General features: G+C 68.2%; 52 protein-coding genes and 1 tRNA gene (1 of these 53 running past the window's edge). 29 read left to right on the top strand and 24 right to left on the bottom strand.

What is annotated here, in order from left to right:
* Nucleotides 1-108 carry the 3' end of a siderophore-interacting protein gene (locus QT381_RS08455; protein WP_289248459.1) on the top strand. Its footprint begins 993 nt before the window's first position, so the window shows 108 of its 1,101 coding nt (coding positions 994-1,101); its start codon lies off the left edge, out of view; its stop codon occupies nt 106-108.
* 110 nt (nt 109-218) lie between these two features.
* On the opposite strand, the gene QT381_RS08450 is transcribed toward QT381_RS08455, so the two are convergent.
* The 6 genes from QT381_RS08450 to QT381_RS08425 all read right to left on the bottom strand — a co-directional run bounded on the left by QT381_RS08450 (nt 219) and on the right by QT381_RS08425 (nt 4,674).
* Complete coding sequence (locus QT381_RS08450) at nt 219-1,232, bottom strand: ABC transporter substrate-binding protein (protein ID WP_289248458.1); 1,014 nt, start codon at nt 1,230-1,232, stop codon at nt 219-221.
* Nucleotides 1,229-2,098: an ABC transporter ATP-binding protein gene (locus QT381_RS08445; protein ID WP_289248457.1), complete on the bottom strand. Its 870-nt coding sequence runs from the start codon at nt 2,096-2,098 to the stop codon at nt 1,229-1,231. Before QT381_RS08445 ends, QT381_RS08450 begins: the two co-directional genes overlap by 4 nt.
* Nucleotides 2,095-3,129: a FecCD family ABC transporter permease gene (locus QT381_RS08440; protein WP_289248456.1), complete on the bottom strand. Its 1,035-nt coding sequence runs from the start codon at nt 3,127-3,129 to the stop codon at nt 2,095-2,097. Before QT381_RS08440 ends, QT381_RS08445 begins: the two co-directional genes overlap by 4 nt.
* Nucleotides 3,126-4,133, bottom strand: coding sequence for a FecCD family ABC transporter permease (locus QT381_RS08435; RefSeq protein ID WP_289248455.1), 1,008 nt, complete (start codon nt 4,131-4,133; stop codon nt 3,126-3,128). The genes QT381_RS08440 and QT381_RS08435 overlap by 4 nt, the downstream gene beginning before the upstream one ends.
* Before the next feature lie 52 nt (nt 4,134-4,185).
* Nucleotides 4,186-4,569: a hypothetical protein gene (locus tag QT381_RS08430; protein WP_353889761.1), complete on the bottom strand. Its 384-nt coding sequence runs from the start codon at nt 4,567-4,569 to the stop codon at nt 4,186-4,188.
* Between the two features lie 32 nt (nt 4,570-4,601).
* Nucleotides 4,602-4,674 (bottom strand) — tRNA-Met (locus QT381_RS08425).
* A gap of 187 nt (nt 4,675-4,861) precedes the next feature.
* Between QT381_RS08425 and QT381_RS08420 the strand changes: the two genes are divergently transcribed.
* The 3 genes from QT381_RS08420 (at nt 4,862) to QT381_RS08410 (ending at nt 6,517) form a co-directional block, all read left to right on the top strand.
* On the top strand, nt 4,862-5,227 hold the full coding sequence (locus QT381_RS08420; protein ID WP_289248454.1) for a hypothetical protein: 366 nt from the start codon (nt 4,862-4,864) through the stop codon (nt 5,225-5,227).
* A 388-nt stretch (nt 5,228-5,615) separates the two neighbouring features.
* On the top strand, nt 5,616-5,915 hold the full coding sequence (locus QT381_RS08415) for a DUF2277 domain-containing protein (RefSeq protein ID WP_289248453.1): 300 nt from the start codon (nt 5,616-5,618) through the stop codon (nt 5,913-5,915).
* 20 nt (nt 5,916-5,935) lie between these two features.
* Nucleotides 5,936-6,517: a dihydrofolate reductase family protein gene (locus tag QT381_RS08410; protein ID WP_289248452.1), complete on the top strand. Its 582-nt coding sequence runs from the start codon at nt 5,936-5,938 to the stop codon at nt 6,515-6,517.
* Nucleotides 6,518-7,018: 501 nt separating this feature from the next.
* Here the strand turns inward: QT381_RS08410 and QT381_RS08405 are convergent.
* On the bottom strand, nt 7,019-7,972 hold the full coding sequence (locus tag QT381_RS08405) for a Dyp-type peroxidase (RefSeq protein ID WP_289248451.1): 954 nt from the start codon (nt 7,970-7,972) through the stop codon (nt 7,019-7,021).
* 39 nt (nt 7,973-8,011) lie between these two features.
* On the opposite strand from QT381_RS08405, the gene QT381_RS08400 reads away from it, so the two are divergent.
* From QT381_RS08400 to QT381_RS08360, 9 genes are all read left to right on the top strand, one after another.
* Nucleotides 8,012-8,692 carry a DUF421 domain-containing protein gene (locus QT381_RS08400; RefSeq protein ID WP_289248450.1) on the top strand — a complete coding sequence of 227 codons (681 nt, stop codon included), beginning with the start codon at nt 8,012-8,014 and terminating at the stop codon, nt 8,690-8,692.
* Nucleotides 8,693-8,996: 304 nt separating this feature from the next.
* Nucleotides 8,997-9,296: a hypothetical protein gene (locus QT381_RS08395; RefSeq protein ID WP_289248449.1), complete on the top strand. Its 300-nt coding sequence runs from the start codon at nt 8,997-8,999 to the stop codon at nt 9,294-9,296.
* Between the two features lie 403 nt (nt 9,297-9,699).
* Nucleotides 9,700-10,176 (top strand): hypothetical protein, encoded by a 477-nt coding sequence (locus tag QT381_RS08390; RefSeq protein ID WP_289248448.1) that lies wholly within the window; start codon nt 9,700-9,702, stop codon nt 10,174-10,176.
* A gap of 811 nt (nt 10,177-10,987) precedes the next feature.
* Entirely contained in the window at nt 10,988-11,308 is a 321-nt protein-coding gene (locus tag QT381_RS08385; RefSeq protein ID WP_289248447.1) for a hypothetical protein, read from the top strand.
* Nucleotides 11,309-11,757: 449 nt separating this feature from the next.
* Entirely contained in the window at nt 11,758-12,153 is a 396-nt protein-coding gene (locus QT381_RS08380) for a hypothetical protein (protein ID WP_289248446.1), read from the top strand.
* A 249-nt stretch (nt 12,154-12,402) separates the two neighbouring features.
* Entirely contained in the window at nt 12,403-12,936 is a 534-nt protein-coding gene (locus tag QT381_RS08375) for a hypothetical protein (protein ID WP_289248445.1), read from the top strand.
* 434 nt (nt 12,937-13,370) lie between these two features.
* Nucleotides 13,371-13,766 carry a hypothetical protein gene (locus QT381_RS08370; protein ID WP_289248444.1) on the top strand — a complete coding sequence of 132 codons (396 nt, stop codon included), beginning with the start codon at nt 13,371-13,373 and terminating at the stop codon, nt 13,764-13,766.
* A gap of 267 nt (nt 13,767-14,033) precedes the next feature.
* Nucleotides 14,034-14,558, top strand: coding sequence for a hypothetical protein (locus QT381_RS08365; RefSeq protein WP_289248443.1), 525 nt, complete (start codon nt 14,034-14,036; stop codon nt 14,556-14,558).
* Entirely contained in the window at nt 14,534-15,397 is an 864-nt protein-coding gene (locus tag QT381_RS08360) for a hypothetical protein (RefSeq protein WP_289248442.1), read from the top strand. Before QT381_RS08365 ends, QT381_RS08360 begins: the two co-directional genes overlap by 25 nt.
* Before the next feature lie 215 nt (nt 15,398-15,612).
* Here QT381_RS08360 and QT381_RS08355 read toward each other — a convergent pair whose 3' ends face one another.
* Nucleotides 15,613-16,557, bottom strand: coding sequence for a LysR family transcriptional regulator (locus QT381_RS08355; RefSeq protein WP_289248441.1), 945 nt, complete (start codon nt 16,555-16,557; stop codon nt 15,613-15,615).
* 126 nt (nt 16,558-16,683) lie between these two features.
* Between QT381_RS08355 and QT381_RS08350 the strand changes: the two genes are divergently transcribed.
* Nucleotides 16,684-17,871, top strand: a complete 1,188-nt coding sequence (locus tag QT381_RS08350; RefSeq protein WP_289248440.1) for an NAD-dependent formate dehydrogenase — start codon at nt 16,684-16,686, stop codon at nt 17,869-17,871.
* Nucleotides 17,872-18,000: 129 nt separating this feature from the next.
* Nucleotides 18,001-18,573: an HPP family protein gene (locus QT381_RS08345; RefSeq protein WP_289248439.1), complete on the top strand. Its 573-nt coding sequence runs from the start codon at nt 18,001-18,003 to the stop codon at nt 18,571-18,573.
* A gap of 16 nt (nt 18,574-18,589) precedes the next feature.
* Here the strand turns inward: QT381_RS08345 and QT381_RS08340 are convergent, their stop codons facing one another.
* The 11 genes from QT381_RS08340 to QT381_RS08290 form a co-directional block, all read right to left on the bottom strand.
* On the bottom strand, nt 18,590-19,174 hold the full coding sequence (locus QT381_RS08340; RefSeq protein WP_289248438.1) for a fumarylacetoacetate hydrolase family protein: 585 nt from the start codon (nt 19,172-19,174) through the stop codon (nt 18,590-18,592).
* Nucleotides 19,175-19,402: 228 nt separating this feature from the next.
* Nucleotides 19,403-20,455, bottom strand: a complete 1,053-nt coding sequence (locus QT381_RS08335) for a D-2-hydroxyacid dehydrogenase (RefSeq protein ID WP_289248437.1) — start codon at nt 20,453-20,455, stop codon at nt 19,403-19,405.
* 89 nt (nt 20,456-20,544) lie between these two features.
* Nucleotides 20,545-21,699 (bottom strand): substrate-binding domain-containing protein, encoded by a 1,155-nt coding sequence (locus tag QT381_RS08330; protein WP_289248436.1) that lies wholly within the window; start codon nt 21,697-21,699, stop codon nt 20,545-20,547.
* A gap of 122 nt (nt 21,700-21,821) precedes the next feature.
* Nucleotides 21,822-23,015 carry an ABC transporter permease gene (locus QT381_RS08325; protein WP_289248435.1) on the bottom strand — a complete coding sequence of 398 codons (1,194 nt, stop codon included), beginning with the start codon at nt 23,013-23,015 and terminating at the stop codon, nt 21,822-21,824.
* The gene (locus QT381_RS08320) at nt 23,012-24,643 is read right to left on the bottom strand and encodes a sugar ABC transporter ATP-binding protein (RefSeq protein ID WP_289248434.1); all 1,632 of its coding nucleotides are present in this window, start codon (nt 24,641-24,643) and stop codon (nt 23,012-23,014) included. Before QT381_RS08320 ends, QT381_RS08325 begins: the two co-directional genes overlap by 4 nt.
* A complete protein-coding gene (locus QT381_RS08315) occupies nt 24,636-25,415 on the bottom strand; it encodes an IclR family transcriptional regulator (RefSeq protein ID WP_289248433.1) in 780 nt (259 codons plus the stop codon). Before QT381_RS08315 ends, QT381_RS08320 begins: the two co-directional genes overlap by 8 nt.
* Nucleotides 25,412-26,356 (bottom strand): SMP-30/gluconolactonase/LRE family protein, encoded by a 945-nt coding sequence (locus QT381_RS08310; protein ID WP_289248432.1) that lies wholly within the window; start codon nt 26,354-26,356, stop codon nt 25,412-25,414. Before QT381_RS08310 ends, QT381_RS08315 begins: the two co-directional genes overlap by 4 nt.
* 94 nt (nt 26,357-26,450) lie before the next feature.
* Nucleotides 26,451-27,305 carry a class II fructose-bisphosphate aldolase gene (locus tag QT381_RS08305; protein ID WP_289248431.1) on the bottom strand — a complete coding sequence of 285 codons (855 nt, stop codon included), beginning with the start codon at nt 27,303-27,305 and terminating at the stop codon, nt 26,451-26,453.
* Complete coding sequence (locus QT381_RS08300) at nt 27,302-28,768, bottom strand: four-carbon acid sugar kinase family protein (RefSeq protein WP_289248430.1); 1,467 nt, start codon at nt 28,766-28,768, stop codon at nt 27,302-27,304. The genes QT381_RS08305 and QT381_RS08300 overlap by 4 nt, the downstream gene beginning before the upstream one ends.
* A gap of 106 nt (nt 28,769-28,874) precedes the next feature.
* Nucleotides 28,875-29,621 (bottom strand): FadR/GntR family transcriptional regulator, encoded by a 747-nt coding sequence (locus QT381_RS08295; RefSeq protein ID WP_289248429.1) that lies wholly within the window; start codon nt 29,619-29,621, stop codon nt 28,875-28,877.
* An 83-nt stretch (nt 29,622-29,704) separates the two neighbouring features.
* On the bottom strand, nt 29,705-30,286 hold the full coding sequence (locus tag QT381_RS08290; RefSeq protein ID WP_289248428.1) for a TetR/AcrR family transcriptional regulator: 582 nt from the start codon (nt 30,284-30,286) through the stop codon (nt 29,705-29,707).
* A gap of 70 nt (nt 30,287-30,356) precedes the next feature.
* Between QT381_RS08290 and QT381_RS08285 the strand changes: the two genes are divergently transcribed.
* A complete protein-coding gene (locus tag QT381_RS08285; protein ID WP_289248427.1) occupies nt 30,357-31,181 on the top strand; it encodes an alpha/beta fold hydrolase in 825 nt (274 codons plus the stop codon).
* Between the two features lie 131 nt (nt 31,182-31,312).
* Entirely contained in the window at nt 31,313-31,897 is a 585-nt protein-coding gene (locus QT381_RS08280) for a dihydrofolate reductase family protein (protein WP_289248426.1), read from the top strand.
* A gap of 122 nt (nt 31,898-32,019) precedes the next feature.
* Here the strand turns inward: QT381_RS08280 and QT381_RS08275 are convergent, their stop codons facing one another.
* The gene (locus tag QT381_RS08275) at nt 32,020-32,877 is read right to left on the bottom strand and encodes an SMP-30/gluconolactonase/LRE family protein (RefSeq protein ID WP_289248425.1); all 858 of its coding nucleotides are present in this window, start codon (nt 32,875-32,877) and stop codon (nt 32,020-32,022) included.
* Nucleotides 32,878-33,072: 195 nt separating this feature from the next.
* Between QT381_RS08275 and QT381_RS08270 the strand changes: the two genes are divergently transcribed.
* The 10 genes from QT381_RS08270 to QT381_RS08225 all read left to right on the top strand — a co-directional run bounded on the left by QT381_RS08270 (nt 33,073) and on the right by QT381_RS08225 (nt 42,309).
* The gene (locus tag QT381_RS08270) at nt 33,073-34,215 is read left to right on the top strand and encodes an ABC transporter substrate-binding protein (RefSeq protein ID WP_289248423.1); all 1,143 of its coding nucleotides are present in this window, start codon (nt 33,073-33,075) and stop codon (nt 34,213-34,215) included.
* A gap of 92 nt (nt 34,216-34,307) precedes the next feature.
* On the top strand, nt 34,308-35,459 hold the full coding sequence (locus tag QT381_RS08265; protein WP_289248421.1) for an ABC transporter ATP-binding protein: 1,152 nt from the start codon (nt 34,308-34,310) through the stop codon (nt 35,457-35,459).
* Nucleotides 35,446-36,381 (top strand): ABC transporter permease, encoded by a 936-nt coding sequence (locus QT381_RS08260; RefSeq protein WP_289248420.1) that lies wholly within the window; start codon nt 35,446-35,448, stop codon nt 36,379-36,381. Before QT381_RS08265 ends, QT381_RS08260 begins: the two co-directional genes overlap by 14 nt.
* Nucleotides 36,378-37,196, top strand: coding sequence for an ABC transporter permease (locus tag QT381_RS08255; RefSeq protein WP_289248419.1), 819 nt, complete (start codon nt 36,378-36,380; stop codon nt 37,194-37,196). The genes QT381_RS08260 and QT381_RS08255 overlap by 4 nt, the downstream gene beginning before the upstream one ends.
* Before the next feature lie 40 nt (nt 37,197-37,236).
* Nucleotides 37,237-38,343, top strand: a complete 1,107-nt coding sequence (locus QT381_RS08250; protein WP_289248418.1) for an isocitrate/isopropylmalate dehydrogenase family protein — start codon at nt 37,237-37,239, stop codon at nt 38,341-38,343.
* A 6-nt stretch (nt 38,344-38,349) separates the two neighbouring features.
* Nucleotides 38,350-38,538, top strand: a complete 189-nt coding sequence (locus tag QT381_RS08245; protein ID WP_289248417.1) for a tautomerase family protein — start codon at nt 38,350-38,352, stop codon at nt 38,536-38,538.
* A gap of 28 nt (nt 38,539-38,566) precedes the next feature.
* Complete coding sequence (locus QT381_RS08240) at nt 38,567-39,325, top strand: SDR family NAD(P)-dependent oxidoreductase (protein WP_289248416.1); 759 nt, start codon at nt 38,567-38,569, stop codon at nt 39,323-39,325.
* Entirely contained in the window at nt 39,322-40,488 is a 1,167-nt protein-coding gene (locus tag QT381_RS08235; RefSeq protein ID WP_502877481.1) for a mannitol dehydrogenase family protein, read from the top strand. Before QT381_RS08240 ends, QT381_RS08235 begins: the two co-directional genes overlap by 4 nt.
* On the top strand, nt 40,485-41,471 hold the full coding sequence (locus QT381_RS08230; RefSeq protein ID WP_289248414.1) for a sugar kinase: 987 nt from the start codon (nt 40,485-40,487) through the stop codon (nt 41,469-41,471). The genes QT381_RS08235 and QT381_RS08230 overlap by 4 nt, the downstream gene beginning before the upstream one ends.
* Nucleotides 41,472-41,481: 10 nt before the next feature.
* Nucleotides 41,482-42,309 carry a FadR/GntR family transcriptional regulator gene (locus QT381_RS08225; protein WP_289248412.1) on the top strand — a complete coding sequence of 276 codons (828 nt, stop codon included), beginning with the start codon at nt 41,482-41,484 and terminating at the stop codon, nt 42,307-42,309.
* Between the two features lie 46 nt (nt 42,310-42,355).
* Here the strand turns inward: QT381_RS08225 and QT381_RS08220 are convergent, their stop codons facing one another.
* On the bottom strand, nt 42,356-42,964 hold the full coding sequence (locus QT381_RS08220; RefSeq protein ID WP_289248411.1) for a TetR/AcrR family transcriptional regulator: 609 nt from the start codon (nt 42,962-42,964) through the stop codon (nt 42,356-42,358).
* A gap of 70 nt (nt 42,965-43,034) precedes the next feature.
* Between QT381_RS08220 and QT381_RS08215 the strand changes: the two genes are divergently transcribed.
* Nucleotides 43,035-45,674 carry a DHA2 family efflux MFS transporter permease subunit gene (locus tag QT381_RS08215; protein ID WP_289248409.1) on the top strand — a complete coding sequence of 880 codons (2,640 nt, stop codon included), beginning with the start codon at nt 43,035-43,037 and terminating at the stop codon, nt 45,672-45,674.
* Between the two features lie 165 nt (nt 45,675-45,839).
* Here QT381_RS08215 and QT381_RS08210 read toward each other — a convergent pair whose 3' ends face one another.
* From QT381_RS08210 to QT381_RS08200, 3 genes are read right to left on the bottom strand one after another with little or no spacing between them, the layout of a single operon-like run.
* Complete coding sequence (locus QT381_RS08210; protein WP_289248407.1) at nt 45,840-48,101, bottom strand: 3'-5' exonuclease; 2,262 nt, start codon at nt 48,099-48,101, stop codon at nt 45,840-45,842.
* A 2-nt stretch (nt 48,102-48,103) separates the two neighbouring features.
* Complete coding sequence (locus tag QT381_RS08205) at nt 48,104-54,415, bottom strand: DEAD/DEAH box helicase (protein WP_289248405.1); 6,312 nt, start codon at nt 54,413-54,415, stop codon at nt 48,104-48,106.
* Between the two features lie 21 nt (nt 54,416-54,436).
* Nucleotides 54,437-55,288, bottom strand: a complete 852-nt coding sequence (locus tag QT381_RS08200; RefSeq protein WP_289248404.1) for a tyrosine-type recombinase/integrase — start codon at nt 55,286-55,288, stop codon at nt 54,437-54,439.
* Here QT381_RS08200 and QT381_RS08195 point away from each other — a divergent pair.
* Nucleotides 55,275-56,936 (top strand): hypothetical protein, encoded by a 1,662-nt coding sequence (locus QT381_RS08195; protein WP_289248403.1) that lies wholly within the window; start codon nt 55,275-55,277, stop codon nt 56,934-56,936. The genes QT381_RS08200 and QT381_RS08195 overlap by 14 nt on opposite strands.
* Nucleotides 56,937-57,671 lie beyond the last annotated feature (735 nt).

Below are 57,671 nucleotides of genomic sequence, written 5' to 3'. Positions count from 1 at the left end.
GGCGTGGTCACGGCCATCCGCCGACACCTCGTGCGCGACCTCGGCGTCGACCGGGGTCAGGTCGCGTTCATGGGCTACTGGCGCGAGGGCGTCGCGATGCGCGCCTGACCCGCCGCGGCTCCCCTCTTTCCCGTGTGAGGACGTTCTGCGCGTGTGAGGACGGCCCGGGCCGTCCTCACACGCGCAGAACGTCCTCACACGGGAAAGAGGGGTGGCGGCTAGAGAGTCTTCGCCGCCGCGAGCTCGTCCGCGAGCTCCTGGTAGATCGACGCGTACTGCTTGTAGGAGTACGGCGCCGAGGCGTACCAGTTGTAGACCTGGCCGGCCTTCACCGCGGGCAGGTTCGCCCAGGTCGGCACGCCCTTCAGGGCATCGGCGACGGAGTCGTAGTTGCGAGCGTCGACGAGGATGACGTCGGCATCCGCATAGTCGGAGGCGTGCTCCCAGCTCACCTGCTTGAACACCTGGCCGTCGGGGTCGACCGGCGGGAGCACGTCGAGCCCCTGGGCCGTGAGCGTCGCGAACTCGGGCAGCTTCGACGGGTCCGCGACGTACAGGCTGTCGGTCGCGGGCGACACCACGACGACCTTCAGGTGGGATGTCGACGCGACCTTCTTGACCGACGCGAGCGCGTCGTCGTACGCCTTCTTGTCGGCGGCGAGCGCGGCGCTCTTCGTGTCGGCGCCGAGCTTTCCGGCGAGGTCGACGAACGTCTGGATCGCGTCATCCGTGTTCGCGGGCGAGCCGTTGATGCCGATGCCGGGCGCGATCGCGTAGATCTGGTCCGCCTGCTCGGCCGGCACGTACCAGAGCGTCTTGTCGTCGAAGGTGTAGTCGACGATGAGCTGCGGATCGAGCAGCGCGAAGTCCTCGATGTCGAACTCGCCGTAGGTGCTGCCGATGACCTTGAGGTCGTCGACGGGCAGGTCGCCCACCTGGTAGCTGTACTTCCCGTCGGCGCCCTTCGCGAGCTCCCCGTAGGCACCCGCGACGGTGTACCCCGCGTCGTAGAGCGCGGCGGCGACGGTCGCCTGCGCGACGACCGTCGTGGGCACGCTGTCGAGCGTGACCGTCTGGCCGCGCGCGTCGGTGTACGAGAAGCCCCCGGCGGGCGCGGGCGACGTCGCGCCCGGATCCGCCCCGTCGGTCGCGCCGCTGCTGCACGCGGTCAGCGCGACGGCTGCCGCGAAGGCGAGGGTGAGGCCCGCGATGCGGGTGGTTCGACGGTTCACTGTGGGGTGTCTCCTTCTCTCGGGCGGATGCCGTGGTGCGGCGAGCGCCGCGGAACGACGAGCGGGGTGCCGGACTCCGGGTCGGGGATGACCGTGCACGCGAGGCCGAACACCTCCTCGACGAGGTCGGGGGTGATGATCGCGAGCGGGTCGCCCTGGGCGACGATCGCGCCGTCCTTCATGGCGACGAGGTGCGTCGCGTAGCGCGCGGCGAGGTTGAGGTCGTGCAGCACGGCCACGAGCGTGTATCCGCTCTCGAGGCGCAGGCGTGCGCACAGGTCGAGCACGTCGATCTGGTGCGCGATGTCGAGGAACGTGGTCGGCTCATCGAGCAGCAGGATGTCGGTCTGCTGCGCGAGGGACATCGCGAGCCAGACGCGCTGCCGCTGCCCGCCCGAGAGCTCGTCGAACGCGCGATCGGCGAGATCGGCGGTGTCGGTGAGCTCCAGGGCGCGCGCCACGGCAGCGGCATCCGCCGGCGACCACTGGCGCAGGATGCTCTGGTGCGGATAGCGTCCGCGCGCGACGAGGTCGGCGACACCGATGGCATCCGGTGCGGTCTGCGTCTGCGGCAGCAGGCCGAGCCGGCGGGCGACCTCCTTCGAGGCGTAGTCGTGGATGCGCCGGTCGTCGAGCAGCACCTCGCCCGCGGACGGCTCGATCAGTCGCGCGAGCCCGCGCAGCAGCGTCGACTTGCCGCTGCCGTTCGCGCCGACGATGACCGTGAACGATCCGTCGGGCACGGCGAGATCGAGCCGGTCGACGATGGGCGCGTCGCCGTAACCGAGGCTGACGCCCTCCGCGCGCAGGCGCTCCGAGCCGGTGCCTCCGGTGATGCCCACGCCCGTGCCTTCGGTGTCGATCATGCGCGTCCTCTCCGCCACTCGCGCCCGAGCAGCCACGCAAGGTACGCACCGCCGACGAGACCGGTGAGCACGCCGACCGGCAGCTGCCGCGGCTGGAACGCCTCGCGCGCGGCGAGGTCGGTGATGACGAGCAGCACGGCACCGGTGAGCCCCGCGACGACGGCGTTCGGCCCGGTCGCGCCGGTCAGCCGCCGGGCGACCTGGGGGGCGGCGAGCGCGATGAACTGGATGGGCCCGGCGACCGCGACGGCACCGGACGCGAGCAGCACGCCGAGCACGATCGTGCCGAGCCGCACGCGTCCGGGGTGCAGTCCGAGGCTCGCCGACCGGTCGTCGGCGAACTCGCCGAGGGTGAGCGCGGGCCCGAGCACGGCGGCCGCGACGAGCCCGACCGCGACGAGCGGCGCGAGCATCGCGACCTCGGGCCAGCCGCGCCCCGCGAGGTTGCCGACGAGCCACACGGATGCGCTCTGCGCGTCGTAGAGCTGCGCGCGCACGATGAGCGTCGAGTTCACCGCGAGCAGGATGGCGCCGCCGCCGATTCCGACGAGCACGAGCCGCAGCGGCGCGACCCCGCCCCGCGACGACAGGCCGAAGATGATCGCGGCCGTGAGCGCACCGCCGACGACCGCGCCGACGGATGTCGCGAGCACGCCGCCGTGGAGCACGAGCATCGCCACGAGCGCGCCGGTCGACGCGCCGGCGTCGAAGCCGATGACATCCGGGCTGCCGAGCGGGTTGCGCGTGACCGACTGGAACAGCGCCCCCGCGAGTCCGAGCGTCGCACCGACGAGGGCCGCGGTGAGCACGCGCGGCAGGCGCAGCGTGCCGACGAGGAGCTCGTCCACGGCGGAGCCGCGCCCCACGAGCACCGCGAGCACGTCGGAGACGGCGACCGGATGCGCCCCGAGCGAGAGCGAGGCGAGCACCGCCCCGGCGAGCGCGACGACGAGCGCCCCGCCGACGAGCGCGGCCCGGCGGTGCACGCGCACGGACCAGCCGCCGACCGCGAGCACGGAGACGGCGGTCACGCGGCGACCAGCCGGCGTCGGCGCACGATCGCGATGAACACCGGTCCGCCGAGGATCGCGGTCATGATGCCCGCCTCGATCTCCGCGCCGGGCACGACGACGCGACCCACGACATCCGCTAGCACGAGGAACGCCGACGCGATGAGCATCGAGAGCGGCACCACGAGCCGCTGATCGGGCCCGACGATCGCGCGAGCGACGTGCGGCACGGTGAGTCCGACGAACGCGATCGGCCCCGCGACCGCGGTCGACGCACCGCAGAGCAGCGTGACGGCGATCGCGGTGAGCGCGCGCGTGCGGCCGATGCGCAGACCGAGCGCTCGGGAGCTGTCGTCCCCGAGCGCGAGCGCGTTGAGCCCCGGCGCGACGACGAGCGCGAGCACGGCGCCGGCGACGAGGAACGGCAGCGCCGAGACGAGGGTGTCGAGCCCGCGGTTCACGACGGAACCGACCGTCCAGAACCGGAACCGGTCGAAGTTCTCCTGGTTGCTCAGCGCGAGCGCGTTGATGTAGCTGTACAGCACGGCGGTCAGCGCGGCGCCCGCGAGCGCGAGGCGCGCGGGGGTCGCGGCGGCGCGGCCGCCGGAGCCGAGCAGGTAGACGGCGACGGATGCCACGGCCGCCCCCGCGAGCGCGAGCCACATCTGCGCGGTGCTGCTCGTGACGCCGAGGAACGCGAAGCCCGTGACGACCGCGGCGGCCGCCCCGGCGTTGACGCCGAGCAGGCCGGGATCGGCGAGCGGGTTGCGCGTGAGCGCCTGCATGAGGGCGCCCGCGGCGCCGAGCGCGGCGCCGCAGACGAGTGCGACGAGGGTGCGGTCGAGCCGCAGACCGCGCACGATGTCGACCGCGTCGCCGCTGCCGCCGTCGACGAGGGCGCGCACGACGTCGACCGGCGAGAGCGCCCGGCTGCCCACCATGAGGCTGAGCAGCACGGCCACGACGACCGCCGCCGCGGAGAGGATGAACGCGAGGGAGCGCGGTCCGGCGGAACGAGTGAGCATGACCGGGTTAGGTTAGCCTAACCTTTCGGTCGATGTCGAACGCCCCGGCACGTCACGGCCCGAACGGGCGCTCCGCTCCCCCGGACGACGGCGCCCACCGGCGCAACGCGCCGGGCGCGGGGAACCCGATCTCGTGGTCGACCCGCGGCCCGTCGATCGCGCCCCAGTCCTCCTCCTTGAGACGGATGCGGTCGGCCGAGACCTCGGTGATCCGCACCCGCGTCCAGCGCTCGCCGGTCCACAGCTCGTACGGTTCGGCGAGGTAGCCGATGCCGCGCTCCTCGAGCGCCTGCTCGCCGGTCAGCCAGTCGACGGCATCCGTCAGGTCGCGACCCAGCAGATCGATCGCGACGAATCCGTCGCGCTCGGGCCGCAGCCAGCCGATGAGCTCGCGGTCGCCTCGGCGGTGCTCGATCCAGTCGGCGGGCACGCTCACGGCTCCAGGCTAGGCGCGCTCGCGGCGATGAGACGCGACGGGAGGGCTCGAACCTCCGACCTCACGATTATGAGTCGTGCGCTCTACCGACTGAGCTACATCGCGGTGATGCCCCACCATCGCAAACGGATGCCGTGATCGCGACCGTCGCGCAACCTCGCGTAACCCGGCCCCGTGCCCGGCGCGCCCCCGCGGCGACGTGCGCCGCATCGACGCCGCCTCGCCCGCATCCGCGCCCCTTCCGCGGCGTCCACCGTTGCGGCCGGGTCGAACCCGGACCACGCTGGTCGACATGCGCTCCCGATGGTCCGTGCGATCCCGCAACTCGCTGCTGTCGATCGGCTCCACCGAGTCGATCCTGTCGATCGGGTCGGTCGGGTCGGTGCTGTCCATCGGCTCCGCGGCGTCGTTCGCCTCGATCGGCTCGCTCGCCTCGGCGATGTCGGCGCTCTCGGCCGGGTCGTTCCAGTCCACCCGTTCGATGCTGTCCGGTCAGTCGGACGCGTCGGTGCTGTCGTGGCAGCGCCATGGTGCCGTCCTCGGCACGCGCGACGTGCCGCGGGGATTCGGGCCGTGGCTGCGGTCCGGGGCGGTCCTCGGCGCCGCGGCCGCGGTCGCGTTCGGCTGGTGGCGCCTCGGACATCGGGCGAGCGCGTGACGGATGCGGCGACGCCCGTAGCGCGGATCGACTAGCGCGGATCGACTGGCGCGGATCGACGCCGGGCCGCGCCGAATGTCTCGCGCGCTCGGCCGCGGGCGAGCCCGTGCCGGTGCTCGGGTCGGGGTCGGGCTCGGGGCGGTGCTCGGGGCGGTGCTCGGGGTCGGGGTCGGGGCGCGCCCATGCTCGGGGCTCGGGGCTCGGGGCTCGGGGCTCGGGGCTCGGGGCTCGGGCTCGGGGTCGGGCTCGGGGCGGTGCTCGGGGTCGGGGCCGTGCCCGTGCTCGGGTCGTGCCCGCGCCCGTCCCCGTGCCCGCGCTCGGGGCCGCACCGGCCGCGAGAGGCTCGAGAAGCCGTGCGCCGACGGCGGACCGCGCCTATCCTCGCCGCATGTGCCGCAACATCCGCTGCCTTCACAACTTCGAACCGGCGACGACCGACGAGGAGGTGCGCGAGGCTGCGCTGCAGTTCGTGCGCAAGGTGAGCGGGTCGACTCATCCGTCGCGCGCGAACAGCGAGGCGTTCGAGCGCGCGATCGACGAGATCGCCCTCGCCACCCGCCGGCTGCTCGACGGCCTGGTCACGAACGCCCCGCCGAAGGACCGCGAGGCCGAGGCGCTCAAGGGCCGAGCACGCCACGAGAAGCGCATGGAGCGCGAAGTGCGCATCCGCACCGCGCCCGCGTCCTGACCAACACCAAGGAGAACCACATGAGCGCACGCTTCGTGTACTGGATGAATGTCTCGCTCGACCTGTTCATCGAGCGCGACGACGACGAGCAGGGCGGAGGTGACTGGCTGCGCATCACCGATCGGCTGCACGCGGACTTCAACGAGCGCGCCCGGGCGCTCACCGCGATGGTGCAGGGCCGCCGCGTCTACGAGACCATGGAGAACTTCTGGCCGGCCGCGCGCGACGACGAGTCCCTCGAGCCGGTGCTGCGCGAGTACGGCGCGATCTGGACCGACGCGCCGAAGGTGCTCGTCTCCCGCAAGCGCACGGATGCCCCGCACTCGACCCGCGCGATCGGTGCCGATGGCGACGCGATCGAGCAACTGGCACGGATGCGGGCCGAGAGCGACGGGGACATCGGCGTCGGCGGTGCGGACCTGGCCACCCAGCTGCTCGACGCCGGACTGCTCGACGAGCTCGTGCTCTACGTGCACCCGGTCGTGCTCGGCACGGGACGCCCCCTGTTCGACGGCCAGCGCTCCCCCGTGCAGCTCGACCTCGTCGAACTGCGAGCTTTCGACGAGGGCGTCGCCCTGCACCGCTACGCGATCCGGCGCTGACCACCTCGCCCGCGAGCGTCACGCCCCGCCGGGCGCGCGTGACGCCCCGCCGGGCGCGCGCGACGCCTCGCCCATGTGGGTCACGCCTGACCGGGCGCGCGTGACGCCCCGCCGGGCGCGCGTGACGCCTCGTCCACGTGCGTCACGCGTTGACCGGGCGCGCGTTACGCCTCGCGGGCGACGAGCCCCGCGGTCAGCGCTCGGCGCCCTCCCGCGCCGTGCTCCGCCCCTCACCCGAGCGAGTTACTCGAAACGAGCCGGAATTCCGGCCGGCCTCGGGTAACTCGCTCGGGTGAGAGACAGCTCCCGGGAAACACGCTCGGGCAAGAGACCACCCCCGACAAACGCGCTCGGGCAAGAGACCACCCCCGACAAACGCGCTCGGGCAAGAGACCACCCCCAACAAACACGCTCGGGCGAGCGCCTCGTCAAAGCTCGCGACGGGTTCAGCGAGCGCGTCGACGACGAGGGCACCCGGTGCTGCGCGTCTGAGCGCGCGGCTCAGCCGCCGAGTGCGTCGAGCATCCCCGCGGTCGGGGCGAAGAACGTGCACCCGACGACCGGGGTCGAGAAGTCGAGCAGCCGGTCGTGCAGCCCCGGCGGGTCGCCGATGAACATGCGTTCCAGCATCCGCTCGGTCACCCAGAGGTGTCGCGAGTAGCCGATGAAGTAGGTGCCGAACGCGCCGGATCCGGGCGTGCCGAACGGCATGTTGTCGCGCAGGATGTCGTGCTCGCCCTCGTCGTCCTCGATGGTCGAGAGCGTCTTGTGCGACTTCTGTCCCGACACGGCGTCGTCGAGCTCGGTGTTGTCGGCCTTGCGGCGACCGATGATCGCCTCCTGCTGCTCCGTGGTCAGGCTCGCCCAGGCCGCGGTGTCGTGGAGGTACTTCTGCGCGACCACGTAGCTGCCCCCCGCGAACGCCGGATCCTCGTCGCCGACGAGAGTGGAGGCGGGCACGGCGGGTCCGACCGGGTTGGCGGTGCCGTCGACGAAGCCGAGCAGGTCGCGCGTGTCGAAGTAGCGGAAGCCGACGGTCTCGTCGGCGACCGTGACCGAGTCCCCGAGCGTGTCGAGCAGCTGCCGTTCGAACTCGAAGCACAGGTCGTACCGATCGGAACGGATGTGGAACAGCAGGTCGCCGGGGGTCGCGACCGCCGTGTGCACGGCGCCGGCGACGACGCGGAACGGATGCAGCTCCCGCGGCCCCGGCGCGCCCATGATCCGCTCCCAGACCCGGCTCCCGATGCCGACCGTGATCGCGAGCGAGGCGCCGAGGTCGCGGAACGCGACGTTCTTCGTCAGGTCGGAGACCGATCCGAGACCGTCGCGTACGGCCTCCGTCGCGGCATCGCCGTCCGCGACGGACAGGATGAGGAAGATCGACGATCTCGTGAGCGGAGCGTCGACCTTCTGCGGCTCGATCGGAACCCGGCGGCCCGCGTCAGCATCCATGGCATTCTCCTCGCGCGCTCATGACGAGATCATGGTCGCATGTGGGATTCGCTGTTCTCGATGGACGTCTCGGTGTGGGAGAAGGTGCTGCGCACCGTTCTGCTCTACGTGTTCCTTCTCGTGGCCCTGCGGCTGAGCGGCAAACGGCTGATGGCCCAGCTCACGACGTTCGACTTCATCCTGCTGCTGCTCGTCTCGAACACCGTGCAGAACGGACTCATCGGCGACGACAACACCGTCAGCGGCGCGGTCATCGGTGCCGTCGTGCTGTTCGCACTGAACGGGGTGCTCGCGTACGTGCTGTTCCGCAGCCGGCGCGCGCAGAACCTCGTGTCGGGACCGGCGGTCGAGCTGGTGCACGACGGCGAACCCGACCCGGATGCCCTCCGCAGGCAGCGCTTCACGCACGCGGACCTGAAGATCGCGCTCCAGGATGCCGGGGTCACGGACATCTCGACGGTCAAGAACGCGCGGCTCGAGCCGAACGGTCAGGTGCTCGTGCACCTCAGGCCCGAGCACGACCCGTCGACGGCCGACCTGCTCGCCGCGATCGACGCCCTCCGCGACCGCGTCGACGCGCTCACCGCGGCGCTCGGGACGCCCGCGGCTGGCGGATCCGCGGCACCCGGCGCCGCGAGCACTCCGGGCGAACAGCGTGATCCGGGCGCTGCTCCCGGCGCCGCTCCCGGCGCTGCCCCCGGCGAGTCGACGGCTCAGTAGCCGCCCGGATCACCCGCCGCGGATGTGGAAACCGCGGGCGCGAACGGATGCGGTTGCCTGCCTTCGTCGCCATGCGAAGGGGAGCGATCATTCGTGCTCGTTCCGCTCGTCGCCGTGCTTCTTACAGGCTGCACAGGACAATCACACAGGACAATCAGAACCACAGGCTGCTATCTCAGCTTCGCCGCCGAGGGCGCTCCCCATCTCTGGGGAGGACGCCGAGGCACTGTTCGCTGATTACCTCGCCATGAGCGACTCGGTATCCGAAGACGGGGGCGTCCAGGTCGAGCGAGTCGCTCCGTACGTGACCGCACGCTACCTCGACGTCGAACGACGGAGTGCCGGCGCCCTGGAGAAGGCTGGTGTTCACCAGGTGGGCGCCAACTCATTCGATGGATTTCGGGTGCAGCAGGCGACGCCCGAGAGTCTCACTGCGTATGCCTGCCTCGACAGTTCCGCCTCCGACCTCGTTGACGAGAACGGAACGTCCGCTGTGGTGGCAGGAACGCCGGAACGGCAAACGGTGGAAATCAGGTTCGCCGAGACGTCCGACGGGCTGAAGGTCGACGGGATGAAGTTGTGGGACTCGGCATCAACCTGTTAGTCGCACTGTCCATCACGGCAATGCTCCCCTCGTCGGCCTCGTCGGCCTCGTCGGCCTCGTCGGCCTCGGGGGACGACTCCACGTGCACGCCGATCGAGATCGCTTCCGGCGTTTGTCCAGAGGTTGCGGGTGTGACCGACGGCAAGACGGTGGACGTGGCGGCTCGCTCGCGTGTGGCGAGCACGCGCCCGCACTCGCCCGCTCGCGCCGGCGCTCGCCCGCGTCTGAGGACGCTTTGGGCGTTTGAGGACGGTTCAAACCGTCCTCAAACGCCCAAACCGTCCTCAGACGCGACCCGGCGCCGCCGCGACACCACGGATGTGGAAACCGCCGGCGCGAACGGATGCGGTTGCCTACCTTCGTCGCCATGCGCAGGGTGGGGTTGGCCGGCGGAGTCCTGGCGATGGCTCTGCTCTCGGGCTGCGCATCCTCGCCATTGCCCGCGGCTTCCGCGTCGGCGACCGTGAGCGCTTCCGCGATCGACGCGGCGGATGCTGAGCGCGCGTTCGGCGACTACCTGGCGATGGCCGACCAGGTCGCGCAGGAGGGAGGCGCCGATGTCCAGCGCATCGACGGATTGGTATCACCGGCCCATCGCGACGTCGAACACGACATTGCCGGAGCTTTTGCGGCCAACGAGGTGCATCAGGAGGGAGCGAGCGTCTATTCGAGCTTCACGGTGCAGCGGTCATCGCCTGACAGACTGTCGGCTTACCTGTGTCTGGACACGTCGAACCTGCGTCTTCTCACGGCCGACGGGCTGAAGGTGCAGGGCGTGATCACGGCGGCGAAGCGCACCATGGTCGTGGACCTCGTCACGTCTGACGGTCGAATCGTTCTTGATCGGATGGCGCCGTGGTCCGACGGCTCGCTCTGCTAGTGCTGGCCGTGCTCGCGGTGTCCGGCCCCGTGGCCACGCATGCCGACGAGCCACCGCCGATCGATTGCGGCGCGTCCGTGTGTCCGGGCGAGATCGAGGCGACCGTGACCGACTCAACGGTCGATCTCGCGGGAACCATCGCCAATCGAATTGCGGCGCAACGGGCCTCCGAGAGTGGGAGGACGGACGACACGCACACCTCGACCGGACGCGAGACGCAGGGCGGGACCACGAACGCCGCTCCGGCGCTGTTGGGGAATGACTGTGTGTATTCGCGGCCGGTGGATCCGGGGTTGGATGTGTGTGGCGAGCACGTGACGGATGAGGACACGGGTGGGGTGGTGGTGACACTGTCGGATGTGGCCCGGTTCGCGCCCGGCCGTGGGATGGTGTTCCTGGAGCCGGAGGGGTGGGCCCTGGAGGGGTTGCCGATGAACGCGTACGGGGCGCCGGTACCGGCCCCGGGTGCTGAACACACGCCCGCGTACGCCCGCACTTGCCCGCACTCGCCCGCGTCTGAGGACGCGACCCGGCGCCGCCGCGACACCGCGGATGTGGAAACCGCGGGCGCGAACGGATGCGGTTGCCTACCTTCGTCGCCATGCGAGTTGTGCGGATGCCCCTCGCTGTGCTGCTACTTGGACCCCTGCTCATCGCGAGTGGCTGCGCGGCAGATACGCCCCGACGCACTAGCGCGCCGAGCGTTGCCAGCACGCACGGAGCCCCGACCGATCTCCTGAATCGCGGGAAGAATGCACTATCCGAATACATTTCAGCCGCCGATGCCGTCGCTGCCAATGGAGGTGACGGCGTGTATTCGATCCAGGACCTTGTGACCCCCCAATTTTTTACGTCGGAACTGGCGACCGCCGCAACGCTGAAGAGCGGCGCAGTGCATCAGGACGGGTCGACACACTTGCGCAATGTAAGTCTTCAATCATTCGATGAAACAAAGATTGTACTCTACGTTTGCCTCGATAATTCACAAGTTCGACTTCTCGACAAAACAGGCGCGAATGTATTGCCTGATACCGCCATGGTAGCCAAGTCGGTCACTGCTGAGTTTCAGGTGGAAAACGGGCAACTTCTGATGAACGGATTTCGACCGTGGTTGGCTTCGTCTATCTGCTAGTCGCAACGGCTACCTTGGCGATAGGCGCCCCCGCGGTGATAGGCCCGAGCGCGGCGCCAATTCCCGCAGCCGGCTGCGGGAAGTTCGATATAAGTGCCGACGACTGCGCGCAATCTGCTTCGATCATAGACGGGAGCGTGGAGATCCGCGGGAAGCTGAAGAACATCATTGATGGGGCGGAAACCCGCGAGCAGACAATCACGACACGGACGAGCGACGGTAACCCCGCGGATGACGCGGGCACCGACGTGTCGGCGGCTCCGGCGCTGTTGGGGAATGACTGTGTGTATTCGTGGCCGGTGGATCCGGGGTCGGATGTGTGTGGGGAGCACGTGTCGGATGAGGACACGGGTGGGGTGGTGGTGACGCTGTCGGATGTGGCCCGGTTCGCGCCGGGCCGTGGGGTGGTGTTTCTGGAGCCGGAGGGGTGGGCTCTGGTGGGGTTGCCGATGAACGCGTACGGGGCGCCGGCACCGGTGACGGCATCCGGGGTGTTGTTCGGTGCCGCGGTGCAGGTGCGGTTCACGGCCCTGTCGTGGCGGTGGGACTTCGGCGACGGTGTGGTGCTCGACACGGTGACGGCGGGCGGCAGCTGGCACACGCTCGGGCAGGACGAGTTCACCACAACCGACTCGAGCCACGTGTATGCGGGCCGGGGCACGGTGCAGGTGGTCGCGGACGTGATCTACCGTGCCGAGTACCGGTTCGCGGGCGTCCAGGAGTGGACACCGGTCGAGGGCACGTTGACGGTCCGCTCCGGGGAGTGGGACGTGCTCGTGGGCACGGCATCCACCGTGCTCGTGAACGGATCCTGCACACAGAACCCCACCGGCCCCGGCTGCTGAACACACGCCCGCACACGCCCGAGTACGCCCGCACACGCCCGCACACGCCCGCACACGCCCGCACACGCCCGCACACGACTGCGCTCGACTGCGCTCGACTGCGCTCGACTGCGCTCGACTGCGTCTGAGGACGCTTTGGGCGTCTGAGGACGGTTTGATCCGTCCTCAAACGCCCAAACCGTCCTCACACGCGGCCCGGCGCCGCCGCGACACCGCGGATGTGGAAATCGCCGGCGCGAACGGATGCGGTTGCCTACCTTCGTCGCCATGCAAACGCGATCGTGGACGACCCTCGTCGCGGTCGCACTGCTGCTTTCCGGGTGCACGGCAACGGAACCGCCCGAGAATCACCCCACGAGCGACCCACCCGCGCCTGACCAGGCGACCCGTGAGCAAGTGCTGTCAGCGCTCGAGAGCTACATTCGGGTGAGCGACGGCGTCTATCAGGCCGGCGGCTCGTCAGTGGATGAACTGACACCGCTCGTCACTCCCGACCAACTCGAGCGAGAGCGCCGCGTCGCAGCCGCGTTCGCTCAAGCGGAAGTCCACCAGGTCGGCAGCAACCAAATCACTCACGTCTCGTTGCAGGCGCAAGACGCGGGCTCCGTGCACGCATACCTCTGCCTCGACGGGTCGAACAGCGATGTCGTCGACGCACACGGCAACTCGGCTGTCAAGGAAGGCACCCCGGAGAGGCAGTCGTTCGTCGCAAACCTCGAAAAGGGGGATGGGAAGTTGCTGATGGACGGGATGGAGCCATGGTCGGGCAACTCGGTGTGCTGATTGCGGTCGTCAACACGCTGCTCATCGCCTCACCCGCCTCAGCACAGGCGGCAGACTCACCTCGTGGCTGTCCGGCAGCGCTGGCCAACATCGGATTGTGCACCGAGTCGGCATCGGTTGACGGCGCCAACTCGACGGTAGACGTGACCGCGCAAATCGTTGATCAGGTCCGTACATCGACACCGGGCGGCACCACGACCCAAGGTGGTAGCGGGTCGACGAGTTCCTCGACGGGTTCGGCGGCTCCGGCGCTGTTGGGGAATGACTGTGTGTATTCGTGGCCGGTGGATCCGGGGTCGGATGTGTGTGGGGAGCACGTGTCGGATGAGGACACGGGTGGGGTGGTGGTGACGCTGTCGGATGTGGCCCGGTTCGCGCCGGGCCGTGGGGTGGTGTTTCTGGAGCCGGAGGGGTGGGCTCTGGTGGGGTTGCCGATGAACGCGTACGGGGCGCCGGCACCGGTGACGGCATCCGGGGTGTTGTTCGGTGCCGCGGTGCAGGTGCGGTTCACGGCCCTGTCGTGGCGGTGGGACTTCGGCGACGGTGTGGTGCTCGACACGGTGACGGCGGGCGGCAGCTGGCACACGCTCGGGCAGGACGAGTTCACCACGACCGACTCGAGCCACGTGTATGCGGGCCGGGGCACGGTGCAGGTGGTCGCGGACGTGATCTACCGTGCCGAGTACCGGTTCGCGGGCGTCCAGGAGTGGACACCGGTCGAGGGCACGTTGACGGTCCGCTCCGGGGAGTGGGACGTGCTCGTGGGCACGGCATCCACCGTGCTCGTGAACGGATCCTGCACACAGAACCCCGCCGGCCCCGGCTGCTGAACACACGCCCGCACACGCCCGAGTACGCCCGCACACGCCCGCACACGCCCGCGCTCGACTGCGCACGACTGCGCTCGACTGCGCTCGACTGCGCTCGACTGCGCTCGACTGCGCTCGACTGCGTCTGAGGACGCTTTGGGCGTCTGAGGACGGTTTGATCCGTCCTCAAACGCCCAAACCGTCCTCACACGCGGCCCGGCGCCGCCGCGACACCGCGGATGTGGAAATCGCCGGCGCGAACGGATGCGGTTGCCTACCTTCGTCGCCATGCGCGTGCTCCCGTTGGTGCCGGCGACGATTGCAGTCGTCGTCACATGCGGGTGCTCGCCGTCGGCGTCGCCACCCACCCCCACAGCCATAGTGTCGTCTCCGCATGCCAGCGCGCATGTGGTGGGTGCTGCGGAGGCCGAAGCGGTATTCGCGCAGTATCTACAGGTCACAGACCAGATAGCGCAGGACGGTGGAGTCGGCGCTGATCGTCTCGATGATTTCGTCGCGGGCACCCAGCGTGAACTCGAACGTGAGACCGCCCAAGCGATACTGGAAAATTCAGTACACCAGATCGGTTCCAGCTCGTATCGCTCATTCACTGTGCAGCAATCAACTGGCGCGGGGCTCAGTGCGTACGTTTGTCTCGATCGATCCCATGTCGATGTGGTCACTTCGGAAGGGCTCAGTCTCGACGAACAGTCGATCAAATTCAAACGTACGATGCTCGTGAGAGTGAGCGCGAATGACGACGGGCTTCGTGTTGAGTGGATGAGGCCGTGGGCCGGTATGTCAGTCTGCTGATCGTGATCACTGCACTGCTTGTGCCGGCAGCACCGAGTGAGTCCAATGGCATCGAGCAGCCCGCAGACAGTTCGTGCCCAGCGCTCACCTGCGCTGCGAGCAGCTCGGGAATCGATGGAACGATCGAATCCAACTCGCTCACGATTTCCGGATGGATTCGCCAAGAGGTCGAAACTGCCGCTCGAACGCATGAAAATGTGACAGACCTCGAACATCACGGCGACACCGCCGGTGCCGATGAGCAGGAGATCGCTCCGGCGCTGTTGGGGAATGACTGTGTGTATTCGCGGCCGGTGGATCCGGGGTCGGATGTGTGTGGGGAGCACGTGTCGGATGAGGACACGGGTGGGGTGGTGGTGACGCTGTCGGATGTGGCCCGGTTCGCGCCGGGCCGTGGGGTGGTGTTCCTGGAGCCGGAGGGGTGGGCTCTGGTGGGGTTGCCGATGAACGCGTACGGGGCGCCGGCACCGGTGACGGCATCCGGGGTGTTGTTCGGTGCCGCGGTGCAGGTGCGGTTCACGGCCCTGTCGTGGCGGTGGGACTTCGGCGACGGTGTGGTGCTCGACACGGTGACGGCGGGCGGCAGCTGGCGCACGCTCGGGCAGGACGAGTTCACCACAACCGACTCGAGCCACGTGTATGCGGGCCGGGGCACGGTGCAGGTGGTCGCGGACGTGATCTACCGTGCCGAGTACCGGTTCGCGGGCGTCCAGGAGTGGACACCGGTCGAGGGCACGTTGACGGTCCGCTCCGGGGAGTGGGACGTGCTCGTGGGCACGGCATCCACCGTGCTCGTGAACGGATCCTGCACACAGAACCCCACCGGCCCCGGCTGCTGAACACACGCCCGCACACGCCCGCACACGCCCGCGCTCGACTGCGTCTGAGGACGCTTTGGGCGTTTGAGGACGGTTTGATCCGTCCTCAAACGCCCAAACCGTCCTCACACACGCGACCCGGCCCGACGCTACTCGACCCGGCCCGACGCGGCCTGGCGCCGCCGCGCGGCCCGGCGCAGGCGCACGGCCCGGCGCCGCCGCACGGCCGGGCGAGCTCAGCCGATCGGGCGGGTCGGCAGCAGCGCCGGCACCCCCGCGGACGCCGCGCGCAGCAGCTGCCGGGCGCCGTGCGACGCGGGCTCGGCCCCGTGTCGCCAGACCGCGCCGAGCTGGCGCACGAACTCCACCCGGGTGACGCCGACGCGCACGAGTCGACCGTCCCGCACGTACTTCTCGGCCGGCAGCGTGCTGATCACCGCGGGCGCGACGTTCGCGGCCGCGGCCTCGAGCACCGCGGTGTTGCTCGGCAGCTCGAGCGCCGGCTCGGCGAGCTCGGAGCGCTCGACGCCGTGGGCGGTGAGCGCCGCCGCCATCACGGCACGGCATCCGGACCCGGCCTCGCGGGTCACGAGCGGCGCCTTCGCGAGCGTCCACGCGCTCACCCGCTCCCCTCGCGCCCACGGATGCCCGGGCGCCACGTACACCCCGAGCTCGTCCGCGGCGAGTGGTCGGTAGCGCAGCCCGGGCGGCGGCGCCTCGGCCTCGACGAAGCCCAGGTCCGCCTGCGCGTCGGAGACGAGCCGCACGACCTCGCGCGTGTTCGTCGCGACCGACGCGACCCGTCGAGCGTCGTTCCCGCTCGCGGCGTAGGCGGCGATCCAGCGCGGCAGGAAGAACTCCGCGACGGTCAGGCTGCTCGCCACGGTCACCACCGCATCCGTCGTGAACAGCCCGCCGATCCCGGCGTCGAGAGCGGATGCCGCGTGCAGCACCGGGGCGGCGAGCGACAGCAGCGCCGCGCCGTCGGCGGTGAGCTCGGAGGAGCGCGACGAGCGCGTCACGAGCACGCGGCCGAGGCTGTTCTCCAGTCGCCGCAGGCGTCCGGATGCGGCCTGCTGGGTGGTCTGCAGCTCCCCCGCCGCGAGGGTGATCGAGCGGGTGCGGGCGATCGCGGCGAGCAATTCCAGCGCCCGGAGATCGGGCAACCGGCTGCTCAGCACGTCGTCAGTGTAGCCACAACGCCGTGTTGTGCAGGCCCAACGCGGCGTACGGTGTGCCCAGGGCGACGGGTGCCTACCGTGAAGGACGTGGGCGCCGAACGAGCGCCCGTGGCTGATGGAGATGACGTGGCAAAGATTCTGATCGTCCTGTACCCCGACCCGGTGACCGGCTACCCGCCGGACTACGCGCGGGACAGCATCCCCGTGATCAAGGAATACCCGGGAGGCGTCGCACTGCCGTCCCCGAAGGCCATCGACTTCGTGCCGGGTCACCTGCTGGGCTCCGTCTCCGGCAACCTCGGCCTGAAGGACTGGCTCGAGACCGAGGGGCACACCGTCGTCGTGACCGACGACAAGGAGGGTCCCGACTCGGTGTTCGAGCGCGAGCTGCCGGATGCCGACGTCGTGATCTCGCAGCCGTTCTGGCCGGCCTACCTCACCGCCGAGCGGATCGCTCGGGCCGAGAAGCTGCAGCTCGTCATCACGGCCGGCATCGGATCGGACCACACCGACCTCAACGCCGCGAACGCTCGCGGCATCACCGTGGCCGAGGTGACGTACAGCAACAGCATCGGCGTCGCCGAGCACACCGTCATGCAGGTGCTCGTGCTGGTGCGCGACTTCGTCAAGCAGCACCAGATCGCCGTAGACGGCGGCTGGAACATCGCGGATGCCGTCGAGCGCTCGTACGACCTGGAGGGGATGCGCGTCGGCGTCTTCGCCGCCGGCCGGATCGGCCGCGCCGTGATCGAGCGGCTCGCGCCGTTCGGGGTGCGCCTGAGCTACACCGACCGGTTCCGACTGCCCGCGGAGTACGAGGAGAAGTACGGACTCACCTTCCACGAGAGCATCGAGGAGCTCGTGAAGGAGATCGACGTGCTCACCGTGCACGCACCGCTCACCGACGAGACCCGCGGCCTGCTGAACGACGAGCTGCTGGCGACCATGACCCGCGGCGCCTACATCGTCAACCCGGCCCGTGGCGCGATCGCCGACCGCGACGCGATCGTGCGCGCGCTCGAGTCGGGCCGGCTCGCCGGCTACGCGGGCGACGTGTGGGACCCGCAGCCCGCTCCGGCCGACCACCCGTGGCGCACCATGCCCCACAACGCGATGACGACCCACACCTCGGGCACGTCGCTGTCCGGCCAGGCGCGCTACGCGGCCGGCACGCGCGAGATCCTCGAGAACTGGTTCGAGGGCGCGCCGATCCGGCCCGAGTACCTCATCGTCGAGGGCGGCGCGTACCAGGGCACGGGCGCGCACTCCTACGCGAAGCAGCCCGTGCACGCGGACGAGCAGCAAGCGTCGTAAGGCGAACACGCTGCGCGCAGCGCGCGGCGAGGAGCACGTGGGTCCGGCCCACGTGCCCCTCGCCGCTGCCCGCCGCTGCCCCGCCGCCGCTGCCGTCCCACGCCCGCCAGCCGAGTCCCAGGAATCCCGATGAACGAGCCGTCGCCGCCCCCGATGGAGGGCGGAACCCTGCGCGCGCGGGTCTGGCAGCGCATCCGTCCGGCGCAGAGCGCGCTGCCCTGGCACACCGTCGTGGCCGCGTCGGTGTCCGGAGCGATCACGATCGCCATCCTCGGCGCGGCCGGCGACGTCGCCGGCACCCCGATCCTGATCGCCGCCTTCGGCTCCTCGTGCGTGCTCGTGTTCCTGCTCCCCGACGCCCCGCTCTCGAAGCCGATCAACGTCGTCGGCGGGCACCTCATCGCCGCGCTGTGCGGGCTCGCGGTGCACGAGCTGCTCCCCACCACGTGGTGGAGTCTCGGCCTCTCGGTCGGCATCGCGATGGCCGCGATGGCCGCGGCCCGCGTCATCCACCCGCCCGCCGGCGGAACCCCGATCGCGATCCTGCTCGCCCACGAGGGCTGGAGCTACCTCGTCACGCCCGTGCTCGTCGGCGCGCTCGTGCTGAGCGCGTGCGCGCTGACCTACCGCCTCGTGCTCACCCGGTTCCAGAACCGGGCCCGCACGGCGGGCGCCGGCGACGAACCGGGGAGAGCGAGCTGAGTCCGTCGCGCGGCGATCAGGATGCTTCGCCCGTGCGGGGCGCGACGGTGTCGTTGTGCAGCGTGCCGATTCCGCCGAGGGTGATGTCAACCCGCTGCCCGGGCAGCACCGCGACGAATGTGCCCGGGGCACCGGTCAGCACGACATCGCCGGGACCCAGTGTCAGATAGCGCGTCAGATAGACGAGTTGCTCGATCACGCCGTACGCAAGCAATCGGGTGTTCGACGCCGCGCGTTCGACGCCGTCGATCCGCACCACGATGTCGACGCTGGTCGGATCCAGGTCGGTTTCGATCCACGGACCGATCGGAGTGTAGCCATCGCCGTTCTTCACCTGGATGAGCTGGTTGTCGAGCGGGATCTGATCGACCGCCGTGACGTCATTGCCGATCGTGTACCCGAGGATGGCCTCCGGCACGTCCGCGGGACTCAACCGTCGCGCGGTGCGCCCGATCACGACGGCGAGCTCCCCTTCGATGTTCACGGTGCCGAGCGAGGAGTCGATAGGGATCACGTCGCCCGGGTCGGCGAGCGTGCGGGCCGACTTGTGGAAGGCCTGCGGAGGCAGCGCACGGTCCGCTGGTCCGCCATTGTGCGACATCCCGAGGATGATCCGAGGCGTCGCGGGGGCGAGAAACACCGCGGCGGCACCGGGAATTCGCGCTCCGACGCCCGTCGCTCCCTCCAGGGGTGCGGCGCGCGGTCCCGCGAAGAAGGGCGATTCGACCACCCGCCAAGCGCCGTCCGATTCCAGCACGGCGTGACGGGGGCCGCCGTCGGTCGCGAGTCGAGCGATTCGCACTATCGTTCCTCTCTGAAGTGCGTCTGATCAATAGAATTCGACGGTGTTCACTCGGTTGAGCAGCGGGGCGCCGTCGATGTAACGCGTCGCGTTGGCGGCGAACAGCTCGGCGATGAGCCGATCCTCCGTGTCGCTGAGGGCTGCCGTGTGCGGGCTGAGGAGCACGTTCGGCGCGTCCCACAGCGCACTCTCCGGCGACAGCGGCTCTTCGGCGACGACGTCGAGCGCGGCGAATCCGACACGTCCATCCCGAAGCGCCGAGATAAGGGCCGGTTCATCGACGACGGTGCCGCGGCCCACGTTGACGATCGTGACGCCCGGTTTCACCCGCTCGAGCACCTCCGCGCCGATCAGTCGCGCAGTGCTGTCCGTGCCCGGCAGGCTCGTGACGATCGCATCGACGTCGCCGACGACATCCGCCAGGTCGTCCGGTGAGACGATCCGATCGACGCCCGGCAGATCGATCGGGTGCCTACTGACCCCGATGACCGTCGCGCCCAGCGCTGTGAGTTTCGCGACGACGTGTGCCCCGATGCCGCCGAGACCCAGCACGAGGACGGTCTGCTCGCTCACCTGCCGCATCATCCAGCGTTCCGGCCAGCGGTGCGCCACCTGGTCCCGTCGAAGTCGATCGAGCCGCTTCGCCCCCGCGAGCACGCCGAACACCGCGAATTCGGCGAGCGGAGCGCCGTGCACTCCGTTCGAGGTCGTGAACACGATCCGGTCGAGCTGGGTCGGCGTGAGACCAGCGGCTCGCACCTGCCCGCCGCCGCCGGCCGCCATGACGTGCACCCAGCGGAGTTTCGGATTCGCGTTCACCGTGCGATGCAGCGCCCCCGGCTTGACGTCCGGGATGCCGTAGAGCACGTCGGCGCTGTCGACGAGGTCGTCGAAGGCGCGCTGCTCGGTCGGCGAACGAGTGAACCCCGGGTCCCCTTCGAAATCCGCGGGGTGCCGCATCGGCGGCAGCAGAGTCTGGTCGCAGACGAGATCGATCCGCGGCTCGGCCCGCACGATCAGATCGCAGAGCTCGGGCGAGAGCGGCGTCGCGACGACGACGCGCGGTCGACGTTCGGTCATGGTTTCCTCTCGTCGAGGTGGAGCGGGCCCTCGGGACACGAGGGGTGAGTGGCGTGCCGACCGCTCACCCCTCGTGTCCGGTCTAACGGCTACTTGACGCCCCAGACCTTCTTGTACACGTCGCGATAGCCGCTCTTGGGGTCGAAGATCGACGACCCCTCTTGCGGAACGTTCGACTTGTCGACGAGTCCCGGTGCGGCGACGAACCCGGAGTTGGATTCGCCCGATAGGGCCCGGTTGAGCTCGTCGACGATCTGCCAGGACTGCAGCAGCAGCGGCTCGGCGACGGTCACCGCCTGGTAGTCGACGTCGCGGATGCGCTGGAACTCGGCGGCGTCGCCGTCGCCGGCCGCGATCGCCTTCGGCGGGCCCGCGGGGTCCTTGCCCGCGGCGCGAAGGGCCTGTTGGGCGCCGCCGTAGTAGTTGCCGTTGATCGCGAGCAGGTAGTTGAGCTTGTCGCCATACTGCTGAAGCAGGTTGGAGATGACGCCAGGCATGCGCGAGTCGGATTCGGCGATCGGCGAATCGATCTCCTCGAGCACCGAGCAGCCGGAGCACGCACGTACGTACGCCGCCATCGCCTCGGCCTTGCGCACCGCGACGGAGTACTGACTGTCGCGGAAGATCGCGACCCCGGCCTTCCCGTCGGAATCCGCCACCGCGTACGCGGCCGCGAGCTGCGCGACCACGAGCGGGTCGGTCGAGATGTTGTCGAAGAGACCCTTCACCGCCCCGACTTCGTCGGCGGAATGCCAGCCGACGAGCGGGATTCCGGCGTCGCTGGCCTCCTTGACCGACGATGCCTGTTCGGTCGCGTCGACGCCGCCGAGCACAATCGCATCGGGATGCGAGGCGATCGCCTGGTGGATCGCGTCGGTGTGTCCCTGCACGGTGGCCTTGCCGTCGTACACGTTCATCGTCCAGCCGATGGCCTTGATCGGCTCCTTCATGCCCTCGGCCACCGTGTTGATTCCACCGTTCGTGAGATCGGCGCCCACGAACGCGATGGTCTTGCCCTTCTGCGCCGTGGGACCGGTCGAGAGCGGGGTGAATCCGTCGCTCGCGGTCAGGCTCTTCTCGACGATCTCCTTCGACGCGGCAACGATGTCGCCGCTCGGGATGATCGATGAGAAGTCGGCCGCCGGACCGCTCGACGACGACGGGTTTCCGCCACCGGCCTGTGCCACGGAGTCGCTGGCACAGCCGGACATGGTGGCGATGCCGAGCACTGCCACGCTCGCCACGAACGCAAGCTTGTGGTTCCTCATAATCCGATACTTCTTCGTATTCATGGTGCATCTCTCTCGGTTGGGCGAAGCGCCTCTGCTTCGACTCTGGCGACGCGGATGGGATCTGCCTGCTCAGATCAGTGCCGCACCGACGACACGACCTCGGGCGCGGCGTGGGCGGAGTTCGCCCGGTACGCGGATGCGACGGGGTCGCCGACCGTGGTGGCGAGCGGGTCCGGCGGGGCCGGGTCGGCATCCGTCACCGCGCCGCCGCCGGACGGGTTCTGTTCGTCGGTGGAGGTCACGACCTCGTCGGCTCGGCTCGCCCGCCTTCGCGACGCCAGCGACGCGATGGTGATCGCCGCGACGAGCGTGAGTCCGTTGAACAGCGGCTCGAGGAAGAACTGTCCGGGTATCAGCTGCTGCAGTCCCGAGATACCGATCGTGGCAATGGTGACACCGAGGATGGTGCCGAGGGCGTTCACCCGCCCCGGCTTGATCGTCGTCGACCCGAGGAACGCGGCGGTGAGCGCCGGCAGCAGGTACTCCGGACCGATGTTCGCCTGGGCGACCCCGGCCTGCCGTGCCGAGAGCAGCACCCCGGCCACCGCGGTCAGCACGCCCGACACGACCATGGCCAGAACGACGTAGCGTCGACGCGAGATGCCGGTGAGCTCGGCGGCCTTGGGGTTGGCGCCGACCGCGTAAAGGTACCGGCCGAGCGGCAGGTACTGCAGCACGATCCAGAGCAGAACGCCCAGCAGAGCGGCGACGATGAACGGGCCGGGGATCGGCCCCAGCGACCAGGTCGCGAGGGCGTCGAAGCCCACCGCCCGCACGCCGCTGCTATCCGTCACCTGACGTCCGTTGGTGACCCAGTAGGTGATCGCGTAGATCACCTGCCCGGTCGCGAGAGTGGCGATGAAAGCGTCCACCTGGGCGAGTTCGACGAGCAGCGCGTTGAACAGGCCGATGAATGCACCGCCGACGAGACACAGCAGGATCGCGAGGCGATAGTCGAGGCCGAGCAGCTGCAGCTGCAGCGCCATGACCTGCCAGAGACCGACCCCGTACCCGATCGACAGATCGATCTTGCCGGCAACCATCGGCACCGTGACCGCGAGCGCGAGGATGAGCAGTGCCGACTTGCTCGAGGCGAGCAGCTGGAAGTTGAGCAGCGTCGCGAACGATTCGGGCTTGGCGATCGAGAACACGGCGGCCAGCAGCAGGGTGAGCATCACCATGCCGTAGACCGAGAACAGCTTTCGATACCAGGGCGTGCCCTTGGGTGGTTCCAGCGCTGTCGACGTCAGCGACGTTTTCATGGTCATTGTGCGCTCCCTTCGAGCACGGATGCTGTCGAGACAGCGGTTTCGAGCGCTGGGCTAGATTCGGATGCTGGGTCGGATTCGTTCGCTGGGCCCTCGAGTTCTGCACGCCGGTCGAGGTTGGAGGCGGCGGCGACGAGGTTGGCGATCGTGAGGTCGGGTCCGCTGATCTCCGCGACGACCTTCCCCCTGCCGAACACGATCGCGCGGTGGGCAATCGTCGCCACCTCTTCCATGTCGGTCGAGACGACGACCGCGGTTGTGCCCTCCCGTGCGGCGTCACGCAGCAGGAGGTAGATGTCGCCCTTCACCCCGACGTCCACACCCATGGTCGGCTCCTCGAGCACGACGAGCGTGCGACCGACGCCGAACCACCGCGCCAGGATCACCTTCTGCTGGTTGCCACCGGAGAAGGTGTCGAGCGGCAGGTCAGGGTCGTCGGGCCGCACGCCGAACCGCCGGATGTACTCGTAGGCGGTCCGTCGTTCGGTGCTGGCCTTCGAGAACTGCCACCACTTCCGCGACCACACCTGCGGATTGAGAAACAGGTTCTCGGTCACCGAGAGACCGGCTCCAACCGACTCGGTCTCTCGATTCGACGTCGCGAAGCCGACGCCTCGTGCGACCGCATGGTGCGGACTCCGCGGCGCGAAGCGCTCGTTGGAGAGGGTCATTCGCCCGGAGTCGATCTTCGTGGCGCCGACGATGGCGCGGCCGAGCTGCTCCTGTCCTGCGCCGCGAAGTCCGCAAAGCGCCACCACCTCGCCCTCCCGAGCCGAGAGGGACACGGGTCCGATCGCGCCGATGACGACGTCGTCGAGCCGCAGCCGCTCCGTGCGGTGCGGCGGATCGAAGGCCGGGTTGACGGTGTCGTGCCCGACGATGAGCTGCACGAGCTCGCCGTGGCTGAGCCCCTCGACACGACGATTTCCGACGACGGCACCGTTGCGCATGACAATGGTGCGGGACGAGATCTCGTAGATCTCATCGAGCCGATGCGAGACGTAGATCATGCCGACGCCGGTGTTGCGCAGGGTGCGCAGCACGTCGAAGAGCCGCTCGACGTCGGCCTGCGGCAACGACGCGGTGGGCTCGTCGAGGACGAGCAGCTTCGGCTTCGACACGAGCGCCCGGGCGATCGCGAGGAGGCTGCGCTCCGTGCGCGGTAGATCGAAGATCCGCGCATCCGGGTCGATTCCGCCGCCGACGGTGGCAAGCACCTCCTCGGCCTGCCTGGTCATGCCCTTCGAGCTGATGAACCCAGCGCGCTTCGGATAGCCGAGCACCTGAGCGATGTTCTCCGATACGGTCATCCAGTCGATGAGGCCGAGGTTCTGGTGCACGATCGAGACCTGTTTGCGCACGCCGGGATCGTCGACGTTCGCCCCGGAGAGCAGGATCTCACCACTGTCCGGGCGGTACACGCCCGCGAGCATCTTGATCACGGTCGATTTGCCCGCGCCGTTCTCGCCAAGCAGCGACACGATCTCGCCCTGATCGATCGTGAGCGAGACGTCCCGCACCGCTCGCGTCGCGTAGAACGACTTGTTGAGATTGCGGATCTCGAGCAGCGGGATGGCGCCGACGGGCTGCGATCCGGCCACATCCGCGATAGCTTCACGCTCAGTCATGGGTCACCCCGCCGAGCTGGGCCGCAAGTTGTTGCAGTTCGTTGATGAGCTGAGCCCGGAGCCTGCTGGTGACCCGGTCGGAGAGCAACGTCGTGCTGACGGCAACGCTCTGCCGCAGGCCGGGCACCGCCACGCCGAAACAGGTGACGCCGATCGTGTTCTCCTGGTCGTCGACCGCGTAGCCTCGCGCACTGACGGCGTCGAGATCAGCGAGGAGCTCGTCCCGGGTGCGGAGCGAGTGATCCGTGATCTGCGGAAGCCGGGGAAGGCGGTCGAGTCGCGAACGCATCTCGGCCTCGGGGAGTGCCGCGAGCATGGACTTTCCGAGCGCGGTCACAACCGCAGGCAACCGCCTGCCGATGTCGGTCGCGAGCCGAATCGGCTGCTGCCCGTTGTGACGGGCGACGAAGAGCACGTCGACGTCATCGAGCACCGCGAGCAGCACGGTTTCGCGGCGCAGGGTGGGGAACTTCGCGACGAGGCGTCGGAACTCCGCGATGAGATCGGATGAGGCGAGAGCGGACTGGCCGAGCTCGAGCACGCGGTAGCCGAGCACCCAGCCTCTCGCGACGCGGCGCACCATGCCGGTCGCGTCGAGCGTCGTCATCAGGTTGGAAACCGAGGACTTCGCCAGGTCAAGCGCATCCGCGACCTGGGTCACGGTCACGGGCGAATGCTGCTTCGCCATGAAGTCGAGCACCCGCACCGCCCGGCCCACCGCGGGCGCGGGGGTGTTCCGGAGGGTGTCCGCCTCGATGTCGATGAGCGTCACGAGTGCACCACCTCGCGCGTCGGACGCACGCTCCAATCGGCCGCCGACCTGGTCAGCGTCGGCACGGTGTAGAGGCTCGTCGTCGCTGCGATGAACAGGTCTGTGCCGTCCGGCCCGCCGAAACAGAGGTTCCCGACCTTCTCGGGCACCGGGAACCGCCCGACCTCGTCGCCCTCCGGCGAGTAGATCCGCACGCCCGTGAGCGTCGATGTCCACACCCGGCCCTCCGTGTCGACACGGAAGCCATCGGAGACGCCCTCGTCGATCGTCACGAAGGTCCTGCCGTTCTTGCAGCGGTTGCCGACGACGTCGTAGGCGCGGATGTGGTGGTTGCCCTTGCCCCACCACGGCTCGGACAGCACCGACGTATCCGAGACGTAGAGCGTCGAGCGATCGGGCGAGAACGCGAGGCCGTTCGGCTCCTCGACATCGGTGACCACCGGGTGGAGGTCACCGGTCACCGGATCGAAGCGAAAGACGAAGTGGTCCCGGTACTCGGCATCACCCGGATGTCCCTCGGCGGCGACGGTGATTCCGTAGGGCGGATCCGTGAACCAAATCGAGCCGTCGTCGTCGATGATCACGTCGTTCGGCGAGTTCAGTCGCGCGCCGCGATAGCGGTCGACGAGAACCGTGACCACACCGTCTACGTCGCGTTCGATCGCCCGGCGACCGTGCGAGCACTGGACCGTGCTGCCGTCGCGGTCGAGCGTTCGGCCGTTCGTGAATTCCACGCCATCCCGGTAGACCGACAGCTCGCGATCGTCGATCGAGTACTCGAGGATGCGGTTGCCGGGGATGTCGCTCCAGCGCACGCTGTTGCGCTGAGGAAGGTACACCGGCCCTTCCGACCAGGTGGCACCGGTCGCGAGCTTCGTGAGCGCCGCCCCTGCCGGCAGCAGGCCGGGCAGCTCGATGAGGGAAATGACTTCGTTGTCCATCGTGACCTCCGTTGGTCCAGCTACATAGAACATGAGGGTGTGGGGCTCGGGACAAGCCGCAGTTCGAAATCTCGAACGGCGGCCGTTCGGCTCGTCATGGCGCCCGCCTCGGTCCGCCGAGGAGCGCGAGCATGTCGCTCACGAAGCCGTACGCCGCGTCATGCCAGGCTCCGAGCACCGCGAGCATGTCTTCGCCGTCGGCCCGTGCCGACGGCAGGACGTCCGTGATCCGGCCGAGGATCGCCGTTCGAAGTTCCGTATTGAAGTTCACCTTGCCGATGCCGAACGCGGCCGACCGGGCGAGGTCGGTCCGTCCGATGCCGGATGCGCCGTGCAGCACGAGCGGCACGGGCGACGCGTCCCGAATCGCGTCGAGCAGCTCCCAGTGCAGCTCGGGCACTCCGGTGTAGAGCCCGTGCGCGTTGCCCACCGCGGGTGCGAACAGCGCAGCACCGGTGTCTCTCACGAACGCGGACACCCGGCCGACGTCCGTGAAGCCGCCGACCTCCACCGCGTACGCGCGATCTTCGTCCCCGGCAAGATGTCCGAGTTCCGCCTCGACCGGAACTCCACGCTGCGCGACGAGAGCAACGACGCTGGAGACGAACGCGATGTTGTCGTCGAGCGGCAGTGCCGAGCCGTCCGCGAGCACGGAATCCGCACCGGCATCGACCGCGGCTGCGATGAGCGATGTCTCCTTCGCGTGGTCGAGCTGCACAGCGACGGGCACGGATGCGGCATCCGCGAGAACGCGAAGCGAACCGATCAGCTCTAGACCGCCCCGGCTCGCCGCCGAACGCGGGGCGACCAGCAGGATGATGCCCAAGCCCGCATCCTCGGCGGCATGAATTGCTCCGAGCGCGCTGGTGGTGTCGTAGGCGGTGAGCGCGGGAGCAGCAGACCGAGCGTCCAGCGCATCCGCGGCGATCTCGGCGACATTCGACCTCATTGCCGCACCCTCTCGTCCGCGCGTCGCTCGATGTCACTCGCTTCGGCAATCACCGGCGGCGCGGTCGCCGCCTCGAGCATGTCGATGACGCTCCGCAGGGATTCGTCGCCGCCGACGTTGCCCGGAAAGACCACGTACGGCATGCCCTCGACGAGTCCGGACTCGGCTCTCCACAGCGAGACCATGCCGGGCAGCAACGGCCCGACGATCGTGGCACGGGTGATGTCCAGGCCCTCCGTGGCGATGTCGCTCGACGTGATGCCACCCTTGGCGAGCACGTACGACGGCGTCACCTGGGCGAGCACAGCGCGCACGATGTGCACGAGAGCGGCCGACACGGTGCGGGCGATCTCGAGGCTGCCCTCGGGGGTCGGTCCCGAGAGCAGTGCGCGACTGGTGTGCAGCACGACAGCACCCGAACGCAGCGCTCGCACCACGTCGGCGGCGAGATCGCTCACGATCGACAGGGCGCGGTCAGGTTCGGAGGTCGCGGTCAGGGCGGTGACGTCGAGTTCGACGAAGCTCGGCGGCGTCGGCATCTCCCGCACCGCCCGAAGCTGGCGTGAGCTGACCCCGACGTGCGAGCCGACGACCACGAGTCCGTGCGCTGTGGTCACGTCGGGGAACCGTCTGCGCCAGGCCCTGCCGTCCGCCGCGTCGATAGGCGGCTGGATCTGCTGCCCGACGCGGGCCCGAACGAGCGGCGGGCCGACCCGGTAGAGGTAGCGCGTCCCCTCCCCTTCGACGACGTTCAGCGCGGCCGCGAGCACCAGCAGATCGTTCTCCTCGGCGGCATCGACGGCCACGATGCCGGACGCTGTCGCGCGCAGTTCGTCGACGGTGCGCTGCACTCCCGTCCGCAGAGTCCGCAACGTCACGGCATGAACCGAGCGCGCCGAGACCGCGCCGTGAGTCTTCTCTTCCACGTAGTCCCGCAGGTCGGAGGCGGAGAAGCCGAACGTGCGGTCTCGTGCGAACTCCGAGTCGCCGACCGGCACGAGCCCCTGGTCCGTGCGGGCGTAGTGGATGCTGTCGACCGTGATCCGCCCCGCCTCCGGGAACGCCGGAATCAGGAGCGTCGCATCCGGAGCCGGTTCTCCGGCGGCCCGGATCTCATCGACGATCGCGTCGGTCTCGAGCGGGAAGTGGCCCCGCAGGGTCGAATCGCCTCGGCTGACGAATCGCACATCGACGCCACGCTCGCGCGCGACCTCGATGACCTGGCGCACGACGGCGCGGACGCGACTGACTGCCCGGTCCGGGTCGAGGCTCCTCGTGTTCGTGAGTACGTAGAACGCCGCCGGACGCTGGTCGAGCGCCCAACGGATGTCGTCCGACGTCCACCGGGTGAGGACGGGCAGGTTCGCCACCGACTGTGTCCCGGTCGGATCGTCGTCGAGCACGACCAGGGTCATCCGCAGCGCTGTGAAGCCCGCCGCGACGACGGGTGCGTCGACCTGCACGGACTCCGCCGCACCCTCCAGCGGATTAGATCGGTACGACAATGGACCCTCCGACGCGTCATCGACATCTGATGTCTGGCATCGTATTGACCGCCTGAGAGCACCGTCAAGCGGGCGGGGCCGCGCGTTCGAAATCTCGACCGTCGGCAGAACCGATCCCGAGCACGTGCCGTTTGAGGTCGTGCATCGTCTGATCCATGTGCGACTTCATCATCGCTTGGGCGCCCGTCGCGTCGCCGCGCTCGATCGCGTCGCAGACCCCGACGTGGAACTCGATTGCGTGTTCGCGGATCACCGCAACCTCTGACGTTTGGTGGCGTCCGGAGTAGAGAAGTTTGCCGAGCGAACGCAGCACCACCGGCAGGAAGACGTTGTCGGTCGCTGCGAGCACCACGTCGTGGAAATCGATGTCGTGGCGGACGAACGCATCGACGTCTCCGCTGGCGTGCGAGGCCCGCATCTCACCGATCAGCTCGCGCATCCGAGCCACATCCGTGCGGGAGCGCCGAACGGCGGCGAGCTCGGCGGCGTTGACCTCGATGACGGCACGCAGCTCGATGAGCTGCTCGGAGGCGGACCGATACCCCATCCCCGCGACGGCCACCCGCATGACGGTCTCGATGTCCGTCCAATCGCGCGGCTCCGCGAGAAACGTGCCGACGCCACGCCGCACCTCGATGACACCGCGCCCGCGAAGTACCTTGATCGCCTCGCGCACGGTCATCCGACTCACGTCCGCCTGTTCGGCGAGCTCCGTCTCGGTCGGAATCGCCCCGCCAGGGGATATCGTGCCGTCGACGATCTTGCTGATCACCAGGTCGACCACGTTGTCGACGAGTGATGTACGCGCCATGTGCATTCACCTCGGACGTCTTACTTCGGTCGCGTCAGCCTATGGTTCGGACACGGCGACGGCAAGCAGTGCTCGCGCGGCGATCAGGCCGCGGCCGTGCGCAGGAGCGGGGAGAGCAGCTCGGCGATCGAGGTCGCCGTCGGCTCCGGGCCCAGGCCGCAGTCGATGCGCAGGATGTACCAGGTGCGCGCGTCGCACACCGCGACGACCTGGGCCAGCCGGCGTTCGGCGCGCGCCGCATCCGTGTCGTGCTCCAGGTGCTCCTCGAACGCGCGCCGGCACCAGTCGACGTGGTACGCGCGGCCGCGGGCCACGATCTCCGGGAGCCCCTCGACCTGACCGGCCACCGCGTACGTCCTCAGGATCAGCGCGCCATACCGCTCGTAGTGCTCGGACAGAGCCGCCACGACCTCGGCCGGGGTCGCGTTCGCGGCCGCGGCCGACTCGCGGGCGGCGACGATTCGGCCGAGCTCGCGCGTCACGACGGCGACCAGGAGCTCGGGCTTGCTGCCGAATCGCCGGATCACCGTCTGCACCGTCACCTCGGCATCCGTGGCGATGTCCTCGAGTCGGATCCGGTCGTACGGCAGCTGCGCGAATCGCTGCAGCATCGCGTCGGCGATGCGGTCGGCGGTGCGCGCCGCGGCATCCGCGCGAGTCGTCATCCTGTACGGCCGGGTATTCATGTGATAGAGATTAACCCCAAATAGTCCCCCACGACGAACGGACCCCACCATGACGACCGCCACCTCCGACGAGCGGGCCGAGCGCGTTCCGACGCGCCTCGGCGCGCTCCACGTCCGCACCATCGGCAGCGGGCCGACCACCGTGCTCTGGCCGTCGATGTTCGTCGACAGCAGCACGTGGAACGCGATCCTGCCGCTGCTCGGCACGGCGCGGCGGTTCGTGCTCGTGGACGGCCCCGGTCTCGGCCTCAGCGAACCGCTGCTGCGGCGCAGCAGCATCGAGGAGGCAGCGGATGCGGCGACCGACCTGCTCGCGGCGCTCGACGTGTCGGGTCCGGTCGACTGGGTCGGCAACGCGTTCGGCGGTCACGTGGGCTACCAGCTCGCGGCGCGCGACGGCATCCTTCGATCGCTCGTCTCGATCAGCGCACCCGCGGCGCCGATCGGGACCGCGCTGCGCGCCCGGATCAGGGCCCTGCTGCCGGTGCTGCGGGTCGCCGGTCCGGTCGGCCCGGTGCGCGACGCCGTCATCGGCGCGATGCTCACCGAGGCCTCCGCGAACGACGACGCGATCCGCCGGGTGGTCGTCGAGAGCCTCGCACGCCCGAGCCGGCGAAGCCTGACGCACGCGCTGCGCTCGTTCATCCTCGACCGGCGCGACGTCACCGACGATCTCGCCGCGATCGGCGTGCCCTGCCTCTACATCGCCTCGGACGACCGCGGGGACTGGAGCACCGAGGAGGCGATCGACGCGGCGTCCCGCACTCCCGACGCGGTCGCGGTGACCGTGCCGAGGGCGCGCACGCTCATCCCGCTGGAGCAGCCCGCCCTCGTCGCCGAGCACATCACCGCGTTCTGGGCGGGGCTCGGCTGACGCACGTCCGGGCGGGGCCCCGCGGATGCCGACGCCAGCGACATCCTGAAATCTCGCGCGGATCGCTGGGCCGTTCGCCGCCGTGCGCGTAGACCTGAACCGTCCAACCTCACCGACGCAAGGGAGCGATCATGAGCACGGTCGTCATGCACAACGTGGTATCCGTCGACGGATTCATCGCCGACGACAACGACGACATCGGCCCGCTGTTCGACTGGTACTTCAACGGCGACACCGCCCTGACCGACGACGGCAGCTTCCGGATGTCGCGGCAGTCGGCCGAGTACGTGCGGTCGACCTGGGAGAGCATCGGCGCCATGGTCATCGGTCGCCGGCTGTTCGACCTGATGAACGGATGGGATGGGACCCCGCCCGTCGGCGAGCACGTCGTCGTGGTGTCCCACCGCCCGAAGCCGGCGGGCTGGCATCCGGAAGCCTCCTACCCGTTCGTGGACGGCGTCGTCGAGGCCGTCGCCCTGGCCCGCGAGCTCGCCGGAGACCGCAGCGTCTCCCTCGCCGCCGGCGAGGCCGGCGGGCAGGCGCTGGCCGCGGGGCTCGTCGACGAGGTCGCCATGGACGTGGTTCCCGTCGTGTTCGGCACGGGGCGGCGCTACTTCGGCTCGACGAGCGGCTTCCACCTGCTGGACGATCCGCACGTCGTCATCCAGGGCGACCGCGTGCTCCACCTGCGGTACCGCGTGCGGCGCACGGGGTGAGAGCGGCGGCCGATGCGCTCGGCGGGACGACCAGCGGCATCGGGCCGACCCGATGCCGAGGCACGACGACCGCGCGCAAGTTCTCGACCCGTGGAGCGTGGAGACCGGAAATTCGGACGCTCTCAGCCCGCGAACTCGCGCACGCGCAGACCTCGAACCTGCGGCCACGCGGTGAAGAGCGCACCGGATGCCGGCTCGAGCGGCTCATCGAGCGACTTGCGCGTGGTGGTGATGACGAGCTGGTCACGATTCGGCCCCGAGAATGCGATTGCCGTTGGCCCGCGCACCGGAAGCGCGATGACCTCGGTGAGCGCGCCGTCGGCAGAGTACCGGCGAACGGCACCCGTGCCGAACATGGCGACCCACACGCCACCCTCCTCATCAACGGCGATCCCGTCGGGTAAGCCGTCCGAGTCCTCGAACCGGACGAACGGGCGACGTTCGCGCAGTCCAGTCGCCTCGTCCCAGTCGAAACGGTCGATTCTGCCGACTGCCGTGTCAACGTAGTACGCGGTCGTGTCGTCGGGGCTCCAATCCAGACCGTTCGAGATGCCGACCGAGTCGAGTACGACATCGATCGACCAGTCCGGAGCCAGGCGGAACAGCTTCGCCGCGCCGGGATCGTGCCGGTACGACACGGAGCCCGCGTAGAAGGCTCCCGCGGGATCACAACCACCCTCGTTCATGCGGACGCTCGTGTCGGTCCACAGTTCGGGAAGGGCGCGGGTGGGCGCGTCAAGTTCGTCAGTGTCGGCGACGACGATCCTCCGCTCGTCGGCGATGACGTGGCCCCCTCCCCGTCGCGGACGGATCACGGCGGCGACGGAGCCCACGTGGTGTCGTGAGATCGTGCCGTCGAGCGCCAGTTCCAGCACGTCTCCCGCGATCATGTCGACCCAGCGGAGTCCCGGCCAGCGATCGCAGTAGACCGGTCCCTCGCCGTGGAAGGTCACAGCGTCGGTTAGTTGCTCGGCTCTCATGTCGTCCCTTCGACCCGGACCTGCGCGTGGACGGACGCTACCGCGGGTCGCCCTCTCGTTGGGCCGGGTTGCAGTTGAATCCAGATGGCGCTTGCACGACGGCTCGATTAGTCATATTATATGACTGATCGGACAAGGACGTTCGATTCGGCCGGTCTCCGCGCCACCGCCAACGACGACGGAAGTAAGAAGGCAATGAACATCACCACGAGAACGCCGGAACACAGCTCCGGCTCCCCCGCCCGCGGCATTGGGCGCGGCACACGTCAAGCACTCGCGACCCTCGCCCTCACCACGGCGTTGCTCACCGCTGCGGGATGCACCGCCGACGCGAGCGGCGACCAGGACGCACCGGTCACCATGAACGTCTTGAGCTTCTCGGGGCACCTCAACGACGTCAATCAGGAGGCGGCCGCGGGCTTCGAGAAGAAGTACAACGTCACGATCAACTGGATCCAGGGCGATCCCGCCAACAACGTCGCGAAGGTGCTCAGCGGCAAGTCGCATCAGACCTACGACATCGCCTTCGCCGACTTCAAGACGCAGTACGTCGCCAGCGGCCAGGGGGCGTGGGAGAAGCTCGATCCCTCGATCGTCACCAACCTCACCGCGATCGACCCCGTCGGGATCACTCCGAGCGGCGACGGGCTGGGCTACGGCACCTACCCCGTCGGGATCTACTACAACATCGACAAGTTCGCCGACGAGGGATGGCCAGCACCGACGAGCTACCAGGACCTGATCGATCCGAGGTATTGCAACGTCACCGGCCTGTCCGAGATCAACGAACTCAATGGCGTCTTCGCGATCCTCGGTCTCGGGTCGACCGCGACCAACCCGGGCGACACAGACTTGGACGGGCTGTTCCAGCACGGCCTGACGAAGCTCACGTCGGCGAAAGCGTGCTTCCCGAACTTCGAGAGCAACTCCGCCGGGATGGACCAGAAAGCGGAGACGGATCAGTACTACATCGGGATCGCCGGACTGAATCGCACCCTGCCGCTCCAGGACAAGGGCAAGAACCTCGGATTCGTCGTCCCGAAGGAGGGCGCCTTCTACACGACGAGCACGATGAGTATCGCCGTCAACGCGCCGCACCCCAAGCTCGCTCAAGAGCTAGTCAACTGGTTCGCCTCCGCCGATGCCCAGAAGATCCAGATGACTGACGCCTACTACGTGCCGACCAACACGTCGGTGACGATTCCCGTCGACCTGGAGAAGCGCGGTGTGGTCGGCGGCGGCGCTCTCGCAACACTGGTCCGTCCCTTCGACCTCACCGAAGCGCAGAAGTTGCAGCCGACGTGGGTCGATCAGTGGAACGCCGCCTTCTCATCCTGAGCCACCTCATCGTGCGTCACGGGGGCGGGCGGCGTCGGTCCGTCCCCGTCCCGACTCTGACCCCGCACCCCCAGCAGAACGGAATCGATCCCATGACCGCGATCAGCGCGACCGCCGGGCCTCCCGACCTCGCATGCTCCCCCGGTGCCGCCGACTCACGACACCGATCCGAGTCCGACGGGCACCTTCGCCTCGAGAAGCTCAGTAAGCACTTCGGCGACAACTCGGCCGTGACCGACCTGAACATCTCGATCGCCAAAGGAGAGTTCGTCGCCTTCCTCGGACCATCCGGATGCGGAAAGACCACCACCCTTCGCATGATCGCCGGATTCGTCCGCAACGACGCGGGCGCGATCCATCTAGACGGACGGCGCATCGACACGCTGCCGAGCCGGCGCCGTGAGACCGCGATGGTCTTCCAGGACTACGCGCTCTTTCCCCACATGAGCGTGTTCGAGAACGTCGCCTTCGGCCTCCGGATGCGCAAGATCGCGCGCGCCGAGACGATGCGACGCGTGGGCGAGGCGCTCGAACTGGTGCAACTGACGGGTACCGAGAAGAAGTTCCCGAAGGAACTGTCCGGCGGCATGCGCCAGCGAGTGGCACTTGCGCGCGCGATCGTCGTGCGACCGAGCGTCCTGCTGCTGGACGAACCGCTCAGCAACCTGGACGCCAAGCTGCGCAAGAGCGTGCGCGACGAGATTCGCGCGGTGCACGACCAGGTCGGCATCACTACTGTCCTCGTGACCCACGATCTCGAAGAGGCCTTCTCAGTGGGCGACCGCGTCGTCGTCATGCGGGGCGGCCGGGTCGAGCAGTTCGGCACGCCACAGCAGATCTACTCCCGGCCGGCGAATCGGTTCGTCGCCGACTTCGTCGGTCACACCAACCTGCTCGAGGGCAGCTGGGAGCCGAGCGCGACCGGGGCGCGGTTCGTCAGCCGAGCCTTCGACGTGGCCACGACCGAGGGGCCCGATCGAACCACCACCGCCGTGTACACGATCCCGCCGAGCAACATCCGCGTCTCCACCGACGTCGCACGACCAGATTCCGACATCGTGCTTCGCGGCACGGTCATCAGCTCGTCGTTCTACGGCGCCAGTTACGGAATCACCGCCCGGGTCGGTGACGTCTCCCTCCAGGTCAGCATGGTGACGGGAGCCGGCGCGGCTCCGGAGGCATGGGCGGGCCGTGAAATCTGGCTGCACTGGGATGCCGCGGACGGTCACTGTGTCCGCGCCTGAGCCGTCCAACCTCGCTACCGGCGGCATCTTCGCGATCCGCCGCAGTCGAGCGCCACGCCTGCCACGGGCAGGCTCCACGACATCGGGCCGCACGCTGCCGTACTGGCTCGTGCTGCCCATGGTCGTCAGCATCGGACTGGTCTTCCTGTACCCCCTCGTGCAGATGACCGTCTCCACCCTCTTCGTCACGGGCGCCGACGGGAGTGCGCGATTCACGCTCGCCCCATTCGTCGACCTGCTCGGATCCCGGCGCGGCTGGGACCTCGTGGCGCGCACCCTGCGGGTCGCCACGGTGAGCACGCTCGCGACCCTCGTTCTCGCCCTGCCCATCACACTCTGGATCAGGGAGGCCAAGCCACGCCTTCGCGGCGTGCTCATCGTGATCATGCTCTCGCCGATGCTCACGAGCGACGTCGTGCGCTCCCTGGGCTGGGTGTCGATCCTTGGCGCGAACGGGCTGATCGCCGGCGTCCTCCGATTCGTCGGCATCGAGCCGCCACGGATTCTCTACACCGAAGCAGCGATCGACATCGGGCTCACGCAAATCTTCTTGGGTTACATGGTGCTCAGCCTGCTCTCATCCGCGCTCCGCATCTCCGAGGACCTGGTCAATGCAGCATCCGACCTCGGTGCGCGTCGACTCCAGATCCTCGGACGGCTGGTGCTTCCACTCTGTCGGCCGGGCATGATCGCCGGCTGTGCGATCGTGTTCCCGCTCGCGGCCAGCACCTACGTCACTGCTTCGCTGCTGGGCGGCACGAGCAACCCGGTGCTCGGTACCGAGCTCTACCTGAGTGCGATCACGAATCTCGATTGGGCCCGGGCATCCGCCGTCGGCATCGTTCTGTTCATCCTGATCGCCGTCGTCGTCGCCGCCATCAATCTGCTCGGTCGGGTCGCTACAAGTGAGGTGCAGCGGTGAAGAGCAACAAGGCGATCGGGATCTTCGGACCGATCATCGGCACGGTGGTCATCATCTTCGTGCTCAGTCCTCTCGTCGTCGTCACGGCGATCTCGTTCACGGGAGCCTCGTTCATCAGCTTCCCGTGGGAGCACGGCTGGAGCCTGAGGTGGTTCACGCAACTCGCTCAGCAGACTGACTTTCTGACGGCATCCATCAACAGCGTCACACTGGCCGCAGGCTCCGCACTGTTGAGCATCGCCATCGGCGTTCCCGCCGCCGTCGCGTTCGCGCGCCACACCTTCCCCGGTAAGTCCGCGCTGCTCCTCTACGGGTCGTCGCCGCTGTTCGTCCCACTGCTGCTCACTGGCCTCGCGCTGCTGATCGTGCTCTCGAGCCTCGGCCAGGGCCCGACGCCCGTGGCGCTGCTCTTCGGCTTCGCGGTCGTGAATCTCCCGTTCGTTCTGCGGATCGCGATCGCGACGCTGGTGGACTTCAACGTCGATCAGGAGAACGCGGCCAACAACCTCGGCGCCTCTGCCCTGCAGGCCTTCGTCCGGGTCACGCTTCCGCAGATCGGTCCCGGCATCGTCTCGGCGTTCCTGCTCGCGTTCATCATCGCTTTTGACAGCGTGCCGCTCGCGGTCTTCTTCGTCACGCCCGACTACGACCTGCTCCCCGTGAAGCTGTTCTTCTACGCCCAGACGAACTTCGACCCGCTGGCTGCTGCGGTTTCCGTGGCAATGATCGGATTCTCGATCGTGCTGATCCTCGTCATCGAGGTCACCTTCGGCCTCGAGAAGGTCTTCGGCGGCGGACGTTCCTCGGCGATGTGATCGTCGGGCTGCGAACTCGATCAACTATAAATCATACAATATGCTTATTCGAAACAAGGAGAACAACGTGAACAGTTACCGACTCGGCATCCTCGAGGGCGACGGCATCGGCAAGGAGATCGTGCCGGCCACCGTCGAGGCGATCGACGCCGTGATGCGGAACGCGGGCCACGACGTCATCGAATGGGTTCCACTCGTCTCCGGGTGGGAGTCCATCAATCGCTACGGCGTTCCCGTCGCCCCCGAGGTGTTCGCCGAACTCGACCGATGCGACGGCTGGATCCTCGGGCCGAACGACGGCAACAGCTACCCGAAGGAAATCAAAGGGAAGAGCGCCGACGACGGCGGCCTACGCAAGCGCTTCCAGCTCTTCGCCAACGTGCGACCGTCCAAGAACATCCCGGGCGTCGCCTCCGTGGGCTCCGACATCGATCTCGTCATCGTGCGGGAGAACCTCGAGGGCTTCTACCCCGAGGTGAACATGTACGAGGGCAACGCCGAGTTCATGACCGACGAGAACACGGCGCTCTGCGTCGGCGTGTTCACCCGCAGGTCAATCGACCGGATCTCCCGATACGCCTTCGACCTCGCGCGGCAACGACGCGGCAAGGTGACCGTCGTGCACAAGGCGAATGCCCTGCGGCGATCTAGCGGTCTCTTCCGTCGTGTCGCGCTCGAGGTCGCCGAGGAATACCCCGATGTCGAGGTCGACGAGCGCCTCGTCGACGCGATGACGGCCAACCTGGTTCGCCGTCCCAGCGACTTCGACGTGGTGCTGACCGAGAACATGTTCGGCGACATCCTGTCGGACCTTGCCGGCGAGCTCGCCGGTTCGATCGGCCTGTCCCCGACGATCAACGCCGGCGACGGGGTCGCCATGGCACAGGCGGCGCACGGCGCCGCCCCGGACATCGCGGGCCAGGGGGTCGCCAACCCCACGGGCATGATGCTCTCCGCCGCCATGCTTCTCGAATGGCTGGGTGACCGCAGCGCCGACCCGCGCCTGCATGACATGGCGACTGCGCTGGACACCGCCGTGCGCTCGGCGCTGTCCCGCGGCATCCGCACGCGCGACCTCGGCGGTCGAGCGACGACCCGCGAGTTCACGGACGCTGTCATCGCCCTGAGCCAGGAACAGGCGGCCTGATCCACGATGCCCATCATCACCGTCGACATCCTGCACGGACGGACGCCGGAACAGCGACGCGTCTTCGCCGAAGACGTGACGGCCGCGGCGGTCCGCGACCTGGGCGCGGACCGCGAGCGCGTGATCATCCGGTTCCAGGAGCACGGTCCCTTCGATGTGGCCACAGCCGGGCGCTTCCGCGACGACCAAGCCTGACCACCCCAACGAGACTCTCAGGAGAACCATGTACGGCACTACGAGTTTTCGCACCGATGGCAAGATCGCCTTCGTCGTCGGCGGCGCCACGGGCATCGGCTACGCCATCGCCGCGACCCTTCGCGATCACGGAGCGGAGGTGTACATCGGCGTGCGCTCAGGCGACGTCGGCGCGGCGGCCGCTGCGCAGCTCGACGCCACCTACGTGCCCATCGACGTCACGGATTCGGCATCCGTCTCCTCCGCCGTGCGCACCGTCGTCGAGACCGCAGGTCACATCGACATCGCCATTCACGGCGCCGGTACGCGACTGGGCAAGCCCGCCGAGGACACAACCGACGAGGAGTGGCTCGGCGTGCTCGACGTCAACACCAACGGGGTCTTCCGCTGCTGCCGGGAGGTCGGGAAGGTCATGCTCGAAGCCGGGTCCGGATCCATCGTGAACATCGGGTCCATGTCCGCCTCGGTCGTCAACACTCCGCAAAAGCAGTCGGCCTACAACGCGAGCAAGGCCGCCGTCGTGCAGTACACCCGATCGCTCGCAGCCGAGTGGGCGCCGCGCGGCATCCGCGTGAACGCCCTGTCACCCGGCTACACCATCACCAATATGACGGCCCAAAGCAGGTCCCGGCCCGAGCTCGTCAACGTGTGGCTAGCCAGGACTCCCCTCGGTCGGCTCGCCGAGCCCGCAGAGATCGCGGGCGCCGCCATGTTCCTCGCGTCCGATGCCGCAACGTATGTCACGGGTCAGGACCTCGTCGTCGACGGGGGTTACTCGGCTTGGTGAGTCGAAGCGACACCCTTCCCGCTCTCGTCCTCGGCGCAGGTCTGTGCGGACGCGGTCTCGTCGGGCGGATCCTGACCGAGGCGTCAATCCCGGTCGTGTTCGTCGACGCCGACGCCAGCCGGGTTGCTGCACTTGAATCCCGAGCGGAGTATCCAGTCGCCGTAACCGACGGCTCGCGCGTCGTGATTCCCATTGCTCGGGCGCTCCCGCCGCTCGCGCCAGCGGTCACTTCCGTGCTCGACACCGCCGAGCTCGTCATCGTGAGCGTCGGACCGAAGAACCTCGGCACCGTAGCCCGCCAGCTCGGCACCGCACTCAGCTGCACTGATCGAGGGGGACGGCCACTCAACGTGATCCTCTGCGAGAACGGCCTTGACGCCGTCGAACGATTCGAGTCCAGCCTCGGCGAGACGCTACCGGCCGAGCATCGCACTTTCCCGCTCGGCGTGATCGGGTCGATCGTTCTGACGTCGTCGTTCGCGTCCGACGATGACCCCCTGCTCGTGGTCAGCGAACCGGAAACCGGCCTGCCCATCGATTCCGCATCCATCGTCGGGGCACTCCCTCGGGTCCCGGCACTGCAGCCGATCGACGACTTCACCTCCGCAGCGAGGCGCAAGCTCTACACGTACAACGGTGCCAATGCGGTCATCTCCTACCTCGGTGCGGCCGCCGGATATCGCCTGCTCGCTGAGGCTGCGGCCGATCCCCGAATCGCGGTGATCGCCCGGCGCGTCTATGAGGAGATCAACGCGACTCTTCTTGCGCACTTCGGTGGTACGCGGGAAGCACAGTCTTCGTTCGCCGACCGATCGTGGCGGAAGTTCGCCGACCCATCGATCGCGGATCCCATCGCGCGTCAGACCCGGGATCCCCTGAGGAAGCTGGCGCCGGGCGAGCGCCTGGTCGGACTTGCCGACCTGGCCCTCGCCGCGAGCATCCGACCTGTCGGGATCGCGAGCGGTATCGCCGCAGCCCTGCGCTACGACGATCCGGCGGATGCCGAGGCGGTGCGGCTCGCGCGCTCCGTCGCAGAGTTCGGTGTCAAGTCAACCCTGGTCAACCTCGTCGGAGTCCCTGGCGACTCGCCGCTAATACCCCTCGTAGCCGACCAGGAAGAGATCGTCGCGAGCCTGCTCGCCTCAGCGAGGAGTCCGAGGTGAACGGTGACGCCCGGATGGACCTGGTCTCCGTCGGGGAGCTCCTGCTGCTCGTGCTCTTGGACGACGGCCCCGGCACGAACGCCCGAGCGCGCCTCGGCCTCGCAGGCGCGGAGTTCAACTGCCTCGCCGCTGCTTCCGCTCTCGGCCTGCGCACCGCGCTCATCTCCCGGCTCGGCGACGACCTCGCCGGTCGCCGAGTCCGACGTCTGTCTGTGGCCTGCGGTGTCTCGGACCGCTGGATCGAATCGGCGCCCGGTGAGCGCACGGGCGTGCAATTGAGAGAGGTGAGCGCGACAGACTCCCGCCTGCTGGTGAACTACCGGGACCGGTCGGCGGCGAGCCGAACGAATGCGGACCTCGTTGCCATCGCGCTGGCGGCCGCTCGACCCCGGGCCGTCATCCTCTCTGGTGTGACGGCGGCCCTCGGTGACCCTCCACGGAGTGCGCTTGCCGCAGCGGCCGCGTGGTCGAGGAAGAACGGCGCGCTGCTGGCGGTTGACGCAAACCTCCGCTCGAACTTGCCCGACCTCGAGGGCGCCAAGCGCGTCGTCATCGGCCTCGCCGCGCAGGCCGATGTCTTCTTTCTCGGCATGGATGAGGCCGAGGCGCTCTTCGGGTGCGACGAGCCGGGCGATGCCCTCACGGCCGCCGAATCCTTGGGAGCGCGCCGCGTGGTCGTCAAGGCGGGGCGGTCGGGGTGCCTCTTCCGTTCCGCGGACGGCGCTCCGTCGTGGCAATCCTCGTTCGCGACCGAGGTCATCGACACCGTCGGGGCGGGAGACGCCTTCGCGGGCGGCTATCTGACGGCGATGCTGGCTGGCGCGGGTCCGGACGAGGCGGCCGTGGTGGCGAGCGCGATGGCCGCCAGGGTCCTCGCACACCCCGGAGATCATCTCCCTCAGGGCGAGACGCTATCGTTGCACGGGATGCTGAGCGAGGCAGCGCAGACCACCAGATCGACCGTGCCCCGTCACCCTGAATGAGAGGTGAGGAATGGCCGCCAGCCCGACATCCGGACGCTCGACTCGGGCCTCCGGCACCATAGCCACCTCAGTGGACGGGACCGCAGTCCACGAGCGAAGCGACGCTCCAGGCGATGACTGGAACGGTCTCACCCGCACGAGGTTCGCACGCGGACTGCACGCGACCGTCGTCAATTCGCTCGGCCGGGACATCGCGGGGGGTGTGCTGCGAGAGGGCGAGGTGATCAACCCGGAGCAGGTCAGCGAGAGATTCGCCGTGTCCCGCTCCGTAGTTCGCGAGAGCCTCCGAGCGTTGGAATCCCTCGGCCTGGTCCAGGCACGCCCACAGGTGGGTACGAAGGTACTGGGGTTGCACAGCTGGGATCTACTCAATCCGCAGGTAGTGCGCTGGCGCGCGGAGGGCCCCGACTATCTGGAGCAGACGCGCCAACTGTTCGAGGTGCGACGTGGCATCGAACTCGCCGCCGCGTTCCTGGCCAGCTCCCGGATGAGCGTGGAGGCGACCGACGCCATCCTGTCCGCGGTAGACGGCATGGAAGCGGCCTACGAGCGAGACGACGAGGACGAGTTCATCCGAAATGATGTCGAGTTCCACCGGCTCCTACTCGAGGGCTCTGGCAATCCCGTCATATCCCAGTTCGCCGAGACTGTGGCGGCCCTGCTGAAGACGCGCCACGACACGGGCAGGTCGGCCTTCACCGACGGAACCCCGCTCTCGATTCGCAAGCATCACGAGCTCGCGCAGGCCATCCGGTCTCATGATGCGAGCGCCGCGCAGGACTGGGCGCTCGCGATCACCACCGTTTTCGATCACGGCCAGAACGAGGCCGCCCACTGACACTCGCGGGGCCGTCGGCCGCGCCGTCATCGGGCGAGGTCGTCGTCTACGACGCCCGCGTCACCGCGACGAGCGGCAGGAAGACCTCGTCGACGATCTCGATGATCGTCGACTCCGGCACGGGCTGCAGGCTCACCATGAGCTCGTGCAGGAACAGGTCGAAGGCGACCCGGCGGATGCGCGGGGTGAGCCTGGCGGGATCGATCTCGCCGCGGTCGACCGCGCGCTGCAGCATCCGGTCGATCGCGTCGGAGCGGATCTGCACGAGCCCCTTCCGCAGGTCGGCGAGGTTCGAGCCCGTGTCGCTGTAGAACGCACCCAGTCGCGTGACGAGCGCGAGGCCCTTCTGCGCTCGTGACCCGTTCGCCGCGTTCATGAACTCGAGGAGGTCCCCGCGCAGCGTGCCCGTGTCGGGGATCTCGATCGCCTGCTGGAACCCGCGACTCGCGATCGCGGCCTTCACGAGATCCTGTTTCGTCGGCCACCGGCGATAGAGCACATTGCGGCTGGTCTGCGCGCGCTCCGCGACGGACTCGATGGTGAAGGCGTCGTAGCCCTTGCCGACGAGCTCGTCCCAGGCGGCGTCGAGGAGCGCGTTCTCCAGCTCCTTCCCGTAGCGACGGCGGGCGGTCGGCGTGGCCTCATCTAGATACATTGTGTTCCTTTCTCTGCTAGGGTAGCCGACGGTCAAGACACACAGTGTGTCTATCAAAGGAGGCGTGGACATGGCGACGAAGGAGAAGGTGCGGATCGAGCCCGCGGTGTGGGGTGTGATCTGGACGGCGCTCGTCGGGGGGCTCGCGGTGCTCTTCGACACGACGATCGTCGCGGTGGCCCTGCACACGCTCGCTTCCGACCTGAGCGTGCCGCTGGCGACCATCCAGTGGGTCAGCACCGGCTACCTTCTCGCTCTCGCGGTCGCGATGCCGGTCACCGGATGGGCGCAGCGCGCGATCGGACGGAAGCGCCTGTGGATGATCGCCCTCATCATCTTCATGGTGGGCTCGATCCTGAGCAGCTTGGCCGCGAACGCGGGAAGCCTCATCGCGTTCCGGGCACTGCAGGGCGTCGGCGGCGGCGTGCTGATGCCGTTGATGGGCACGATCGTCGTGCAAGCCTCCGGCGGCAAGAACCTCGGCCGCATCATGGCCATCATCGGCGTGCCGATCGTGCTCGGCCCGGTTCTCGGGCCCGTCCTGGGCGGGCTCATCCTGCAGAATCTGAGCTGGCCGTGGCTGTTCTGGGTCAACGTGCCGGTCTGCCTGATCGGTCTCGCTCTGGCCGCCAAGTTCCTGCCCCGGGACTCCGCTCTCGCGAGGGTGCACTTCGACGTCGTCGGTTTCGTGCTCCTCGCTCCCGGCCTGGTCGCCGTGCTGTACGGACTGAGCAACGCGGGCCAGACGAACGGGTTCGCCCGCGGCGACGTGGAGGTTCCGCTGATCGGCGGGGTGGTCCTGATCGCGCTGTTCGCCTGGTGGGCTGTGCGACACCACGGTCGGGCGCTCCTGGACCTGCAGCTGCTGAAGCACTGGCCGCTGGCCTCCGCTTCGATCGTGCAGTTCTTCTCCGGCGTCTCCCTCGTCGGCGTGATGCTGCTCGTGCCGCTCTACTTCCAGGAGCTCCGCGGCGCCTCCGCGCTCGGCGCGGGCCTGATCCTGATCGCCCAGGGCGCGGGAGCGCTCGCGATCCGCTCCTACATCGGAGGGCTCTCGGATCGCGTCGGCGCGAGGTGGCTCGTCGTGATCGGGTTCGCGATCGTGCTCGCGGGCACCGTTCCCTTCGCCCTCGCGGACACCGCCACGAACTGGGTCGTGCTCATCGCGGCGCTGTTCGTGCGCGGCGTCGGTCTCGGCGTGGTCACCACTCCCCTCATGACGGTCGGATTCCGCGGCCTGCCCGGGCCGGATGTGCCCGACGCGAGCATCATCAGCCGCGTCGCCCAGCAGATCGGCGGATCCTTCGGCGGAGCGGTGCTGACCGTCATCCTCGCCGGCGGCCTCACCGCGGCGGTCGCGCAGGGTTCCCGCGGCGCGCTGGTCGCATCCTTCCAGCAGAGCTTCTGGTGGGCGTGCGGGTTCACGGCGCTCGGCGTCGCCCTGTCGTTCCTGCTGCCCAGCAGCCTCCCGGCGGCCCCGCCCGCCCCGCAGCCGGGAACGCGCGCGACCACGACGCCCCACTACCCGATCGCGATCATCGGCGGCGGGCTCGGCGGACTGACGTGCGCCGCCGTGCTTCACGCGAACGGCATCGAGTCGGCCGTGTTCGACCTCGAGGCGGGTCGCCGCGCCCGCACGCAGGGCGGGATGCTCGACATCCACGAGGACACCGGTCAGGCGGCGCTCACCGCCGCCGGTCTCTTCGACGCCTTCCTGGCGCGCATCGAGGAGGGCGGCGAGGCGACGCGCATCCTCGACAAGCACGGTGTCGTGCTCCTGAACGAGGAGGACGACGGCAGCCGACGCCGCCCCGAGATCGAACGCGGCACGCTCCGCGACCTGCTGCTCGACTCGCTCCCCGCCGGCACCGTGCACTGGGGGTCGAAGGTCGTCGGCGCCCGCCCGCTCGAGCATCAGCCGGAGCGGCACGTGGTGGAGCTCGCCGACGGCAGCACCTTCACCACCGACCTGCTCATCGGCGCCGACGGCGCGTGGTCGAGGATCCGGCCACTCGTCTCCGACGCGACCCCGAGCTATTCCGGAATCTCGTTCGTCGAGGCCGACCTCGTCGACGCGAGCTCCGCGCATCCGTTGGAGGCGGAGGCGATGGGCGCGGGCATGCTCTTCGCGCTCGCGGGCGACACCGGCATCATGGGCCACCGCGAGCCCGACGACAGCCTGCACGTCTATCTCGCCCACCGATCCGACGAGAGCTGGATCGACACCATCGACTTCACGGACACGGCCGCGGCGAAGGCGGCGGTCCTGGAGCTTCTCGACGGATGGGGCGAGAGCCTGCGCGGTCTCATCGCGAATGCAGACACCCCGCTCACGCCGCGCCGCATCCATGCCCTGCCGGTCGGACACCGCTGGGACCGGGTGGCCGGCGTCACCCTGGTCGGGGACGCCGCCCACCTGATGTCCCCGTTCGCGGGCGAGGGAGCGAACCTGGCCATGGCCGACGGATCGGATCTCGCTCGCGCGATCGTCGCGCACCCGGGCGACACCGAGGCCGCACTCGTGCAGTATGAGACGGACCTCTTCCCGAGGTCCGAGGCATCGGCCGCGGAGACCCTGGAGAGCCAGGAGCTGATCTTCGCTCCGGATGCGCCCAGAGGCCTGCTGGAGATGTTCGCGATGATCGCCCAGTTCGCCGCGCAGGGCCCCGCGGCCGAGGATGCGACGAGCCCGACGAAGACGGTCAGCTGACCGGAGGCGTGGTTCGTTCGGCGTCCCGTCGCGGGCTGCGGCGCCGCACGCGAGCCTGAGCCGAGCGCGAGCGCTGCGAGCTGTACGTCACTCGCAGGCGTCCGCAAGCTTCAAGTCGCTCGCGCTCGTGACGAGGTTGGTGGTGGTGGTGAGGAATATCGCCGGCTATCGCTGGGCGAGCAATGTCGATGGGTCCCCCTGGTAGGTAATCACGAGTTCGTCGCGGGCCCGACTTGCTGCGACATAAAGGAGCGAGCGGGCCTTGGCCAGCGTCTCTGGCACGTCCTCGGGCAGGACATGCTTGAGCGATGCCGGCGGCGGGTAGCTTCCATCGGATACGTCATAGAGAACGACCCGGCTGAACTCCAGACCCTTCGCCTTGTACATGGTAAGGACGGCAACCTTGTTCGCGGGGAGGTCGTCGCCTTTTGGCTCCGCGGAAGGGACGCCTGCACTCGCAAGTTTCTCCTGAAGCTTCGCTGCCTGTGTCGCGGTCAGGACAGCGATCGACGCCGCGGACACTCCTGCATCGATCCAGTCCTTCACCGACGCCGCTACGGTCGTGATCTGCTCGGCAGCAGTCGTGGAGCCGACCACCCGGGGCGCAGGCCCCGAGCGCGCCGAACGGTACGGACCGACAATGCCCTCATCGTCGCCTTCCGCGTCGACATATTCGCCACCCTCCAGCACCGACAGTGCGTAGCGAAGGTTCTGCGCCGTGGTGCGGTAGTTGAGGGAGAGCCGTCGCGATCGACCACGCAGCGAGATGCCGTATCGCGAAAGGACGATCCGCTGCCCGTATATGCGTTGGTGGCTGTCCTCCGCCAGGAAGAGGTCATTGCCCCCCCGGGCGACGAGGGCGCGGAGCAGTTTCCAGTGCGACGGCAGAAGATCCTGCCCCTCGTCGACGAGGACGTGGTCGGCGACCGTCGTCTCGTTTGGCTCCAGATATGCGGCGGCAATCTCAGCCGTATCGGCGAACGCGAGTTTGTTGGCCAGCCTCGCGTTGATCCGCTGACGCTCGACAACCGCCCAGACGGCATCGCGCTTGGCCCGGTCTAGGGAAACGCCGCGACCCGGTCGACGCACCTTGCGATAGTCATCGAGTGCGACGATTCGATTCGGGAGTACGACTTGGAGATACTCCGCTTCCAGGAAGGGCACTGACTGCAACGCTGGCGGAAGGCCGCCGCCTGCGATCGCGATGGCGTCGTCCCATCCCTCGCCGTTCCCCACCGGTGCACCGGCGACGCCTACCTCTTCGCCGACGACACTGATCGCTGCCTTGCTGAAGTCAGCCGCGCCGGTCTTTCGGATAGCGACCGCCAGCTGATCGATGCCACGGATCAGCACACCCGGGTCACCGAGCTCAGCGGCGATCGGCACGGATGCATCGAGCCGTTCGAGATCACGCTGCAGGTTGGCCGCCAATTGACGCGTGTAGGTGGTGAGAATCACTCGCGCATTGGGGTCAGCGAGGGCGAGGCGGCGCGCTCGATGCAGGAGAACGACCGTCTTTCCGGTACCCGCCCCACCAGTGAGTCGGAAGGGTCCTTTGTAGTTCCGATCGACATACCGACGCTGCTCCGGGTGCAGGAAGACCCGCCACGAACCGAGGTCACCCGAGTCGATGATCTCCCGCAGTTCTGCGTTGTCGTCGATGAACTTCCACTGCACCTTTGCGGCCGGATGCCGCAGTGCCGCAAGCAGCCGGGCGTCATCGTCTTCTGCTGCTGGAGATGGAACTGGCTCCGCTGTGGGTTGATCCGCGGGGACATCCACGCCTTCCTGCTCGATCTCCTCGGGGGTCGGGGGCACGAGATCGAGAGCGTTCTTGATCTCGCCGATCGACATGCCGGCGAGCATCCCGTCCAGCACGTCGGCATGCCAGGCGGTTGGGAGCGTCGCCGCGTAGGCGCGCACGGCGTCCTCTGTCAGCAGCGTGAAGACATGCCCGGCAAAGCCCTTGGAGAACCCGAATCCGTCGACCAGGTCCGCGGGGACGAAGTTCAGGCTCTTCAGCACCGGTATGGCCTTCGCCGGCGCACTGGGGGTCGACACCGCTTCCTCGACGACGGTCGACTCGGGTTGCGTCTCCTGGATGAGCTCCGCGACGCCGTTGACGGGGTTCACTTGCAGCTTATGCGTCTGCGCGTATTTGATCGCGTCGTCGTGATTCCACACCCCGGCCAGCAGATAGGTCGCCTGCGTGCCTTCGTTAGCGAGCCGGTAGAGGACCGCCCGGTACTGGATGTTGACGCGTCCGGTCCGCACGCGGGCGTCGACCGCGTTGTTGATCTTCTCGATGTGGAGACCTGGGGTCGTGTCGTCGACCGCGAGCTTCGTGAGGAACTCGTAGGCCATCGCCTTGACGTCTTTCTCGAGTTGCTGCTTAGCGAAGTCGCCCGACATGACGAGATTCGGCATGGCTACTCCTTCTCTTCCCTCGCGAGGACGCTCTTGATTGCATCGACATCCCCGGGGATCAGGTGCCAGCCAAGCGCAGAGAGTGCTGCCCGATCCTCGTCGACGAGCTCGAGATCCACCGCGATGAGACGGTCTGGCCACGAGATCGCGAGCGGCATGCCATCTCCGATCTCGGCGCCGAGCGTCGGCACCGGCAACCCTTTGGCCGATGCGAGCTGGGCGAGCAGACTCCGCTCGACCTCGGTGGCATCAGCGATGACCGCGGCCCATTCGGGGCTCGCGGCAGCTTCCAGCGGAACACCTGCCGTCGTGTCATTGAGGACTTCCGACAGTGCGCCGATGAAGGTCGATGCCCCTGTCGGACGAATCCCGAGGACGTTCGACCAACGGAGCCACGTCTGCCATGCGCCCTTGTGGTGATCCTGCGCCACCGCCACAACGCGGTCGTCGATGAGGAGCGCGGCATCAAAGTCCCTCGGAGACTTCGCGCGCGCCGCTAGCGCGGAGAACGCCTGCCGAGCCAGCACTGAGAGTTCTTTCCCGCGTACACCGACACCGCTAGCGGTGGCCAGGAGAACGTCAGCAGCCCAGCTGCTGACTGCCGATCCTCCGAGGTCCTGGAATGTGACTCCATCCCAGAGGAGCACGGGAAGCGCCGCGCCGATGCGCTCCCACGTCGTCAGCACGCCGGGATCCTGCACCAGCTCGAGGAGCTGGTCGATCGGGTTCTTCGTGACGTGAGCGAGTGCATGTGCGGGGATCTGCCACTGCTGTGCGAACACTGCCGCTTTAGTCGCGTCGAACCAGTCCGCCGCTACGGGATGGGCGCTGGCCGCAGCCTGGTCGACGTCGTCCCACGTGATCCCGAACACCAGGTACCCCTGATCGCGAAGGTAGCGCCGCTTTGATGCGTCGTCCGCGATCCGGTTGTGCTGAGTCGAGGCATGGTAAAGCTGGCCATCCGTGAAGATCGCGACACGGTGCGGGCCGCACTCGAGGATGAAGTCCGGCTTCACGACCCCGCCGACGAGGACCTGTTCGCGGAGCACCCAGACCACGCCACCAGGGAGCGTGGCGGTGAGGCGCTGGCCGGTAGCATCGACGCTTTCCTTCACGCTGGCGCCCAGCTTCTGCAGACGATCCTTGAATACTGCACGGAATTTCGCCTCGAGCGGCGGCTCCGGCTTCGGCGGCTCCTCCTTGATGACGTTCCAGTCCTTGAGTGCACCGGCCTCGTCAGTGAGCAGGTCGGCGAGGATCTGCTCGGCGGCGGCGCGGGACACGTCCTTCGCCGCTCGCCCAGGGGCGAACGGCAGGAGGCAGCGGTAGCAGGCGCTCTTGCTCTCGGTGGCGCAGGGGCAGGACTTCACGACCTCGTACGCGACCTCCAAGATTCGACGAATGCGGTCGGGCTCGGCGAGGTCGGCAAGATATCCGGTGCCGCCCGGCACGGCGTCGTGGATCAGCAGCGCGGTCGCATTCTCCGTGCCGTCGGAGAAGACCGGGTCGACGATCGGCTCGACGCGAAGGTGGTCGGGGTCACCGCCGATGGTCTCGCGGAGTCCGAGGAGCAACGACGCCGTGAGGCTCTGCAATTGCAGACCCCGACCGAGTGCAACGGCAGGTGGGACCCGAAGGACAAGACCCTGAGTCCTGAGTTCACGCATGAGCGCGACCTGCCTGGTGTCCTCCTTCGTCGCTGAGCGATTCGGGCACCAGGCGCGATGCTCTGTACGGGAGTTCGCGTTCGTTGAGCGGTCGAGCTTGCCGCAGAGCCGACACACACGGAAGAGCGGTGTCTTCAGTTCTTCGCCGGCGATGAATCGCGGAAGCCCGCCCTGGGCCTGGAGTCCGAGGTTGAGCCAGCGGATCGGGAGGTCGCGGCAGTAGCGAATCGCGAGCCCCTTGCCGTCGACGTACCACTGTCGAGTGACGTTCATCGGGTCAATGTCGGCCGACACATGCACCGTGAAGGTCTGCCGTCGCCGCTCGTCGGCGCGGTCGGTGATCGCGGACTCGTCGCGGCGGACTTCGGAGCTGACCCGTTCGAGGTGGACGATCGGCATCCGCTGGCCGGTGTCGCCGATCTTCGACGATCCGCAACGCGGGCACGAGGCGACCGGCCCGTCCGCTTCAGTGACGTCGAGCGAGTAGCCGCAGGAAGGGCAGAGCTGCCAGTCGTGGACGCTGCCGCCATCGGCGCCGAGTTCGACGGCATCGATCGTCATCTCGAGTCCGTGGGCGTAGAACACCGCACCTGGGGCGAGTTCGCGAATGGCGGTGCTCGCGCCTCGCTCGTAGCTGCTCGTTTCGGTCTCATAGGCATTCGTGTCGGGGTCGTACCAGCTGAGTGCCACGTCGAGCCGCACCGAGTCATCGAGCAGTGTGTAGTTCGGGAGGATCCCGAGTGCTTCCAGGGCACCGACCCAGTGCTCTTTCCGCATGTCGCTGATCTGCCGAGTGATCCCGCGCTGCGCAGAGAGTGCGGCCTTGTGATCGATCTTGTCGTTATCTTCGGCAGCCGGGTGCTCGGCCTTGAGTTTGAGGTCGGGGAGGCTGTCTTCCACCTGCTTAAGCCGGTAACCGAGCTGCTCCAGACGGTCGTTCCACCGTTTCACTGCACCGAAGACGACGGCAGCGAGCGGGCTCGTGCCGGTCCCGTCCGTAGGAGTCGCGAACGCGGTCAGACTGTCAACAGCCCACTGCTCGAGCCCGTCGAAGGCGGCGAGGAAATCCGTGACATAGGCCGCCGCGTTCGTCTCGGCATCGGCGACAGCATCACTAAGGAACGTGCCCGGAGCAGCCGACTTGAACGCCTCGCCAGCCGTGTTCGGCTGGTCGACTGAGGTGCTGGCGGCCGCCCGCCGGTCGAACACTGACGCGAGGTACTGGCGCTGCAGGATCTCCTCGGCGTTGAGGTAGGTGGCGGGCGGACGGACGGCGCCATCGATCACCGTGAGCGGCTCTGTGAGTCGCGGCAGCTGGTCGCCACGTCCGGAGACGAAGGCGAGGTTGAGCGCGTTGCCGGTGAGCCGGCCGGCGCGGCCGACCCGCTGCAGGTAGCTCGCCACCGACTTCGGCAGCCCGGCGAGCATGACCGTCGAGAGGTCGCCAATGTCGATGCCCATCTCCAGCGTCGGGGTCGCGACGAGCACGTTCGGTGCATCAGGGTTGTCCGCGGATGCCTTGAACTGGGTTTCGTACTTGAGTCGATCCTCGTCGGTGAGGAGCCCGGTGTGCTCGCGAGCGACGACCCGACGCATTTCGCCACCCGTGTACAGCTCGCGGTAGTAGTTGTCCTTGCCGGCTTCTCGTTGCAGATGGCCCGGGCAACGAGCCGATGTGCACGGGGCGCCTTCGAGCTGGTCGATGACCTCGTCGCGTCCGACGACCTTGTTCTCGCAGATCGGGCAGATCAGCTGGTAGCTGCCAGCCAGCCAGCCGCCGAGGGCAGCGGTCGTAACGGTCACGCGGTCCTCGCGGATGGCGTATACGGTCGCACCGCTCTTCGTCGTGAGAGCGCTGAGGATGTTCGCTCTGGTGAGCTCGGCGAGGAGCGCGCGCGTGAGGTGAGCGCCCACCTGCACGGTGACGCCGAGGGTGTCCCGCGCCCAGGTCGAGTACCAGCTCTGCGCATTAAGTGCATTGTCGAGTCCGGACTTGCGGCGCTTGTCGGCCCGCAGGGCATCCCCGAGGCGCGGGTAGGCCGGGGCGTCGCGACCTTCTGGGAATGCGGGCATGCCTTCACCGCGGGGCCGTCCACCGGAGATGAACCACCGCGAGCCGTCGTCCTGGATGTACTTCTGGTACCAGGAGTGTTCGATCGCGCCGCGCTCGCGCATCCGCTCAAGGACACCGCGGACCCAGCGCACGAGCTGATCGGCGGTGAGTTCATCATTGGGTGCTTCGACGGCGAGCTGCGGCTGGTGCAGCGTACCGGCGACGGCCTTCCGCCCGATGGTCTCGAGCTGCTTCGCGTCGCCGGCCGAAACCCCGGCTGCGACGGTGCCGGTGAGCTCGAGGGTGCGACCGACGCGGGACTGGAGACCGAACTCGAGTTCGACGTCGAGCAGCAGCCGCTTACGCACGCGGCGCTTCACCTTGTCCTCGATCTTCTTTTTCGAGGCGTCGTTCCAGAAGTCGACGAAATTGTCGTGGCCAGCGATGTCCGGGGCGAGCAGCAGGAACCGTTGGGCCGGCGTCGTCGCCTGCTCGATCATCCGATCGACTAGATCGCTGAGGTTGACCGCTCCCGACTGGCCGCCGTTCACGGCACGGCTGATCGCGTTCCGCAGGGCGAAGACGTGTGCCCGGCTCTGTACGAAGCCGGCCCGGTGGGCAGCGTCCTGCACGCTGTCGGTGAAGATGAGGGACTTCTTCTCGCGGTCGTCGAGTCCTGCTTCGCCGAATAGGGTCGTCACCGCGACCGACAGTTGCGTGGCGATCGCACTGCCGACGAAGCGGATGCCCCCGGCACGGCCGCAAGACGGGCACACATCGTCGCGGGCGGCCTCCTCCGCACCGTCACCGGTGATGGCGAGGACTGGTAGTGCCAGCTCGGAGTCACCTGGCTCGGCGAGCAGCTGTCGCTGCTTCGGCTCGAGCCAGCGCAGTCCTTCGATGACGGCACCGGCGTCCTGCTGCTCCTGCTCCCGCGGGGCGTGGATGAGGGCTCGGAATCGGGCGTCGTCGGCAAGGCGCTTCGCACGAGGGTCGACGCCTTCGGCGTCGAGGTCCGTGCCAGTGGGCGCGAGCACGATGCCCCAGCCGCTGCGGCCGCAGTGGCGGCAGTAGAGCGCCGGGAACGCCACCGGAGTGTCGTTTTCCTCATCGTCAGCCGCAAGGTCGCCATCGTCCGCCCAGTCGAAATACACCTGACCCGTCGCCCGGCGGTCCATGCGGGTGAGCTCGCGCACCCAGAGATGAACGCTGACATCGAGCGCCTTGCCGAATCCGGTGGCAGCTCGGACGTGACTCATTGCAGCAAGCAGGTTGGCAATGAAGGCACGTCGCTCGAGGAATCGCTGCACTTCCGACTGGTCGGGCAGGTAGCCGCGCGGAAGCAGGAACTCAACGAGGTCGTCGACCTTGATCGCCTTCTCCGTCTGCTCGATGAGCAGACGAATCGCGGGATGCGCTTTCGCTAGCTGGAGCGGCTCGACCTTCGCGGCGCGTTCGGAGTCTTTGTACAGCAAGGTGAGGACGATCCGAGCGCGCTCCTCCGCGTCATCGAGACCTGCGACCTGCTCGTTGATCGCGCGGGCGAGGTGATTGTCGAGTTCCGCGGGGATCAGATTCATGCCCGTGAGCTCGTCCTCGGCCCCGTCCTCCCATTCGGCGACAGTAAGCCGTGTCTCAGTGACGACCCCGTCGGTCGGGATGTCGACGCCGAACACCGTCTTCGCGAACGAGATCATCGCCGCGGGGTCGCCCTTGTCGCCGAGCGTCGCGGAGGTGGCGACGGGCGTCATCAGTCCGAGCGGTCGGGCGAGTACGGCCGGGTTGGTTCCCGCGGGAAGGTCTCGCTTGAGGACGAGCCCGAGCCGGCGCAGCAGCATCGCGACGTCGGTGCCTTGGGCACCGTCATAGGTGTGGAACTCGTCGAGAACCAGGTAGCGGAGGCTCTCTGCCGACTCGGACCAGAGCTTGCGGTCGGCACGACGCAGGAGCAGCTGGTCGAGCATCTTGTAGTTCGTCAGCAAGATGTCCGGCGGCGTCTCCCGGATCGCGTCGCGCCTCGTAATGAGCGAGTCGGGCGTCACGATCGAGGTCTGTTTGCCACCCTGCCCGGTGTAAAGCGCTGCCCTGATCCCGGCGAGCTGCTTGACCCCGGTGATGAGTTCAGCGATGCGTCGCGCCTGGTCGTTCGCGAGGGCGTTCATCGGGTAGAGGATGAGCGCCTTGATGCCCGACTGTCCGGCCGCCTTCATCCGCATGACGTGGTCGAGCACAGGATAGAGGAAGGCTTCCGTCTTGCCGGATCCGGTGCCGGTGGTCACGAGAGTCGGGTGCGGTCCGGGATCGCCGTCGCCGAGGTCCCGGCTGATGAGGCGACGCCAGGCGGCAGCCTGGTGCGCATGCGGCGGGTATGGCGGGGTCCAGGCGATGAGCTCCTCCCACCCAGACTCGGCGGCGCGGAAAGGCAGCCGCAGCCGTGCATACGGCCCTCGGAATATGCCGCGATCCGGGTCCTTGAGGAGACGGTCGAGCTCCTCCTCGGCTTCCGCATCGGCGAAGGCGAAGGTCGTGGTCAGATAGTCCGTGAGGGCATGGCGGAACTGCTCGGCCTCGAGGCTCGGCAGCAGTTCGGTCACGCCCTAAACCTAGCGATCACCTCAGACGTTCTCGCGCGGACTCTGCCAACGCGCCGACCGAGTCGCGAGCGCCGAGCGGATCTGGGCATGGTCAACGGCGAGGTATCGCTGCGTCGTCGCGAGGGAAGCGTGCCCGAGCATGACCTGGACCAGTCGCACGTCGCGGGTGGCGTCGTGGATCTCCGTGGCACAAAGGTGACGAAGCTGGTGCATCGTGGTGCCGTCGCCGAGCGCCCGGGAGACGAGGCTGCCGACCCAGTGCGGGGTGAGATGGCCGCCGTTCGGCGACGGGAATAGGAAGTCGTCAGCTACGGCGAGCAACGCCCGGGCCAGGTCGTCGGGCAGGGGAAGGACGCGCTTCCGGAGTCCTTTCCCGTGGACAAGCAGCGACCACCCGCTCGGGTCGCGTACGAGGTCGTTCGCGGGATGCACCTGAGCGACTTCGCCGCGACGCATCCCGAGTTCGTTCGCGAGCCGGAGCATGAGCACGACCCTCGGGTCGGCGGTGTCGATCGCGGCGCGCACAGTGGTGGCGGTGGCGGGACGCGGACTCGGCGTCTCCGGCCGGACCTCAGGGAGCGCAAGCGCCGGGTTAGCGGAGGCGCGCCCGGCGTCGACCCCCCAAGCCCAGAACCGGCGGAGTGACGATCGCATGGCCCGAGCGGTTTCGCGCCGCCAGGCGTGCGCACCAACCCAGTCAATGAGCTGCTGACCTGTCACCGACCAGGGGCTGTCGGCCAAGCTAGCGCGGGCGAGGCGGCGGAGGTGGGAGGTGCGCAGCTCGATGGTCTGCGGGGTGAGACGGGACGCGCGCATCGCGATCGTCCAGTGCGTGAGCTCGTGCTGCCAGGCAGCCGGGATGGTGTTGTTCATCCATCCACCCGACCACGTTCAGGAACCAGCAGGTTCGGTCGGCCTAATCCACTTGGAGTCCCATTTCACCGATGAGGAAGCCAGGCGCCTACGGGCGGCGACGTATTGTCGGCTCCGGCGGCACTGGCAATTCATCAACGAGTTGAAGCTGTTCGAGATTCAGAATCAGCGTCGCTACGGAGTGAATGTGTATGGCAGCCCGGGCGATCCCAGGTTCTTGCAGGCGGCGTCGCTTTATCACCCGGTCACGGTCGAAGCATCGCTCAAACATGATGGTTCCGGCAGCGAGCCTGGCATCAAGGACCTCGACGGACATTGGGACGTGCGACCGCACGCCTCTCGGATTGTCCTAGTCGACGCAGAGACCCTGAAGTCCTGGCACGCCGTGCTCGAAACTGAGGGCGTGCCAGTGGAGCAGACCCGGATGGTCTACGCGGTCAATAGGTCCACCGCCGAGGTACTCGAGAAACTCTCTCGGGCCCCCCGAGTCGGGAGCTTGAACCTTGAGTTCTCACGCGGCTGGGACGAGAGCATCGATCGCAAGAAGGGCATCTTCGATTCGGAGTGGGGTGTGCCGGAATCGTGGGATTCGGTCATCCTCCAGGGATCTCACCTCGGGGTCGGTCGCCCATTGTTCAAGTACCCGAACGCCACGATGCTCCACAACACGGACTGGACCGAGACGGACCTTGAGGCGCTCGCTCCCGATGAGGTCCCGGTCACCTCCTACAAGCCGCGCGGGGACCGCTCGGTGTACGACGCCAGCTACACCCAGTGGAAGATGGAACCGGAAGGTTCCGTCACACCGGCCCGTCGGCACTACCGGCTCGCTTGGCGCAACATGGCTGCGAATACTGGAGAGCGGACGTTCATCCCTGCCCTGATCCCTCCTGGGACAGCGCACATTCATGGAGTCTCGTCGGTTGGGCTTCCGGGTAAGCCTCGCGTTCTCGTCGCGGCTAGCGCGTTCGCGGCGTCACTGCTGCACGACTTTGCCGTACGTGCCGCACCGAAGTCGACGATCTCGGCTGCGACCCTTGACCGGCTGCCATTCTCCGACGATCCGGCGATCCTCCCCCTCCTACTGCTGAGATCGCTTCGGTTGAACGCGCTGACCGCGGCCTACGGTGACCTGTGGGCGGCGTGCTTCGATGCGGAGTACGTCGAAGATGCATGGACGGACGGTGGCTTCTTCTATCCACTTCGACCGGCTCTCGGAGCGGTGTCAGAGGAGTGGACGGCACAAGTTCCCTTGCGGCGGGCAGTTGACCGACGGCAGGCCCTCCTAGAGATAGACGTCCTGGTTGCGCTGGCGCTCGGAATCGAGAGCGACGAGATGGCGGCGATCTACCGGACGCAGTTCCCCGTCCTCTATGGGTACGACCGAGGGGCCACGTACTTCGATCAGGCGGGGCGCCAAGTCCCGACTTCAGTCCTGTCCGAGTGGCGACAACGACGCGCCGACTTCGACTCGGAGATTGTGTGGGAGCACGCGTCATCGGGCATGCGCTACACCTTCAAGCCACCCTTCTTCTTGCTTGATCGCGAAGCTGACATGCAACTCGCATACGCCGAACTTCAGGAGCGAGTAGCGGCTCGTCGCGCGAACTCCGAATACGCGACTCTAAGGTCCGTCTCGCGATCTTGAGTGTCAAACGGAAGTTCGTATGTGTAGGTCACGCCGCTTCCAGGATGTGCTTCGGAGAGCTCGTTCTCGGCGAATCGCCCCTCGTTCTGGCCCTTCTTCCGCCAGACGCTCAGTACGGACGTGGGCACGACTCGTCCGTTCGCATCGAAGAAGCTACTACGGGTGTCGTATCCGTAGAGGACAGGGAACTGCGTCCGGTAGATCGTGCACAGTTCCTCCGCCGAGATCCCGAGAGACAGGGCGACAGCCGCATCGATCTCCGTCAGCGCTTGTCGCCGCGCGAGGCTATTCCGAAGCGGAACCACAGAGGTCCATGTAGCTGGGACGTCGCCGAGCGGCGCAAGACGCCATTCAGCCGCCTTGGTCCAGCTGTCATCTCGAAAGTCGGGCAAAAAACAGCCGTTCCACAGGGGTGCGTATGCCGATGTCAGGCAGTTCAGGCGCAGATACCTCAACACCAGTTCGCTCGTGAGCGCGCTGCTGCTGAGCGCCGGCAAGCGGGTGACAACGCCATCGCGGATATCGGACTTTGGCGATACACGCACAAGGAAGTCTGCGAGCAGTGATGAGAGGGCTGCACCGAGGAGCGGGACATCCACCGCGCGGCCAAGCAGTAGTGCCCCTTAACGTGGTGTAGTTCGCGGTGGCCGGTCTCGTCGTAGACGTGGGCGCGGTCACCGTGTAGTCCCTTCGAGGAATCTCCTACAACCCACTCGAAAGGCATCTTCACGATGA

Origin of the sequence: Galbitalea sp. SE-J8 (genome assembly GCF_030345695.1) — a bacterium.
GTDB lineage: Bacteria > Actinomycetota > Actinomycetes > Actinomycetales > Microbacteriaceae > JAUASV01.
Note: the sequence above shows the minus strand (reverse complement) of the source record. Positions and strands in the feature narration are given on the sequence as shown.

Excerpts from the sequence above, each read along its gene's own strand:
- QT381_RS08445 (WP_289248457.1), bottom strand. The coding sequence starts at position 2,098 with ATGATCGACACCGAAGGCACGGGCGTGGGCATCACCGGAGGCACCGGC.
- QT381_RS08435 (WP_289248455.1), bottom strand. The coding sequence starts at position 4,133 with ATGCTCACTCGTTCCGCCGGACCGCGCTCCCTCGCGTTCATCCTCTCC.
- QT381_RS08420 (WP_289248454.1), top strand. The coding sequence starts at position 4,862 with ATGCGCTCCCGATGGTCCGTGCGATCCCGCAACTCGCTGCTGTCGATC.
- QT381_RS08415 (WP_289248453.1), top strand. The coding sequence starts at position 5,616 with ATGTGCCGCAACATCCGCTGCCTTCACAACTTCGAACCGGCGACGACC.
- QT381_RS08410 (WP_289248452.1), top strand. The coding sequence starts at position 5,936 with ATGAGCGCACGCTTCGTGTACTGGATGAATGTCTCGCTCGACCTGTTC.
- QT381_RS08405 (WP_289248451.1), bottom strand. The coding sequence starts at position 7,972 with ATGGATGCTGACGCGGGCCGCCGGGTTCCGATCGAGCCGCAGAAGGTC.
- QT381_RS08400 (WP_289248450.1), top strand. The coding sequence starts at position 8,012 with ATGTGGGATTCGCTGTTCTCGATGGACGTCTCGGTGTGGGAGAAGGTG.
- QT381_RS08390 (WP_289248448.1), top strand. The coding sequence starts at position 9,700 with ATGGCTCTGCTCTCGGGCTGCGCATCCTCGCCATTGCCCGCGGCTTCC.
- QT381_RS08380 (WP_289248446.1), top strand. The coding sequence starts at position 11,758 with ATGAACGCGTACGGGGCGCCGGCACCGGTGACGGCATCCGGGGTGTTG.
- QT381_RS08370 (WP_289248444.1), top strand. The coding sequence starts at position 13,371 with ATGAACGCGTACGGGGCGCCGGCACCGGTGACGGCATCCGGGGTGTTG.
- QT381_RS08365 (WP_289248443.1), top strand. The coding sequence starts at position 14,034 with ATGCGCGTGCTCCCGTTGGTGCCGGCGACGATTGCAGTCGTCGTCACA.
- QT381_RS08345 (WP_289248439.1), top strand. The coding sequence starts at position 18,001 with ATGAACGAGCCGTCGCCGCCCCCGATGGAGGGCGGAACCCTGCGCGCG.
- QT381_RS08340 (WP_289248438.1), bottom strand. The coding sequence starts at position 19,174 with ATGTCGCACAATGGCGGACCAGCGGACCGTGCGCTGCCTCCGCAGGCC.
- QT381_RS08335 (WP_289248437.1), bottom strand. The coding sequence starts at position 20,455 with ATGACCGAACGTCGACCGCGCGTCGTCGTCGCGACGCCGCTCTCGCCC.
- QT381_RS08325 (WP_289248435.1), bottom strand. The coding sequence starts at position 23,015 with ATGACCATGAAAACGTCGCTGACGTCGACAGCGCTGGAACCACCCAAG.
- QT381_RS08320 (WP_289248434.1), bottom strand. The coding sequence starts at position 24,643 with ATGACTGAGCGTGAAGCTATCGCGGATGTGGCCGGATCGCAGCCCGTC.
- QT381_RS08310 (WP_289248432.1), bottom strand. The coding sequence starts at position 26,356 with ATGGACAACGAAGTCATTTCCCTCATCGAGCTGCCCGGCCTGCTGCCG.
- QT381_RS08305 (WP_289248431.1), bottom strand. The coding sequence starts at position 27,305 with ATGAGGTCGAATGTCGCCGAGATCGCCGCGGATGCGCTGGACGCTCGG.
- QT381_RS08295 (WP_289248429.1), bottom strand. The coding sequence starts at position 29,621 with ATGGCGCGTACATCACTCGTCGACAACGTGGTCGACCTGGTGATCAGC.
- QT381_RS08290 (WP_289248428.1), bottom strand. The coding sequence starts at position 30,286 with ATGACGACTCGCGCGGATGCCGCGGCGCGCACCGCCGACCGCATCGCC.
- QT381_RS08285 (WP_289248427.1), top strand. The coding sequence starts at position 30,357 with ATGACGACCGCCACCTCCGACGAGCGGGCCGAGCGCGTTCCGACGCGC.
- QT381_RS08280 (WP_289248426.1), top strand. The coding sequence starts at position 31,313 with ATGAGCACGGTCGTCATGCACAACGTGGTATCCGTCGACGGATTCATC.
- QT381_RS08275 (WP_289248425.1), bottom strand. The coding sequence starts at position 32,877 with ATGAGAGCCGAGCAACTAACCGACGCTGTGACCTTCCACGGCGAGGGA.
- QT381_RS08270 (WP_289248423.1), top strand. The coding sequence starts at position 33,073 with ATGAACATCACCACGAGAACGCCGGAACACAGCTCCGGCTCCCCCGCC.
- QT381_RS08265 (WP_289248421.1), top strand. The coding sequence starts at position 34,308 with ATGACCGCGATCAGCGCGACCGCCGGGCCTCCCGACCTCGCATGCTCC.
- QT381_RS08250 (WP_289248418.1), top strand. The coding sequence starts at position 37,237 with ATGCTTATTCGAAACAAGGAGAACAACGTGAACAGTTACCGACTCGGC.
- QT381_RS08245 (WP_289248417.1), top strand. The coding sequence starts at position 38,350 with ATGCCCATCATCACCGTCGACATCCTGCACGGACGGACGCCGGAACAG.
- QT381_RS08240 (WP_289248416.1), top strand. The coding sequence starts at position 38,567 with ATGTACGGCACTACGAGTTTTCGCACCGATGGCAAGATCGCCTTCGTC.
- QT381_RS08225 (WP_289248412.1), top strand. The coding sequence starts at position 41,482 with ATGGCCGCCAGCCCGACATCCGGACGCTCGACTCGGGCCTCCGGCACC.
- QT381_RS08220 (WP_289248411.1), bottom strand. The coding sequence starts at position 42,964 with ATGTATCTAGATGAGGCCACGCCGACCGCCCGCCGTCGCTACGGGAAG.
- QT381_RS08215 (WP_289248409.1), top strand. The coding sequence starts at position 43,035 with ATGGCGACGAAGGAGAAGGTGCGGATCGAGCCCGCGGTGTGGGGTGTG.
- QT381_RS08210 (WP_289248407.1), bottom strand. The coding sequence starts at position 48,101 with ATGCCGAATCTCGTCATGTCGGGCGACTTCGCTAAGCAGCAACTCGAG.
- QT381_RS08195 (WP_289248403.1), top strand. The coding sequence starts at position 55,275 with ATGGTGTTGTTCATCCATCCACCCGACCACGTTCAGGAACCAGCAGGT.
- QT381_RS08200 (WP_289248404.1), bottom strand. The coding sequence starts at position 55,288 with ATGAACAACACCATCCCGGCTGCCTGGCAGCACGAGCTCACGCACTGG.